We start from the raw sequence: 43,892 nt of genomic DNA, 5'->3' as shown, positions 1-43,892 counted from the left end.
TGAAAACCCCAAACGAGGTGCATGAAAAAGCCAGTAGGGAGTACCAACTGGCTTAATAAAAACCGTCAACCTATTTTAGGACTAGACATTAACAGCAATTGAGTGGTTTGCGTTATCGATTTGCGATGGTGATTACTTCTTTTCTAATGCTAAGTAATTCATCACATCAATTAGGTCACCAAGGGTGCGCATTTCATTCATGTTGATAGCGTATTTATCATTGACGATGAAAGTTGGAACGCTTTGTACTTGGAACATCACTTGCTGTTGACGCCATAGTGATAACTTTTTATTGGTGGCATCACTGTCTGCGATTTTGTCGTAAGTTGCACCATCAATACCATGAGCTGCAAAAACTTTTTTGATGTCATCACGGTTATTAATTTCTGGCTCATCATGTGTGTGGCCTGGTGCGCTATGATCGTGATGACCACCTTCACCTTGAATCGCTTGGAACATGGCAGTATTAAGCACAGCTGCATTACCCACTTCATGGATAACAGCTAATGAGCGCATGACTTCTGTACCAATGTCGCTATTCATAAAGTCAACGTGCTTAGTTTCGAAGCTGATGCCTTTATTCAAGTTGCTTTTAATTTCTGGCAGGTACTTACTTTCCATGTTGTAACAGTTATGGCAATAAAAAGAGAAGAACTCAGAAATTTTAGGCTCGCTTGAAGCTGGTGCATCAGAAATTTTAGTGTAATGCTGTCCTTCAACAAACTTAGATGGAATCTCAGCAACTTTTTCAGCCACTGCTTCAGTCGTGACTTCAACCGCTTTTTCATTCGTTACTTCAGCAGGTTTGCCACAGCCGGTTAAGGCGATTGTGAATGCCGCAAGTGCCATAGTAAATGCTATAGGTTTAATCTTAATCATTTCAGCCTCAATAAAAGTGTCACGTTACCCGCTGGTAGTCGTGAAAAATCTTAAAATAGTCTTAATTAAGCCAAAACTTAATTGCCTTAATCTTAACAAGAATTATGACCTAAACGATGATTTATTTCAGAGTTAAATATGTGATGTGGTACGGCTTTCTATAAAAATAAATAGGCGTCAAACGCGGTGTTATCCCGCTTTTGAGCGTAAAGTTTGCCATGCTTCACAAACTTGCCGAAACTGCTCAGCATCTCCATCTGGGCGATCAGGGTGGAGTTTTAAGGCTAACTTGCGCCACTGTTTACGAATATCTTTGTCGGTTGCGGCTTCGTTTAACTCAAAAATCCGTAAGGCATGAGAGTCGTGCATGAGCTGTTGGTTAGCCCCAATATACTCATGGTAACTTGACCAAAAAGACTCGAGCATTTCTTTTACGACATTGGCACAAGTGTCGTAATGTTGCCAATCAAGGTAATAGTTTTTTAACGCTTCATCATGTTGTTGCTGGTGGACAATGTCATGGGGCAATACACGACATATTTTTATATCCATTGCTTGAACCTGAAGCCACTGCTTAGGTAACAGCATGCTTTGTAATTCAAACAATGCATTCATCAATAAAAAGTTGCGTTTGAATAAATCCTTCTCAGGCAAAGGATCAAGATCATGCATCAAGCCTTTGGCTTGTAACGCACTGGCAAGATGGTGCACCTTCCAGCTTTGATGTTGGCCTTGAAGTAAAGTGAGTAGAGGCCAAATTAATGGGTTATCACTTTTAAGAGATAATGACTCATGTGATGAAAACGACTCTGGCTTAGCATTTTGTGCAGCAAGCATAGGGGCTATTTCACTATGAATGGGCAGTTAATTTACTATGCCACAGATGCACAGGGAGTCAATGGTGAAAAAACATTCAAAATGAGCTTATGCTTGAGCCATGAAAATAGCGCCAATCTGGGTGGGTTGGTTTAAATAATTGCTGAAATATGTCTAGTTTCAGTAACAAATATGACGTTTCGTCACATTGCTCAAAGACAAGCAGCTATCCTTGGTATAAAATTCGCCGCAATAAAAACGATAGGGGCCCAATCCAATGACAGATAAACATTACATCAGTGCGCAGCAGTTACTTGAAGACTCTTTTAAGCTTGCGGCGCAAGTATACGATAGTGGTTTTAGACCGCAATTTATTGTTGGTATTTGGCGTGGTGGTGCACCTATTGGTATTGCAGTACAAGAGTTTTATGATTTCAAAAATGTTGAAACTGACCACATCGCAGTACGAACGTCTTCTTATTATGGTATTGGAACTGATAAGCAAAGCAAAAAAATAAAAGTGCATGGCTTACATTACATTATTGAAAATGCCAATGCAGAAGACGGTTTATTGATTGTTGATGATGTTTTTGATTCAGGCCGTAGTGTGGATGCGTTAATTGATAAACTGCAAAAGTTTATGCGCAAGAATATCCCAACAGATATTCGAGTAGCATGCCCTTACTACAAACCCAAAAATACCGCTGTTGACTTAAAACCTGATTATTTCATCCATGAGTCTGAAGAATGGTTGGTTTTCCCTCATGAAGTGTCAGGGTTAAACCCACAAGAAATCGCTGAAGGGAAAAGTGATTTTAAGAATATTCAGCATTTGTTTAAGTAAAAGCAACGAAACTGGTTATTTTTTGCTAAACTAGCAAACTGAACAGTGCGTCAATGATAGTGACATACACGTGGTTTTAGTCCGTGTTTAGCTACTATCTTGATGCATTTTTTATTACCTAGAAAAAGATAAACATCGATTATGAGTTCTGTAGAGATATTTTCGCCGACACCACCTGTAACTAAGTCTACTGAAAAGAAACAGTTAGAGTTACTCGCACCTGCTAAAAACGCAGACTATGGTATTGAAGCCATTCGTCATGGTGCAGATGCAGTTTACATTGGTGGGCCAGCATTTGGCGCTCGTCATAATGCCGGTAACAGTGTTGAAGATATTGCTCGATTAGCTGATTTTGCTCATCGCTATCATGCGCAAGTATTTGTCGCATTAAATACGATTTTAATGGATGACGAAATTGAGCAAGCTCAAAGTTTAATTTGGGAATTATATGAAGCGGGTGTCGATGCACTGATTATCCAAGATATGGGATTATTGCAGTTAGATTTACCACCGATTGCAATGCATGCCAGTACCCAAATGGATAATCGCACCCCTGAAAAAGCAGTATTTTTAGAGCAGGTGGGATTCTCGCAAGTGGTATTAGCCCGCGAGTTAAACTTGCCGCAAATTAAGCAAATTGCTGACAACACCAAGCTTAAATTGGAATATTTTGTCCATGGCGCATTATGTGTAAGTTACAGCGGTTTATGTAACATCAGTCATGCGTTTTCAAATCGCAGTGCTAACCGCGGTGAGTGTTCGCAAATGTGCCGCCTTCCTTGTGACTTGTCGACCCGTGATGGTGAAGTATTAGCTGAAAATGAGCATTTATTATCACTTAAAGATAATAACCAGACAGAAAACCTCGAAGCATTAATTGATGCTGGGGTGACTTCATTTAAAATTGAAGGTCGTCTTAAAGATATTAGTTACCTTAAGAATGTTACGGCTCATTATCGTCAACAGTTAGATGCGATTATTGATCGCCGCAGCGATCTAGAGTCGATGTCCCATGGCCGTAGTGAATTTACGTTTACTCCTGATCCTGAAAAGAGCTTTAACCGTGGTAAAACGGATTACTTTATTAATCAGCGCACCGCGTTGATTGAACATTTTAGCTCGCCTAAATACATAGGTGAAAAGGTCGGCACAATTGTTGGTGTTGGCCGTGACTTTATTAAAGTTGATAGTGCTAAAGCGGGTAAAACCATCGAATTTAATAATGGTGACGGTTTATGTTTTTTCATCGATGGTTACCAAAAACAGCGTCTTTCTGATAACAAGACCAAAGGGCTGCGCGTTAATCGTGCTGACGGCAATACCCTGTTTTTAACTGATGTTAGTAAAGATTTGAAAATGGGTGTTGAGCTATTTAGAAACTTTGATCATCAATTTGATGCGTTGTTATCTAAAGATTCAGCCACCAGAAAAATACGAGTGAATATGGCACTCAATGATACCGATAGCGGCATTGCATTGACCATTAACGATAACCACGGTCACTATGTTACTACCGAGCTTGAGTGGGCAAAAGAGCCAGCAAAAGACTATGCAAAAGCCGATGCCAGCCTTCGAACTCAATTAGGAAAGCTAGGTAATAGTGATTATGTATTAGGGCAGTTACAAGTGAACTGTGCCAACAGATGGTTTTTACCAGCATCGGTAATTAATGGACTACGTCGTGACGCTATTGCTGCTTTAGATGAGAAGCGTATTAATGGGTATCAACGACCTCTTCGAGGCGAGCACGACAAAGAAGCGCGCTTCCCACAGAAGTATTTGAGCTTTCTATCAAATGTCGCTAACGATAAATCTCGAGAGTTTTATCAGCAGCACGGTGTGATTCAAATTGAAGACACCTATGAAAAGAACCAAGTGTTAACCGATGCGCCATTAATGGTCACTAAGCACTGTTTACGATATAGCTTTAATTTATGCCCTAAAGAAGTCGAGGGTATTAAGGCTGATCCTATGGTATTAGATATCGGAAAAGATAGATTAAAGCTGGTTTTCGACTGTCAGAAATGTGAAATGATGATTGTTGGTTCAAACCAGTTAGTGAAACAATAAACTACGTATTGGCAGCAATGCCAAGTTGAGCATATTCGCGTGTAACGCGACATATTTAAGCTGTAATCAGCTAGGAAAACCGAGTAATGAGCAAAAGTAAGAAGTACGATTTTCGTGTGTTAGCCGTTGGCGATACCTTTAAAGCAGAAATCACCCGTCGTATGAGTGCAACCAAGACTGTTGTATCTAAAAGTCATGATGGCTTTGCAACAGAAGATGAAGCGACAGCATGGGGCCAAAAAGAACTGACAGGCTTTATGGCCACACAGGCTGAGCGCAACAAACGCAAAACAGAAAAGAAAATTAAAGCAAAATCAATTGCAGACGCGATTGCTGCAGAAGCACTTATTGACGATGAAAATGAGTTGAATCTAACTGATTCAGAGGATTAGCTTGAAGATTAGTAGTTAAAATAATACAGTAATACAACATTTTGGTGACATAGTTTGCTGTATTTTATTAAAAATTAACTAAACTTCACCTTTCAGCACCAATACCAAGGATGATTTCGGTATGAAAGCTTGCGCTACCCTAATAATAATTGGGGGGCTGTTATCATTCAGCCCTTCATTTAATGTAATGGCCAAAGAGCCACAACCATTTCTTAATACTATTACTGCAAACCTTGATTCAGAGGGCGGTTCAACTAAGAAAGAACTGTCAATTTTTTCAAATAAAGTCTCTTTTGTGTTACCCACTGGCTGGAAAATGGCTTTCAATGCTGAGCGTGGCACCATGTATAAAGCGGAGTTTGTTCCTGCTGGAGAGTCTCTTAGTGATTGGTCTGACTTATTTTGTATTCAAGGTTTTGAAGGGTTAGCTAACAATATCGAAAGCGCCCAGTTTTTAGATAATTTTGCTGATACCTACCAACAAAGTTGCCAAGGAGAAGTGGTTTATAACCAGTTGGGGATGACTCAAATCGGCGGTAAAGAAGCATATCATGGCATTATTGGTTGCACGGCGATGAAAAACTTATATGGCGGCGCAACGTCACGTAAGCAGCAAGGTGAAATTGGTTATTACGCCGTGATTAAAGACACTGAAGATTTATATTTAATGCATAAGTCAATGCGAGGAAGTGTATTTAGTCAGTCTAACCCGCCACTCAATGCCTCAAACCACCGTGACTTTATTTCGAATATGCTTACGGTAAAGTTCTCCCGTTAACGCGCCTCACCACAAATGCTTGTCGCAAACCTGTAAGCCGTTTCTCTAATCATATTATTCAACTTATTTCGCTAGCAGTTGAATAATATGATAGATCATCATTCTTTATATCAAAAAGTAACATTAACACGTTATAATGTAATCTGTTGTTATATGTAACTGATGAACAGTCGTGTAAACAATTCAAATTTATCGTCAATTTTTTGTGGTGCCCAGCCTCTATTTCATTCAATGAATAGAATTGGGATAATCGGGAAACCAGTGAAAACCTGGTACTGCCCCCGCAACGGTAATGGTGAGAACTGAGTGCGTTAAATAGGCTTGTTGGAGAACTGACAAGTCTATAACGTTTAAAATTCAGCTTCGTGAGTCACAATGGTGGCTTTATCCTGAGTCCGGAGACCGGCCCAAAAAATGATTTTGAGATTTCGGTGGGCAGATCTCGAAATGTAGCCTTACTAGCCATGAGTGAATCATTGAGTGTTAATTGAACTTGATTTCATTCAAATTGCTAGCACCTATGCTGCGGCAAATATGCCCCATTTTTCCTTTTAGGAGTTAAAGGTAAATGGGTACTAATCCAACTAAAATCGCCACTGCACTGAGCCTGATATTAAGTGTTTCTGCTGCAAGTTTTGTTTCAACTGCTAATGCTGAAACGACTAATACACCATCAACTACTGAGCCTGCTGCTATCAATGCAGAAACAGAAACCATTGTGGTCATAGGTCGAAGTGAAGCTAACCCACTGAATATTGCTGCTAACGTGCACGTCATTGGCCCCGCTGACATTGAGATGAGCGGTGCTGTAAGCTTAACTGACTTACTACGCAGCCAAGCGGGTATTCAAGTGTCTGATAATAATTCAGGTACGACCTTTGCTATGCGTGGTTTTACCGCATCGCAAGCTGCCAGTAACACTCTTATTTTGATTGATGGTCGCCGTTTAAATAATATCGATATTTCAGCGCCTAGTTTGAATGCGGTAGCGTTAAACCAAGTTGAGCGTGTCGAAGTGCTATATGGTAGTGCTGGTGTCGTATACGGTGATCAAGCCGTGGGTGGTGTCATTAATATTATCACTAAAGCTCCTAACGGAACTGGTGGTGGTCTTGAGCTAAGCGCTGGTAGTTTTGATACCTATGAAGCTAAAGGTGATATTACTGGTCAAATCAATGATGCATGGCGTTATTACTTAGCGGGTAGCTACAACCAAAGCGATAACTATCGTGATAATAACGAGAGTGAAACGGGCTCTATTTTAGGACGTTTACAGTATCAGTCTGATAAACAGCAGTTTTTTGTAGAAGCCAGCTACTATGACGATAATCGTCAAGCACCAGGTGCTTTAACCTTAGCGCAATTTGAAGATGATCCTAGTCAAGCAGCACCATTCACAGATGATGACTACACCCATGAAATGACCACAGCACTGCGAAGTGGTTATGAGTATCAATTAACTAATGAGTGGGCTTTAGCCGCTGATATAAATTATTCAGATACCTTAACAACTAACTTTTTATGGGGGAGTGCTGGGCGAATCGAGCGTAACTTATTTAGCTTTTCACCTAAAGCGACGGGTAATTACCAGTTAGAGCAAGGTGATTTAGACATTGTCGCTGGTATTGATTTAAGCGTTGGTGAAGCTGATTTTGATCTGGCTTACACTCAAAGAAACAATGAACAAAAAATGGCAAGCGTTTACGTTCAAGCCTCGGTGCCATTAACAAGTACATTATCTTACGTCGTGGGTGGCCGCTATAGTGAAGTGACTGATGATTTAACCGATCAAACTTTATATCCAAACGGTGTCGAGCTTGATAATGACGCCCATGCATTTGAGTTAGGTTTAAATTATCGTCCAAGTATCGAACATCGCTTTTATATTCGTGCTAATGATAACTTCCGTTTTGCTAAAGTTGATGAGCAGGCTTACACACCAGTAACCACAATAGGGTTGGACCCACAAACTGGTCGTTCATATGAAGCAGGATGGGATTGGACAGAAAGCTTATACACCTTCAAATTAAACGCTTATGTACTCGATTTAGAAGATGAGATTGTTTATGACGCTGGGCGCACAGATGGCCCACAAGGTGGCGGTGCAAACGTTAATGCGGATGCATCTCGCCGTTTTGGGGTTAACACCAGCTTTGATGTTCAATTATCAGAAGATTGGTTATTAGGTGCATCATATGACTACATTGATGCTGAGTTCACTGAAGGTGAAAATGAAGGTAAGGCTTTGTCTTGGGTTGCTGAACATAATGCACGTGCATATGTCAGTTATGACATTGCAAGTGAGTGGCAAGTGTTTGCAGAAGGCATTTACACCGGTGAGCGTTATATCGAAGGTGATAATGCCAATGTTGACTCTAAATTAGACAGCTATGTGTTAGCTAACCTTGCACTGAACTACACTCGTGATAATTGGTCTGCAAGTTTGCGTGCGGATAATTTATTTGATGAAGAGTATGTCAGCGCTGGCTATTACTCTGCATGGGGTAATGGTTATTATTCAGGGAATGGCCGCTCTGTACGTTTGACTGCTGGATACCGTTTTTAGAAGTGATTGTTTTTTAAACGGTGGAAAAAATCCAAACAGGATAAAACACTAGAAAAATTAAAGCCGACAACTCGCTTGTCGGCTTTTTGTTTGATTAAGGATTAATTACTTGACCTTTATGCTGCTTATGTGGATAAATCTCGTTAGAGAAATATAAAAATGTGAAAGGGAAGCAGTACAATATGACCTATCTTGAGCAACAAGTGTTAACTCAAGTCAAAGCTATTATCGGTAACGAAGAACAAGTGATTGGTCGTCGCGGTATTTTGATCCCTTTGAAGAAAGCCCTCATTAATGAAGCTGATATCCGTGTGTTAATTGATATCGTTTCTAGCGATCCTGCGTTAGCTGCACACTTATTATGGCGCAGTAATACGGCTCAAGCTGGTGGTATTATTTCGACTAAAAATCGCAGCATTAAAGATGCACTTATCCGTTTAGGTCAAGTGAATATTTATCGTTATGCGTTTTCATTTTATTTAAAAGAACGTCTTGATGAGCTTAAAGAACCATACAGTAAATTGGTCAAAGGCTATTGGGCGTTAACTGAAAGTATCGCCGTCGATGCGGTGCAGCATCTACGTGATATTGAAGAAAGCGATCAACCGATTGATATTGATGCTGATGAAGTGCAAACTTTAGCCTTATTCAGCGTTTTTGGTCAGGTAATAACCTTGAGTGCATTTGCGTTTTTAAATGCCGCATCAGAAAAAGCTATCTCACTACAAGTGATTAAAACCCTCATTGATACTCAACAACAAAGCCTGTCTATAGAAGCATTTGAAGCATTAGGGCTTGATGATGATTTACGTAATGAGTTTATGATTGCTCATAATATTAAGCAGACAGATAATGCGAACTCTGCGGGCATGGTGTTAAGACATGTTTTAGCGAAACGTAATGTTTTGATAAATCCACTATCTGATATCGATTCGTGATGTAACTCATTCATCGACAGTTTTTTAAATATCAAATCTTAAATAACAAAAATGCCACTGTATCAGTGGCATTTTTTATGGTGTTTCTAACACTTTCTTGCTTTAGTGTTGTTGAGCTAACCTTTGCAACTTTAACCCTTCAGCAGCAACTAGGGTCAACCACTTTTGAATCAAGTTGGTGTTAGCGGCATTACGACGGTAAGCCGCAAATAATGGCCGTTTAAGGCCTTCTGCTCCTAGTCTCACAGAGGATAGGTTTAGCCCATGGCTTTCGTTAATTGACCAACTTGGTAATGCGGCAATACCGTCATTGCATGCAACTCGTTGTAACAGCATTGCGGTTAAATCACATTGTTTCTGCTCACCCGCTTCAACACCAGCAGGCTCTAAAAAGTTCTTATAAATATCTAAGCGTTGCAGCGGTACTGGGTATGAAATTAGGGTTTGTTTAGCCAGTTGTTCAGGTTTAATAAACGTTTCTTTTGCTAATGGATTATCGTTAGCAACAACCAACTTAACCTCAAAATCAAATAAGTGTTGGTACGCTAATGCATGTCCTGGCACAGGATCTGAGGTGAGCACAATATCGAGTTCGCCCAGCTCTAAAGCATTTAAAGAATCAAATAAGTGACGGCTCGACAAATCGATACGACCATCAGGTGCTAATTGCTTAAATGCTTCAGTGACAGGCATTAACCAACGAAAACAACTGTGGCATTCAATCCCCAATTTTAATGACTGAGATTCTGCATCCAAACCTTTTTTCAAATCAGATTCGGTGACCATCACTTTAGGTAAAATTTCTTCGGCAAGGTTCAGTAATCTTGCCCCCTCTTGAGTAAACGATAATGGCTTACTTTTACGGATAAAGATGGCTGAATTAATACGGGTTTCCAATTCTTTAATTTGGTGTGATAGCGCTGATTGGGTAACGAACCGTTTTTTGGCAGCACCAGCAAGGCTACCACTCTCTTTTAGTGCCATCAAAGTACGAAGATGTCTCAGCTCTATCATATTATCCTCACATGAATTTTGCTCAACTTACGGGTGAAATCAATTCGATTGCTTAATGACAGACTATCACAATAAACTTCTAGACGTCCAGACGCCTGTGTAATTAATTTACAGAAATGTGTGTTTTTTGTTAATCAAATGGCATTTTTGATATGAGAATTACAATATTAATGTTTATAAGTCCCTACAATGTTTAATAATTTGCCGTTTTGAGTAAGAGATGAGCACTGAATAACATTTGATATGAATTTCATCACCCAGATGGTTGAGCTTGTTGACGGTTGAATTGTATAGGGGGAGCCATTTGAACAGTTCTATGAAGCTAATGTCGTAGGTGACAAATGCTGATTAAGCTGAGTGAAGTAGCATTGATAATTCTGAAATTAAGCAGACTTTAATAGATTACCTATACTGAATAAATCTTCTTATTTAAGTAACGGAGTGATAATGAGCCATACATACAAACTGATTGAATTAACGGGATCTTCTCCCATTAGCTCAGATGATGCGATTAAAAATGCGATAGCTGCAGCGAATAAATCTATCAAGCATATGCGTTGGTTTCAGGTCGTAGAGACAAGAGGGCATTTAGAAGAAGGGTTAATTGCTCATTGGCAAGTGACAATTAAGGTGGGCTTTACCTTAGATCAAAGTTAATGGTTTTTATCTGTAATCAGCGCAAATGTGGATGGTAATCTTATACTCATTTGTCGCTGATTTTGTTTACTCATCTTTAATGAAGTTATGCATTTCAGTGATGATATTGCGCCATTATTAATGGTGACTATGCATCTCTTGGTAAGCCTTTTTCGATACTTCTCACCACTCGCTGTGTTTTACGATTAACCACGTTTTCATGGTTTTGTTGCTGCTCATAAAGTGCCCAGTCGATGTGTTCAATGACCATTTCATCAACTTCTTCAGACTGCTTTTTAGCATTAAGTGCGCGAATAATATTCTCATTAAAAGGTGCGTTGCCTAGGGCAATAGCGATATTACGTAACCAATTTTTGTGGCCTATACGACGTATTGGGCTACCTTCAGTAAGTGATAAAAACTGCTTTTCGCTCCAAGAAAATAGAGTTAATAAATCCGGTTGTATTAATTGCTGGCGAATATGAAAGTCGCTTTGTTCTGTCAGCGGTGCTCTTGTGTTAATAGGGCACACTAGTTGGCAGTCATCGCAGCCATAAATGCGATTGCCGATGGCCTTACGGAACTCAAGCGGAATAGCGCCCTGAAGTTCGATGGTTAAATAAGAGATACAGCGACTACCATCAACAACATTATTGTCCAAAATGGCATTGGTTGGACATGATTTAATACAGGCAACACAGGTATTGCAGCTTTGCTCTATTGGAATATCAATGGGTAATGGCACATTAGTGAGCACTTCACCTAAAAAGAACCAACTGCCCGCTTCAGGATGTAACAACAATGAATGCTTACCGGTCCAGCCTAAACCTGCTTTCTCTGCGAGTGGGCGCTCAAGGATAGGTGCTGAGTCGACAAAAGGTCGAAAGTCGACTCCTGTAACACCAAGTGTTTGGCAATGAGCGACAATTTTATCGCCAAGCTTTTTCAGCTGTTTTCGAATGAGTTTGTGATAGTCACGACCACCAGCGTAGCGAGAAATATAACCTAGATTTGGGTTAGCAAGATTGGTTGCAAATCCGGCCTGTGGAGGAAGGTAATCCATTCTAGCACTCAATACTCGAACGGTACCTGGGTGCAATTCATGGGGCCTTGCCCGCATCATTCCGTGGTTGGCCATATAGCTCATTTCACCATGGTAACCTTGGTCTAGCCAGTGTTGTAGTTTAGGTTCTTGTTCTGCTAAATCTGTGTCTGTTATGCCTAATTGAGCAAACCCTAACTCGATAGCCCATGCTTTAATTAACCGCGCAAGGCTGGTTGATTCTTGTGTGGTGAGGGCACGGCTTAACACTGGCGGTATGCTGGTGGCTTGGGGATCTGGAACAGGCTGAGTGTTCGTAGCCGAAGGTAAATTAGACATATGACATAAACACGCTTTGCAACTGTGATGATATCGATATTATACGTGTTTATGCATTAGTCATCATCATGAAAGTAAACGATTTGGTTTCGACCTTGGTGTTTTGCTCTGTAAAGCGCCAAATCAGCTTTTTTGATTAACTGAGATAAGGTGGTTTCTCCGTGGCTAGTGCTGACGCCACCACTGATTGTGACCTCAAGGTTGTCACTAAAATTGGAGAATTGGTATAAATTAACACTTGCTGAAATTTCCTGAGCTAAGCTAACAGCAGCTTGAGAACGGGCTTTGGGGAGCAAAATGATAAATTCTTCTCCTCCAACACGCCCTGCAATATCATCCTCTTTGATGTGTTTACGAATAATATTAGCAACAGCTTTTAATACTCTATCACCACATACATGACCGTGGTTATCATTAACCTTTTTAAAGTGGTCGATATCAATCGAAATAATAGAAAGAGGGGTTTTATCTTGAATATGCTTATCAAATGAACTGTTGGCTCTACGATAAAAGCTCAATCTATTGGGGAGTTGAGTCAATGAGTCTGTTAGCGCTAAATACTTTAATTGCTTAGACTTTTTATTGAGAAATACGCTGAATAACACTAATGTGAGTACTGAGGCTACTCCTAACATCAATGCCAAAACCTGCAAGCGTTCATTATCCTGTCTGATAACAAGTTGCTCATCTTTAAGTTGATGAAAGGCGACTAACTCAGCGTTTTCTGCTTCTAATTTTTGGCTATCAAATCGAACGCGCATCTCTGTACTAGCTTGGTTTTTAAGGGCTTTATCTAGCAAAACATGAATGTCGTATAAGGCTAACTGTGCTTCGTACGCTTGTTGCCACCATTCAAGTGATTCATAAATTTCAACTTGTAGTTTGAGCAACATCTCGTGGCCACGTTTATTGTTATTTTTATCAAATCCCGCAATGGCTTTTTCTAAATGGGGTAATGCTGCTTGTGTTTGACCGAGTCCATGTTTAGCTTGGGCTTGGTGTAGTTGCAAGAAACTATAATGGGTATCAACAGCTGGACTGACGATGTTTTCGTATTGATTTAAATAGTTGAGTGCTTGTTGATATTGACCTAGGTGTATAAGTGCCGATGACATATCAACAGCAACCCGGGCGACGAATGTGGGGTCGGTATGCACTTTTTGATAATAATTGTAAATCGATAAATAGTTGTCTGCTGCCTTCTGATATTGTTGCAAATCTTCATAGGCGTAAGCCATATCGTTTTTTACGATCATGACTAAGGCCGTTTGTCCTGTTGAACTAAATTGACGTTCAACTTCCTGGTAGTATTTAAGTGCTGTGTCAGTTTCACCTAATCTGCGATAGGTAATCGCTAAATCAAGTAACCCTAAATGTTCTAGTGTTGGTAAGTTAAGCCTTTGGTAGATTTCATAAGACTGCAGCAAATTTTCTAACGCTATAGCAAAGTCACCGGTATAAGAAGCAATTTGACCTAGCATGGAGTAAGCGTCAGCTATTAAGCGTAAGTGTTCGATTTGTTTAGCGTCAGCTAGCGCTTGTTTTATTAATTCATTTGCGTTGTTTATTTCACCACGGTAGCGCAGGAGCGTTGCTTCACATAGTGATAGTTCAATGCGAATGGCGTGTGGCATTTCTGGGTAATTTTCATAGGCATTGATAATGAAACTTGCTGCCTGCTCATTTTGTTCTGGCTCAAAAAAGTTAAAAGCTAAGCATTGTTTAGGTAACAGTTTATGGGTTCTAACCATGTCACCTTTAGTGATCATTTGCGTGAGTTGCTCTATGGTTTGTGGATAGCGTTCATCATTGATATCGCCATGATCAACGATGGTAAACAGCGCATCAAATTCAGGGTTACTGAATTCATTGGCTTCCAGTGTATTGGCCAAAGATGTGATTGATACCAATAAGCTTAATAAACCCAAGCAACCTTTTAGCAACGCGGGCAGCCTTAAATAATACTTCATTGCTGTTCCTCCCTTTCATGAGAGGAGCAATCTTGAAAATGAACCGTATTATCACGCCCGTTATTTTTCGCTTTATAAAGTGCAATATCGGCTTGCTTTAACTGAGCTGAAATTGTGGTTGATGACGTCACACTACTGATACCAATACTGGCGGTAAAAGGTTTATTCATTGCCAAGGAGGTCGTGTCTATTAATTTTACTTTTTGGTTAATGTTGGCTGCAAAACGAATGGCTTGCGTTTTATCGGTACTTGGCATGATGATTAAAAACTCTTCACCACCAATACGAGATAAGGTGTAATCTTTATTCAGTATGCTTAAACATTGCTTGGCAATGAGTTGAAGAGCACGATCTCCCGCATCATGACCGTATTGATCATTGACTGATTTAAAGTGGTCAACATCCAAAAGTAGAATCGAAAATTGGTTTTTTTGTGCTAATAACTTATTTAACACTTGATAAGCGAATAATCGATTGGGCAGCTCAGTGAGCGGATCTGTTAATGATAAATCTTTGTATTGAATTGATTTTCTTATTAGCTTTATTAAAAACGTCACAAGAATAATAAAAAATACTGCAGTTAACATTAACGCTATGTATTGTAATCGCTGCTTTGTTTTTAGGGCTTCAAGTTGTTGTTCTTTCAATGCTTGAAACTGCAATAATTGGTCTTGTTGATCTTCGAGTTGTTTAGAGTCGAATCGTATTCGCATTTCAGAGTTATAGGTTTCTTGTGTTGCTTTATCCAGTTCAAGATGGATAGTCAGAAATTGATGATGCCAATGATTAGCCGTTTTGTAATCCTGTTGTTGGGCAAAGTATTCACTAATGAGTTGGTAAATAAGGGAAAGCCCTTTTTTATTATTGTATTTTTTAAAGCTTCTTTCAGCTTCTATAAAATGACGTAATGCTTGCTCATTGTGTGATTGCAAGAAACGTAATTCAAATAGATAAGCATGCATATAGCCATAATGAGAGAACATTTCTTCATCAATAATGGTTTGTGCATCAGTCAGAATCCTATCAGCGTCTTCTAATCGTGATAGTTTGATTAACGGTGCAGCCATATCGACTTTAATACGCGTTTGATACAGCTGGTTGTTCGATTTATTGGCGACGTTTAATACATCTTGAAAATACGCCAAAGCGGTTTGATATTCACCATTATCAAGTTTTATGTAAGCCAATGAATGCTGAACAATCGCCAGTAAAATATGACTTTGATTTTCAATGAGACGCTGCTCGGCAATGCCATAATAATATAGTGCTTTATCATTATCGCCTAAGCGCCTGTAAGCACTCGCCAATTCGATAATATTCAAATTAGCCGAGTTTGTATGGCCGATTTTTTGGTGAAGCTCATAGGACTTGCTAATGCTTTCTATAGCATTAAAAAACTGGTTTTCAAATAACGCCTGTTGACCAATAGAGTTATGAGCACTCGCTAATACATTTTCATCATTAAGCTCTGTTGCTGAGGCTAGCATTGCTAGGTTGATTGCTTTAGCTTGCTCATGCTTACCGAGGTAACGTAGTGCTTTAGAGCGGCAAAGGTTCAATAATATCGGGGTGCTTTTCGCATAATAATGACCGTTTGATATTGAGTCTGTTGATTTGATTAAGGCGTGCAACTTATCAGTTTCATGTGCACGAACTTGTTTACATGTAAACGTCTCAAGAGCTTGAAGGCGAGGTAAGTCATTAGGAGCAATAAGGGCTTTAAGCTCCAGCAATTTTTCATCGGTGAATAACGTGCCTGTCAGTTCATCATTATTGAACTGATTAAAAATATCGTCTGCAGCTTGGTTTTGTATAGGGTTAGCGAAAACGTGTTGGGTAAAACAACCTAATAAAATCAAACATAGACAAAAAGTGAGTTTAATAATTGGACTCGTAATCTTGTTTATAAAAGGCCAATAATGTCGTTGACACAGCAATGTGTTATACCGTTTTAACGCAGTTTCTTCCTGCAGATTTTGCTTGATAAAGTGCATTATCGACACGCAAAAGCATGTTTTCAAAATTATCGCCATTTTGATAATGCGTGACGCCTGCACTGACCGTTTGTTTAAGCTCTGGCGCGATAGTATCCCAATCAGCGTCAGCAATTCTCACAATAAGCCTACTTGCGATATCATAAGCTTGTTGTTCATTTGCCCCAGGTAATAAAATCAGGAACTCTTCCCCTCCGACTCTACCAACAGTATCGGATTTACGCATCAACTCTTTTGCTATTTTAGCAAGTTTTATCAACACTTTGTCGCCAATGTCATGTCCTAGCGTATCGTTGACTTTCTTGAAATGATCCGCATCAAAAGAAATAACCGAAAATTGGCGATGCTCGGTTTTTGCTTGGTTAATATATGTTTTAGCTAACGCGTAGGTATGGCGTCGGTTAGCCAGTTTCGTGAGCTCATCAGTCAATGCAAGATCTTTGAATTTTTGTTTGCGCTTGACTTGTTTTACCGCATATATGGTCACGATGATTAAAATGATCGCGACCAATATAATGATAATGTTTTGCAATCGTTTGTTTTGCTCAAGCGCTGCTAATTCTTTTTCCTTTATGAGCTGTATTGAGAGTAAGTTTTGATTTTCAGCTTCAATTTTATCGGTGTTAAACCGTGCTCTCATTTCACTATTTCGACTCGTTAGACTGAGTTGATCAAGCTTATGATGAACGTTGAGATAATCTGTTAGTGCTTGATGAGCAGATTGGTAATCTTTAATGGATAAATAGATTTGATTTCGTAGAGTGTATAGCTGGCTTAACCCACGATCGTTATTGCTAACATTAAATCCTGATTCAGCTTCTTCTGCATATTCCAGCGCTTTTTCGGGATGTTGTTTAATCAGTGCAGCTTGAGCACTGAATAATTTCATGAAACTAAAAATGCCATCAAATTCAATTGTGATTGTATTTTCTGCTTGCTCTAAAATTTCAACAGCTTCATCTACTTGATTCAACTTGATTAATATTCCTGCCATATCTACTGCAGAGGCGGCAGCTGAAAGTGAATTCTTTTGTTGGTGCCAATATTGGTAACTTTTTTGATGTCGCTCTAAAGCTAATTGATTATCACCTAATGCCTCATAGGAGTAGGCTATTTGCGTATTGGTATCAAACGCTTCTACTAGCTGATTATTGTCTAAGTATGCTTTTTCAAGTTTGAGTTGATATGTCAGTGCCATTTGCGGGTCGCCAAAACGGCGATAGCTATTGGCTATTTCACTTAAATTAACCCGTGCCCAATAAGCTAGGTTGAGTTGTTCATACATGGATTGGGCAGGGATTAGGTCTTCAAGGGCACCAGTGTAGTCACCTTCATAAGATAACATGGTGCCTCTCATACTTCTGCCATCTGCTATTAAGCGCATATTTTCAATCAAATACGCTTCTTTAATTGCAGCGTCATAATCCAATTTCGCTTGTTCTGGTTTACCTGAATATTGGTAATGTGAACCGCGACATAATAATAAATCTGCATGCAGCTCTGAAGGATAGCTTTTTTGATGCGCCTCCATTAATACTTCGGCATGCTTGATGGCTTTTTGAAACTCCTCGGTCGTTTCAGAAGGATGGTACCAACATTGGAGTGGGATAAGCTTTTCACGTTGCTTTATATCGTCAGCTGGGATTAATTGATCAAGCTCTGCAAGATACTTATTTAATAACTCAAGATCGCCTTCTTCTCCCAAAAAAAATATCTCAAATAACTGATCTATTCGTTGTTGAGTGGGGGCGCTGCTGGCTGTTGCTACTTGGGTTAGCAAAGACAGGCTAATAGCGAAAGCGAGTGCATATTTAAGCAGAGTGTTGATTAGGTTTTTCTCATATTGTTTATAAATATTATTCCATTATGGCATATAATTATAATTGTTCAATCAAGTGGCTAAAAGTAAATGTAATGTATGTCGTTTGTGTTTAAAACTAATTAAATTAGTTGCTTAGTGTTACTTTAATAACATTTGTTTTGGTTGTAATAGTTAAATTATTATAAACTAAAACAAATGTACTAGTCAGGTGTCTATTCACTTTGTTAACCTTCTCAAACATCATTTAAATAATTGTGAAAAAATACCAAAATAAAATAATGGTAGTAGATTTTTTAGATGAATTTGGGGTGGCAAGATGAATTTTTACTCGGCAATACAATAAAAATCTTAACTTGAGAAATAATTAATGATTGAAAGAACTGCTGAATATCAAGCTACTGCAAAAGCGATTTCGTTTAATGTGGCAAATAAAGTTTTGCCTATGGATAAGTTGCCAGAAACTCTTTTAGAGGCTTATGAAGGCTTATTTAAAGAACTGATCCAAGATAATGCAGGCTTATTTGAAAAAAGTTGGCAGAGTTTGCCTGCAAGTGCGCAAAAATTGATGCCGCAAGCTGAGTTTCATGGGTTTTATATTGCCAATGCTTGGATGCAGTTGAGTCGTGTAGCTCAAGAAATTGCTGATGAAGCAGACTCAGACGAAGCGATCGATGAAAAAGAATATGATGGGGTGTTTGGCCGATTAGCCGAACAGTCACTCAAAGAAAGTATTAAGAAATTAAAGAAAGCAAGAACTGACCGTTCTTTATTAAATAGCTTTAAACAAGTGATGGCTATTTAAGACAAGTGATTACGCATTTTGGGAGTGTAAATGTCTTTATTATCAACTAAGCAGATCCAGTGGCCTTGTGAGTTAAGTGAAATCACTAAAGCTGAAATCATGGATCTGGCTATCGAAATTGATGGAATTGATCGTTATTCCACTTTGATCGACGGTGACCAACAACGCGGTATTTATTATTGTGTTCAAGGATTAGGAACATTTGCAACGACAAGTATTGATAACCGACCATTAGCGAGCTTTATTTTTGGTAAGCAAATGTGGGTGGGTGCTGTTGCTATTGAGATATACCCCAAAATCAATTTATACACCTGTGAGCTTGAGCCGCTAAAAAGTTTGTTTTTTCCAAAAAGTGAACTTAATGAGTTGGCTAAAAGAAACAATGAGGTTTACAAACTTTTGTACAGTATTATGCGTACAAATAGCCCCAAAATTGTTCAAGGTATGCATTTGTCTTTCTATGGAATTGAAGAGCGTATTGCGTTCTTTTTATTGGAATTAGTACGAAGTAAGAAGTCGACTAATCTTCCTAGAATCGAAATTAAAATTACCCAGCAACAACTTAGCGAAATCGCTAACGTTAGCCGACCAAGAGTCAATGAAGTATTGAATAAATTAGCTCAAGAAGGGTTAATTGAATTGGTTCGAGGTAAGCTGTATATCAATGACTATGCAGCCTTAGCTCAGTCTTTAGAAGACAGAGTGGTGATGTAAATTTACCATTGAAGATATAAAAAAGCCTAGCTAATTTAGCTAGGCTTTTTTGTGGCTGATTTGCAGCACTAGAAAGAAGTGCGTCGGTAGCGACGGTACTCAGGCTCCCAGAAATTACTATCAATTTTCTGCGTTAATAGCTCATCAGGGCAAGGTAATGCCAGTTCTTGTTCAATGGCTTTTTTAGCAACTGCAAAAGCAATGTATTTACTCACTTCTTGAATGTCTTCAAGGGCGGGGAGTAATGAACCTGTGCCGTTTTTACCTAGAGGAGAGCATTCAGAAAGCGCACGGCTTGATGCCATAAGCATTTCATCTGAAACCCGGGTTGCTCCGCTGGCTAATACACCCAAGCCAATGCCTGGGAAAATAAAGCTATTATTACATTGAGCAATCTCATAGGTTTCACCTTCGATGACAACAGGCTCAAACGGACTACCTGTGGCAACGAGTGCTTGACCGGATGTCCAATGCAAAACGTCTTTCGGTGTTGCTTCAACACGACTTGTTGGATTAGATAATGGGAACACAATTGGGCGTTCGCAATGGCTGTGCATTGCTCGAATGATTTCTTCAGTGAACAAACCTGGTGCGCCAGAAACCCCAATCAAGACAGTTGGTTTAGCGTTATTAACCACATCCAATAATGAAATATGATCGCTAAACCCATCCCATTGCTGAACATTCACCGTTTTTTGAGCCAGTTTTTTCTGGAAATCTAATAGAGTAGGCATGTTATCTAATAACAAGCCCCAACGGTCGACCATAAACACTTGTGAACGGGCTTGCTCGTCAGAAATACCTTCTGCCACCATTTGCGCCACGATGGCTTCGGCAATACCGCAACCTGCGCTGCCAGCCCCTAAAAAGGCAACACGCTGTTGACATAATTGGGTTCCAGCTGCCTTACATGCTGCGAGAAGTGAGCCTACGGTAACTGCAGCGGTGCCTTGAATGTCATCATTAAAAGTACAGAATCTGTCTTTATAACGCTCAAGTAACGGCATTGCATTTTTCTGCGCAAAATCCTCAAATTGGATCAGTGCATCAGGCCAGCGACGATTCACCGCCTGCATAAATTCTTCAATAAAGTCGGCGTATTCTTCGCCACCAATACGAGGATGACGCGACCCCATGTACATAGGATCATCTAATAAATTAGGATTATCTGTGCCCACATCTAATGTGATTGCGAGACAATAAGCCGGACTAATACCGCCACAGCTGGTATACAGCGACAACTTACCGATAGGGATCCCCATACCGCCAATGCCTTGGTCACCCAAGCCTAAAATTCGCTCACCATCTGTTACCACAATGACTTTTACTTTATGGCGAGTCGAATTATTGAGAATGTCATCAATACGATCTTTGTTATCGTATGAGATAAATAATCCACGGTTACGACGATAGTTTTTTGAAAAACGCTCACAGGCGAGCCCCACAGTTGGGGTGTAGATGATAGGCATCATCTCACTGATATGGTTACGAACTAATCGGTAGAACAAGGTTTCGTTAGTGTCTTGGATATTGCGCAAATAAATGTGCTTATCCAAATCATTACTAAAACTTTTATATTGCTCGTAAGCACGTGATGCTTGTTCTTCAATGGTTTCAATGACCCAAGGAATAAGCCCTTCGAGGTTAAAGTAAATGCGTTCTTCTTCACTAAAGGCTGTGCCTTTATTTAGTAAAGGAGACTCAAGAATGGCTGGACCTGCGAAAGGAAGATAGAGGGGGCGTTTATTATCGTCCATTGGAAACCTTATTGTCAGTGTCGAATGACTGTTATTTTTATCTATAAATAGCCAATTGTGACTGCCTAAAAATAGACGTTTTTAATTATCGATGAAGGTTAACACAACTAAGATTTTTTGTGGTCTGTTAAGTGAGCTATTTCACACTTTTTTTCAGCTAAATAGTGACGTCAGAGTCATCTTGGTGTTTGTTAAATGAAGCATAGGCATATTCAGCAGTATTAAGATTGCAAAATGTCGTAACATTTTTGGTTCTGACATTATGGTCGTTAAGTGCCATGCTGTGTATAGACATGATGGTAACTCTATGGGGTGAGAATGGCGCTTCCTCTTATTTGGCTCGGTACTGCCGCAATTGGTGCAATCATGCTGGCTGATGATCGCCAGCAGCGAAAAACAATTCAGCATGAACGTCGTATGGGGCGCGCGCCCAAAGTGCCTAATGGTAAGTCTGTGAGCCCGTTAACTCCTAGTATTTGGTATAAAGGTGACGCCAAAGTTGATGCCGCCCCTGGGGCTATTGTATGTTGTTTCGTCTTTGGTGTGATTGAGCATACAGGTATTTGGGTGGGGGATGACCATTTAGTTGAATTGCACGGAAGCGGTTTGATTCGAGTGATATCGGCTAAGCGATTTTTACAAGGACGAACCGGTAGTTGTATTTTTCAAGCGTGTAACCATTTACATCAGCCCCTTGTCGCGCCAAAAGCATTGGCTCGAGCAGAGCAAGCCATCTATCAATATCGGGACTATGATTTATTTACAAATAACTGTCATCGATTTGTTTGGTCATGTATTAGCGGTGAAGAAACAGAAGTGAGAAGTTTTGAGCAACTTAATACGCTATTAGCTCAAGCATTTAAACAAGTTGTTTATTGGGATGAAGTGGCATTAAACAAGAGGTAAAAAAGCCACAAAAAAGCACAGTCAATGCTGTGCTTTCAAGGTAAATGTTTATCTAATTTGATTACACGCCACGGTGTTTAATTGATAAGCCATGTAAGAAATTACGCAGGATCTGATCGCCGCATGTCTTATAGTTCTTGTGGTCAGGGTTACGGAATAACGCCCCTAATTCTGACTTGCCAATGACAAAGTCCGCTAAACCACAAATTTCAATAATATCATCTTCACGAAGCTCTAGTGCAATACGTAATTTTTTGAAAATTAAATTATTAGTAAGGTTTTTAACTGGTGCTGGGACTTCACTACCAGGGCGTAAACCACGCTTTTCGATAATTAGTCCGTCTAAGAACTGACACATAACCTTGTCATTACAGGCTTTGTAGCCTTCTTCCGCTTCTTTTTTTAATAAGCTAATTATTTCATCTGTGCTGACTTCAACATTGGCTTGAGCGAAAATCTTAATCATTTTGGCATTTGAATAATCAAATACAAAACGTAGACGGCGAATAATATCGTTGTTAATCATATAAGTCTCTGGGCGCGGCTGCGCAGTTTTTTAACGGCAAAGTTAGTTATTTCGCCGTTAAATAAAAATCGGACGCGGATTATACCTGAAAAAGGCCAAATAGTTCAGATTATCTGCAATGAGATTGACGTCTTTCATTATAGACAAAAATTTATTGTGGTCACGACGACTGGATGGCGAGTTTCCAATATATAAATAGGCACGAAAACCCAACGAGATAGACTAAGCCTAACCCAGCGAGTATTTTCATTTTTGTACCGTACCTGTGTTGCTCGGGAAGCGTCTCACTGGTCATCAACCTTAAATTTAACCAAGCAAAAATGACTGTGGTTAGAAATGCCAATGTCATGACAAATTCAAGTAAAGGCAATAATGCCCCTTTGAAGAACCAAATCAAGGCTAGCCCCAATGAGGACACCAATAACATGACTCTGGTTAATCTTTTAGTACAATCTTGCTTGTTATTTAACAGCTGCCAACCAATATCTAAGGTGCGACTATAGCCATCAATAACGGTCACTGTTGTACTGAAAATACATAAAAAAGCGACTAAACCAATTAAATATCGTGTTTCTTCGCCCATGACATCGCTATATAAATCCACTAATTGACTGGCAAATTTAGCACCTGAACTTGAAAATACTTCGCCGCTTCCATGCATGACTAACGCACCTAATGCGAGGAAAATAATCGCTAAAATTGCAGTGACAACAAAGCCTAAGTTGAAGTCAAATATAGCCTGTTTACTAGAAATAGTTTGGGTCTTTTTCTTTTCAAGTAACCAAAGGGAGTTCCACGCACTGACTTCAATTGGCGCAGGCATCCAACCCATCATTGCCACTAAAAAACCAACATAAGCCCATTGCCATGGGCTCACCGTTTGCATTGTGACTATCGGGCCTTGATAGTGTTGCCACGCCAGTGCAACTGCCACTAAGGTCGTTAAAGTTAGTGCTAGCATAATGACTTTGGTCAATTTATCGAGGAGTTGATAATGGCCAAGGATTAATAATGCAAGGGAACTGATAAGAACTAAAAATGCCAGGATATCGATGGGTAAAGGAATAAATTGAGTCAACATGGCTGCGGTTAACATACACACCCCTGCAGTACTGGCAATAGCTGCAATGGTATTGAGGCAAGTGAACATCAATAAATAACCACGACCTTGTTTTAAATAGCCGTGTAGTAGGCTTTCGTTTGTCGCTGCGGTATAGCGGGCGCCAGCAGCAAAAAACGGGTATTTAAGCAGATTAACCAGTAAAACCACCCATGCCAATTGCCAGCCAAACTCTGCGCCAGCCCGAGTAGAAGAAACCAAGTGTGACGCGCCGATTGCTGCTGCCGCCATTAATATTCCAGGGCCTAAACTGGCCAATAATGTCGATGTAGAAAATTGGCTATCGGTTATGGTTTTATTTTTCGGCATGATTTTTCTTTTTAATTAATAGAAATAAAACGTTAATAAATATTAGCTTACGACTATGTCATATTTTCCTTAATTGGAAAAGTAACATTGCGTTTACAAATGGTTTTGAAACTCTTGCGCAACAAATGGAGAGGCGCGATTGGGTTTAGAATCTAGTGAAGTAATGCAGCATAAAGTATTGTCTACTGGAGAGTTTAACTATAATTGCAAACAAACATGGGAGTGGTTTAGCTCAGTTTAGTTAAGGTCGAACAAGTCATTACAAACGTTGTTTAGTGCAGTTGATTTCATGGGATACGATCAGGCGACTCATTCGGCTATTGGGGCTTTATGGTACGGTAAAGTGACGTATCAGTTTTAACACATTTCAGTTTTAACGCATTTCAGTTTTAACTTAATGATCATATGCTAGCTTAAAATTAGAAAATAGTAAGACGAGCCACAGGCTCGTCTTTTACTTTAAGTGGACTATCTGGCACTGTTATTTTGTTTACTATTAATGAAAGCTGATTTTCAATCATTTGTTAAGCAGACCGACAACTCATCATAGGAAGATAAAACATGAACGTAGAAGTAAGCACTGGCATCATCTTATATGGCACGCCCCGAAGTAGAGCGCTGAGAGTATCATGGTTACTGGAAGAGTTAGGTGTTGAATGGGAGTTTAGATTCCTTAACTTTGCCAAAGGTGATAATCGGAGTGAAGCATTTTTAAGCCTTAATCCAAGTGGCAAAATGCCCGTTATTTCGGATGGTGATTTTGTTATGACTGAGTCCGCTGCGATTTTGCAATATCTTGCTGAAAAATATGGCAAGGGTAAATTTTTACCTGAACCCGGCAGTAAACAAGCTGGACTGCACCATCGGTGGGTGAGCTTTGTGATTTGTGAGTTAGAACAGCCGTTATGGAGTATGGGTAAACACCGTTTTGCATTGCCAGAAGAGCAGCGATTAGATGCGATGCTCCCCGTGGCAAAATTTGAATTTGATAAAGCCGCCAACATTGCCGAATTATGGGTGCCAGAGACTGGTTATGTTTGTGGGGATGAATTAACTATTGCGGATATTTTACTGACGCAAACTTTATTGTGGGCAACCGTATTTGAGCAAACGATTCCGCCAAAACTTGCAGCTTATCGCGATAGAGTGAAGCAGCGCTCTGCAATGACATCTGCATTAGAAAAGTCAGAAAAGATTGCTAAAGCTGCGCAAGAAGAGTAGCGATTAACATGAATAAATGACAACAAAAAAGGAAGCAATTGCTTCCTTTTTACATGCCACAGATGGACTAAAGTTGCGTTGCAGCCCATTTAGCTCGACTTTCACGAGACTCGCTCATGCCGCTGTCAGCGCGGTAGCTTTTGTAAGCTTCAACCTCAAGCGGTACGAGGCTCACTTCTACTTCAAGTACAATTTGGCACTCTTTTTTGATGCGCCAAGCGGCAGTATTATAAAGCTCTGTGAAAGGCAGTGAGCTTAAAAACTCAGGATTATACTGAGTATAAATTGCTTGTGTTGGGTAGACCACAAACGCTAAACGGCGTTTAGGCTCAGTTTTAAATAAAGCTTCAATACCGTCAGTGGTATTAAGGACCTGCATTTCAATCGTATCTTCGATTTCAAGCAACTTCTTTTGCGCAACTTCAGGCGCATCGGCTTCACCCGCTTCCCATGCAGTGACAGCATCTGCTGTAGTTTTAGTTAGCTCAGCAATTTGTTCTACGTTCAAGCCCAATGATAAGCGTAAACACTTCATTTCAATTGCGTTTAGGGCGTTTGATTTAGCCATGGTATTTCCTATTTAATCTGTTTTGCAGTCTTAATTTGCAAGGGAAAAGTATTCACCAACAAGTCTCTATTTGCGTTTAAGCCAGATGTCTTGAATCCAATCCCATAACGATTCCCACATGATGTCTGCCATACGTCCGTTTTTGAAAAAACGAATATTGGCTTCTTGGTCGATACAGTAAAAGTTATCCCCTTGCTGGCAGATAGCAATGTATTCTCTTGGCATACCTACAGACCATGCGTAGCTCGTGACTTCTGGTAAGTAAGTGTGCGAGTAAGGGTCTGATGCTGTCACCATTTCAATGGCGCCATAAATCACATCACTGCCAAAAAGCAGGTATTCTTTTAAATCATTTGGTAGTGAAATTAATATCTGTTCTTCCACTTCAACCAGTTGCTCGAAAGTCGGTAATTCAAGTGGCACAGGAACCGTTTCACTTAACTCTTGAAGCATTTCGATGACGTCATTCATCAGTCTTTCCCGTTATCGGCAATAATGGCGGGAGTATAGCTTGATTAACGCTGTTAACCAATTATCTCACTGGCAAAAACGCAAAAAAATGCACCTTAAAGTAAGGTGCGAAAGGAAGGGGGCAAACGTTGAAACTGGAAAATAGTGGGCTTAAGCCGCTTGGGGTTGGTCTCCTATATGAGTTGGGTCAAATTGAGCAAGACTTTGGCGTTTATAGCTAAGCCATGCTTTGTGGTAAAGCTTGTGAGATGACTGACGTAAACGCACAATTTGCATCATTTCGAAGTCATTCAATGGACGGTGCTCGGCTTGAGCAATATCCTCAATATGTTGAATTTGCTGATATACCTGATGTTCTGGACCACTTTTGATGTCTGCAATTTTAGCTAAGTGTAATTGCACTTCTACGATCATTTCAGACTCTGGCAGTTTAACCAGCAGGTTTACGTCGCGGTAACCAGATGCTTTTGGCTCAGCAAAGCGGTTTTTAACCTGAACAACTTCAGTGCTTTGGTTAAGGGCGTGATAACTGCGCATCAGGGTGCTGACATCATCTGCAACCAGTGTGGCTCTGGCAATATCGGTAATATAACTCGCATCACCCTCAAATTTACGTTGAATCTTTTGCTGCGCACGTTGATAGGTTTTTATCTCAGGGATTATCACTTGTGTATGGCAAGTTTGGCTGATGTCGTTTAATAAACGGCTAAGTTCATTTTGTGCTAGCGGAGCGCGTTCATACAGTTGGTCTAGGTTATCGGTATATTGTATGGGGGCTGCACCTGCTGTGCTGGCTAAATTAAATAGACTGTCTAAATCATTTACTAGAGCATGACTAACATCATAAATTGGTTTTTCTGCGCTAGTATCAACCGTTACAGCAATAGCATTACGGGTTGTTAGTAATAATAAAAAGATAAAAAAAGTTCGAAAAATTCTATTCATTTGCAATACCACAGACTCGATAACATTGAGTGCATTCAGTAAACGGAGTTAATCATCTAACCCTTTTGAGATATGGGATTACTTTAGCTGGTTGAAGCTGAATCAATGCTGAATATTTTACCGAGTTTCGGAGGGTTTACGCTTCTTTACAAAGTCAATGTAAATAGTGTGAAGGAGGATTTTCGTAGGGGTCTAATTTCTATTTTCTAGAAAAAGAAAAGGACATCTATAAGATGTCCTTTAGATATTCTGCTATTCCTTTATGAATAACAATTGCTCTATAGCATTACCAAATTTTGACGCGTTTAGCAGGTTCGATATACATTTTATCGCCTTCTTTTACGTCATAAGTGCTGTAAAACTCAGGCATGTTTGACAGTGCACCTAATGCACGGAAATGACCAGGTGAATGGGGATCTGTCGCAACACGGTTACGTAATGCTTCTTCTTTCATTTTTACTCGCCAAATTTGAGTAAAGCCCATGAAGAAACGCTCATCACCTGTTAGACCGTCAATGACCGGTGCTTCTTTGCCATCTAGCGACATTTTGTAAGCTTTATAGGCAATAGTGACACCGGATAAATCCCCAATGTTTTCGCCTAAGGTGAGTTCACCGTTCACGTGTAAGTCATCAAATACTTGATAACCGTTGTATTGTGATACTAACGCTTTCCCTTTCGCAGTGAAGGCTTCTAAATCAGATTCTGTCCACCAATCACGCATGTTGCCTTCGCCATCAAACTTAGCACCTTGATCGTCAAAGCCATGACCCATTTCGTGACCAATTACCGCACCAATACCACCGTAGTTAACAGCATCATCAGCTTGCATATTGAAAAATGGCGGTTGTAAGATTGCCGCTGGGAATACAATTTCATTCATGGTTGGGTTGTAGTAAGCATTAACGGTTTGCGGCGTCATGTGCCACTCACCTTTATCAATTGGGCCGCCCAATTTTGCGATATCTTTATTGTGGCTTTCAACGCTTGCACGTTGTGCATTGCCAACTAAATCATCACCTTTGATGGTTAACTTACTGTAGTCTTTCCACTTATCAGGGTAGCCAATTTTAGGATTAAACTTGGCCAGTTTGTCTTTTGCTGCAACTTTTGTATCTGCACTCATCCAATCCAGTGAATCAATACTTGTGCCGTATGCGCCGCGAAGGTTTTCAACTAACTCACTCATGCGCTCTTTAGCTGCAGAGGTGAAGTGACGCTTAACATACACTTTACCAACGACTTCGCCTAAAGTGCCGCTCACGGTATTTACACCGCGCTTCCAACGAGGCTCTTGTTGCTCTTGACCATTTAAGGTTTTAGAGAAAAAGGCAAAGTTTTCGGCGTCAATTTCTTCAGATAAGTTACTTGCTGCATGGGTTAACACATTCCATGTCATGTAGGTTTTAAGTGTTGCTAAATCAGTTTCACCAATCACGTCACTTAGGCCGCTAACATAGCTTGGTTGGTTGATAATGATATCTTTTTGCTCAGCAACGCCCATAGTGGCTAAGTATTGCTTCCAGTCAATGTTTGGTGCTATTTCAGCTAATTCAGATACCATCATTTTGTTGTATGTTTTGGTACTGTCACGTGTTTCAACCACATCCCAATGCTTTTCTGCAATGGCTGTTTCAAGGGCTAAAATTGATTCAGCTGCCGCTTTACCATTTTCAAGACCTGCTAAATTGAACATTTTCTCAATATGGGCGACGAATTCATTACGGATATTAACGAAGCGCTCTTCGGTATTAAAGTAGTAGTCTTTTTCAGGCAGGCTTAAACCATATTGCCAAATATGTGTGGCGTAACGAGTTGAATCTTTTGCATCAACATTGATGTAAAACGCAAGCGGAGTGCCGTAACCATTGACTTGACTGTATGCAAAGTAGTTGGTTAAGTCAGCTTTAGAATCAATTGCTGCGATTTTATCGAACTCAGGTTGAATTGGTGTAACACCTAATTTATTGAGGGTTTCAACGTCCATAAAGGCACGGTAAAGATCAGCCACTTTTTGCTCATCTGTTCCCGCTTTAAGGGTTGGCATTGCTGCTACTTCTTCAATAATGGCTTTAACGTCTTCACGGGCATTCTCACGTAAATCGTAAAACGCACCAATATTAGTACGATCACTTGGGATCTCAGCCGTTTTTAACCAGGTTCCGTTTACGTATTCATAAAAGTCATCTTGAGGACGAACTGACTTGTCGATATTTTGAAAATCAATCCCTGAAGTTAACGCCGCTTGAACAGCTTCTGCTGTCGCCGTTTTAGATGTATTTTCAACTTCATTTGTACATGCGCTGAGTCCAGCGATCAAAGAGGCGCAAAGCCCTCCAATAACAAGCTTTTTCATGTTGTTTCCTTTGCATTGTAATAATAAGCCCTTCATGGACTTTGAATGCTGACTTTTCATTTACCCTTTCTGTTTATTGGAGTTAAAACAAGAAAGTGCAAATAGAAAATCAGTCTTTATAGTTGTGAAGTCCATGTTAAGTGCTCAAAAGGGCAATTAACAAGTGGATTAGCCACTTTTGTTGATAAAATGTGAGCTTTTAGCAGGGAGATATGTAACTAAAAATTACCGCTCAACACAGGTTGTGGAAGATTTGATGTTCATTTATTCATTGAGCCCTCATAATAGTGACCCATTAGACTTGGTAATTGGTTGTAGTAATGCGTTTAGATAAATTTATCTGTGAAAGTACTGAGCTGACTCGCTCATTAGCAAAAAGAGTATTGAAGTCAGGTGAAGTGACCTGTGACGGCGTTGTGATTAAAGATGCCAGCTTTAAAGTGGGCACCGATACTGAGGTTTGCATTGAAGGACGCAAAATCGAGGTTATTGGCGAACGCTACATTATGATGAATAAGCCTGTCGATACCATTTGCTCAACTATTGATGAAGAGTACCAGTCTGTTTTGAGTTTAATGGATATCGAAAAAGTTGAGACGTTACACATTGCTGGGCGTTTGGATGTGGACACAACCGGCCTTGTATTAATTACCAGTGATGGCTTGTGGTCTCACAAGATTACCTCACCTAAAAAAGACTGTGGCAAACGCTACTATGTTGAAGTCGCTGAATCACTGGATGAAGCGTTAATTGAGACTTTTGCTGAAGGTGTCCAATTACGAAATGAAGATGGCCTAACTAAACCAGCGATACTTGACATTATTGATGCTACTCATGCCAGACTAACTATAAGTGAAGGTAAGTATCACCAAGTTAAACGTATGTTTGCAGCTGTGGGCAATAAGGTGATTAATCTGCATCGTGAAGCCATAGGTAAAATTGAAATGGAAGATGACCTGTTAGAAGGTGAGTGGCGTTACCTTACTGATGAAGAAGTGAAATCAGTTTAATCCACGTTGATTTGTTTGAACAGGTTCCGCTAATTTAATCGCGAACATAAAAAAGGGCCTTCTTTAAAGAAGGCCCAAACACTAGTTTTGGAACGCTATTTTAGTGTAGTTTACGGCGACGACTTGCGCCTAGTAAACCAAGTAAAATCAGACTAAAGATCCCCATGCTACCGCCTGAGTCAGATTTAGCTGGCGCTTCATCTGGCGCCACTTCTTCTGCTGGTGGAGTTGAATCAACACCATCAGAGTTTACAGTGAGCATAAAGCTAGTGCTGGCATGATCATGTTCGTTTGCTGCATCCATAACTGTTACAGTGATTTCAGTTTCACCATGCCAGTCAGTGTCTGGAGTGATAGTAAAGCTCATTCCATCTACTTCAATAGAAACATTCTCACCTGATGCCATCATTGCAACTGCCCGGCCTTCACTATGCATATATTCAACGGTTAACCCTTCCATAACGTTATTCTCATCCATTTCGTGGTTAGCGATATCAAAAACTGTGATATTGCTACCAACAGGTACAGGAATAATTCGTGTCACAGTATTGGCATTAGTCAGCTCAGAAGTTAAGGTGACTTCGTTATTACTTCCAACTGCAGCTGTATTGACCATTGCTGAGAAACGTGTAACAAGACGAGTACTTTCAGGACCTTGATAGTTAGCACATACCACCATGTCACTAGCTAACTTTTCAGGCTCATTAATAGCGTATTCATCAAAGTTGTAACCATTAACAGGGTAGTAGAAACCACGCACACCTTCGTAGCCTTTCATGCCTACAGTATGTTTACCTTTATCTTCATTCATTTCTTTGTACGCGAACATAATTTCATAAGTGTTCGGGGTAAAATCAATGTCTGCAGAGGCCAACATTGTAAACTCATAGTGGGTGTCATAATCTATTTCATTACCCCATGGTCCTGGAATAGAGCCATACATGCGTTTCCATTGGATAGCTAGGTACTGATTTTGATTAAGTGCTGCAGCATAAACGCCATATTCATATGGAGTAAAAGTTGCTAAGTCCATTCCTGATTCATTGATGGTAACTCCGTTTTTGAACCAGAAAGGAGCAATCAATAAGTCACGAGCACCGTCCCATACAAGAGACTCTCCAGGTAATGAGAATAGGGCATGGGCATCAAATCTCATTAAACCGTCACCTTGAATGGTGATGATGTTGTCGGTATCTTCCGCAGCTACACCATAAAGTGGGATGTGCGGGAAGTATTTGTCGTATCCAACAAAGTCTGGAATTTCAAAGCGCTGATCCCACTGATTACTAAAACCTGGTAGTTGGTCAACCCCAATAGCTTCCAAGTCTAGGAAGTGAGTTGCATCAGAAAAAGGTAGGCGACACATGTCATCTTCAAGACTCGTAGTGAATTCATAGCGACGTTCTGAATCTCGTGATGAAGCCTGCATTCCGCTAATGCTAACTTGGTTTGCATCAACATTACTTTCAAGGGTTTCAAAGAATTCATTACCACGCACCGAGTCAGCAATTAAGGTCATACCTTCTGGTAGCGTCACATTGAGGTTCACTTCACGTTCTAGGCCGTTAAGGTTAGCTTCGTGAACTATTTCAAAGTCGACAATATCACCAACTTGAGCGCCAGTATGACTGCTATTTAATACCACTTCATCTTCTGAACGGGTGAGACGCAATGGCAGCATACCAATATCATCCATGTTTGTAGAGTCCGTCCCTAATGCGATAACGCCATGATAAATATCGCCTTCAACAGCATCTGACATACTCCAATTTAATGATAAATTAACTGGGTCAAAACCATTGCTTTCAATACCATCAATAGTCACTTCAGAGCTTACTTCATCACTGACCATGACTAGGTTCGTCACAATGCGATTCGCTTTATTATATGGATCATACCAACCTTGGCCCCATTTCATGTTAGTCACGGTATACCAATATTGACCTGGTTCTGGGTTATTGATGGCGCAGTAATCTTGTAAGCGCCAATCTGAAATACAGATTGCCTCGTTGCTCCAGTGGATTTTTCCATCATTATTGACATCACGACCAAGATCTAGTCGAGACGCGTATCTGATTTCATTATCCTCATCGGTGATTTCTACCACGAGTCGCTTTGTCCCTTCAGGTACTGTAAACATACGGTAGCCTATTTGAGATTCTGCTGTAGGTAATGAATCTTCAATGTCCCATGGCCATAGTTCATTCATTTTTAAGTGGTATTCTTTTGACTCACCCATGCTCATACCATAGACGGTGGCGGCTACCGATGATGAAGCTGGTAACACCATATCCGGTGTCAACATTGTGCCTTGTTCACGAGCAAATTTTGCATGGATATTTACAGGTATATCAGCTTTCTTATAGGTAGTGATTACAGGAATACGTTGAACAGGCTTACTGCTATCACTTGGTGATAAAGTTAGTTTACCGTAAAAATTATAACCATCGCTGTTACCTGCGCCTAGTGGAGAGTCTGATTGAAAATCAAGATCAGGTAATTTAGCTGTCACCATAATACGCTGGGTTTCTCCTGCTTGCAGGGAGAAACTTGCTGGAGTGACAGTTAAATCTAGCATTGAAGCACCAATGTAACCCATTTCTTCTGCAGTCACATTCCAACTACCATCTTCGGCTGCTGTAACTGTTCGGAACCAGCTGCAGCTTCCTTTACAGTCTCGGTTTACAATATATGGTGTGTTGAGCTTTGACACATCACCACCGGCCATTGGGTTTGCGTTGGTGTAATTATCAATGGTTTCATCAAGCAGTAAGGTCGCGTTAACTGCTGCTGCGACATTAATGACTCCAGCGCCTCCTTGATCGTAACTAAAGTTAGCTTCTGATGCTGTGGTGGTGAGTGCTGATTGGATTTCCGCAGGAGTCCAATCTGGGTGAGCATTTTTAATTAATGCCATTGCACCAGCAACATGTGGTGATGCCATTGAAGTACCACTAATTGCTGCCCAGTTCATGCCGTAACCATCAAGCGTAAATATACGATCGTTGGCATAAGCGGCAAATACATCTACACCTGGAGCTGCAACGGTTGGAGTCATCACATTTGGGTTAGTTGTGCTTGGGCCTCTTGATGAGAAGTCAGCTAGTAAGTCGCTTTCTCCCATTTCTGTATACAAAGAAGCATCACTTAAACTGGCACGATGACCAGTACCTGAAGCTAACCAGGTAACGAGTTTAGTACCGTCAGATGCACCGACGTGTGCAGTTGGTAATGAGTAGAAATCTTCTACTTTAATGGCTTCGTATACAGGGTACTCCCAATCTTGTTGGATATTATAAAGAATCAATCCACCTGCACCGCCAGCCAAAATGTTATCTGCTTTTGCTGATCTAGGTTGGTCGCTACGTTGACATACAACAATTGGCATCTCTGTTAATGCACTGCCATCAGGGTAAGCAGTAAAGGTATTTACATCAAAAGGTGTATCACAGCTGGCATTATCGGCGTTGTAATCAGCCGCTAATACGACAGGTCCTGTATATGCACCAGTGATTGATGCAGCATTCATAGGTCCATAAGGGCTAGGGCTCTCTTCACCGCCTTCAAAATTATCAATGGTTTTAGGATTGGAGGTAATAACACGACCGTGTGTTGATGCGGCAACTGTGGTAACCCAAGGTGATACATGGTCCATCCAGTAATCTCCAGCATTGCCTGCTGAAGTCGCTACTGAAATACCCGCTTCACGGGCTGCTAAGAAAGCTAATTCGGTAGGTGCTTCCCATGGAAATTGCTCTGCACCACCGATAGAGTAGTTGATAACATCGACACCATCGGCAATCGCATCATCAATGGCTTTCAAAGTCGTCTCTTGAGGGCAACCAGCGTAAGGAGCATTGCCACCACCAGCCCAACATACTTGATATGAAATGATATTAGCGTGAGGTGCAACACCTGAAACCCGAGGAAAAACAAGATCAGTGTCTCGACCAGTTATTTCATCGCCATATCCAGCTTCTGAAACTTGGTAAGCGACATCAAATAATACGTTACCAGCAACCGTTGATGCGGTGTGTGATCCATGACCATTGTAGTCTTCACCGTTAGCTGGGCGCGCTCTATCCCAGCTCCCCCACCAACCTTCACCTTTAAATGCTGGGTCGCCATAAGTATCTGTAATCTCAGTGTAAGAGCGAATACCAATTAATTTGTCATTACACATGTTGGCAAATTCTTCGAGCTCACAATCACCAATATAGTTACCTGAACCCATTGGGTTTAAAATGGCGACACCATCGTCACCCATTGCGGTAAAAGACGGATGGTTAGAGTTTATACCAGTATCTAGAATACCGACTTTAATACCAGCACCTGTAAACTCAGTGCCCTCGGTGACATTACCATTCCAGATTTGGTCAGCACCGATATGTTGCGGACCGACATCAGTATGCAACTCTAAAATAACTGAACGGGTTATGGCTTTAACGCCGTTTAAGTTAGCAACTCTAGCTGCTTGAGCTTGAGTTAATTGCATGCTTATACCGTTGAATGCGTATTTGTATGACTGGCGAATATCGGCTGCAACGCCAATTTTACTGCTGATTTCAGATTGGATACTCGCTTGTTGGTTTTGCAGATAGTTTACATAACTGCGGCTTGCTGTTGATTGTGTATTCACTTTAGCTTTAGTTTGCTTACCAAACTGTTGTGCGGTGATGGCTGGTGCAGTAGCGGAGTAGCCAGCAATGCCTCCATTGTAGGTTGCAACAGGTTGGTCGGCTAATTGGATAATATATGTATGTTCACCTGGCGCTAAGTCCGTTTCTACATGAAAAGGCGTTTTTATATTGGCACTAATGGCTCTATGTTGGTTTGGCCCAGTTGTTAACCCTTCGCGGTTTAACAATTTACTCTGTATTTCTTGCATTTGTTGATATTCCTCATTTGAAATATCAACAGGCTTTACATCTATACCTTGAAGCAATAACGGTCCGTCTTGTTGAGGGGGGGTAGCAACGGCGCCAGCCCCAGCTGCATATATTGCAGCTATCGTCATTAGACTTATTTTTTTTAGTTTCATGGAACCTTCCCTATTATTGTTGTTTGAACAGGTCAAGCACAATCCTGCAGCTCCTTTTTAACGTTCAGCACAATTCACATCCAATGTCTTTGGGCTATGCATAAATGCTCAAAAGGAATGCATAAATGGAATAAGAGATACAAAATAACATCTGTTAATTGATTGTTAATGTTGTTATTTGGGGTTTAACATTATGTTTTTTAATGAGTTAGGAAGTTCCAATTTAAAAGGGTGCTCAGTTGTTACAAAGTTGTTGCGTTTATTGTTTTTGGCCTCAAAGTGTTCTTTGGGATACAAATGGTCACAGATTGAAGGGTGGTTTGTGATTGATTAGTTATTTGCTTTTGCTAAGGTCGTGTTACCCAAATAACAATAAAATTAATGTGTTTTGAACTTTGGAAATTAGAGCCGAATTTAATGATTTTTAGATGTTCAATATCGGGGAGGATAAGTAAATGGAGCTGAGGCATATTAAGCATTTTGTGTTGCTTGCTGAAGTAAAAAACTTTAATAAAGCGGCTGAAATACTCAATATCACTCAACCTTCTTTATCAAAAAGCATTAAGCGTTTAGAGCTTCTGATTGGTGGACAGTTACTTAACCGAGACTCCAAACCTGTATTTGTAACTGCATTAGGGCAAGTTTTACTCAAACATGGCCAGAAAATCTTAAAAGAATTCGAAGAAATGGAACAAGAGGTAACCTTGTTTCAAGGGGTTGATGATAAAGAATTACGAGTAGGTGCCAGTCCAATCCCCTCAAACAGCCTTGTTGGACCGATTGTCGGTGAATTTTTACGTCATTATGCTGATATGAGTGTCGAGTTAAAAGTCGCCCCTTGGGAAGATTTATATCAACAGTTGATATACGGTGACATTGATTTTTTTGTTGCTGAAACCAAAGTCACAGAGCTTGAGAAAAGTGAATTATTAACGATAACCAAATTACCGCCATTTAAAGTGATTTTTTGCTGTCGCCCCAATCACCCATTAACGCAACTACAACGGTTATTTTTACCTTCATTTAGAGATTATCCATTAGCTATCCCGCGTCATATGCCGCAATCTATTGCCGATGCGTTTGAGGACTTGTTTAAGCAACAACGAGAAGACTTTTCGGGTATGGTGCGTTTCGATCAATTTCATCCCATTAAAGAGTCCATCATTAATGGTGATTTAGTTGCGTTAACTCCTGAAATTTCGGTAAGAAGCCAGCTTGAAAAAGGCGTTCTGGTTGAATTGTCACCCTATGTCATGCCACTGATTTATGCACGATTTAGCGTGGTGTCGTTAAAAGAAAAATCTCACTCTAATGCCGCTGAGGGTTTTATTGATTTTCTGGTTAAGCGTGCAGAGGATGTTAAATTGGAGTCACCAATGCAAAATGAAAAGCAAGAAACTGTGTTGGCTTGATTTCATGCATTGTGTGACTGAGTTGCTTACAGCAGATTATATAATGTGTTTGCATAACGAAAAAGGCCTTCAATTGAAGGCCTTCTGATTTTATCGATATCGCATTGACATATTATGTGAAGGTATTGAGCTTAATGACGTTTTTGACGACGTATGGTCGTAAACCCCAACATCAATAACAACCCCCATAAACCTAAGCTACCGCCTGAATCAGATTTGGGTGATTCTGGCTCAATTGGTTTTTCTGCTGCTGGTGGCGTTGGCTCAATACCGTCAGAGTTTACCGTCAGCATGAAGGTTGTTGAGCTCATGTCGTTCGGAAAAACGTTGTCAGATACTGTAACTGTGACCATTGTTTCACCCCAAAAGTCAGCTGCAGGCGTAATGTCAAAGCTTGAACCTGAAGTATGACCGTTCACAACCGCGGTAATATTGTCACCCGTAACTGTAATGGTGTTGGCTGAAACGCCTCCATCATTGTCAGCATAGGTAACGGTAATACCTTCGAATGTGGTGTTTTCATCCATCATTTTATCGCTAATATCAGACATAATGATATTTGAGGCGACATTAATCATTTGCTCCGCATTGGCATTAGCAATACCTTCGATATCACCAGTAACGGTGACGCTTTGATTAACGCCAAGGGCGTCTGTTGTGACTTCAGCTTGCATATTCACAACCACAATACTGTCACTTGGACCAGTAATGTCATAACACACCACTAGGTTGCTAGACACTTTGTCTTCAAGATCATTGAAGGCATAGCTCACACCTGTGTGGCCTTTTAATGGGCCATACGTGCCACGTGGGCCGTTATATCCACGAACACCAATTGAACCTTCACTCGATTCACCTGCAAAATCAATGTTGTCATAAGCCATGATAATTTCATATTCACCTGGCGCATGACCAGTATTGTTTTTCAAAAATACTTGGTAATCATAGTTATCATTTCTTGGTGTTATTACTGTATTCCAGTTTTCATCCCAACTCTTGTCATGAGTTGCCGCTTTATTCCATTCAATGATGGTGAAATCATCGGCAAAGGCTAATGTCACGCCTTTTTCTTGGTTGATATCCCAGCTTTGCTCATACATAGCCAATGTCCACTTCTGTGGAGCAAACATGGCCATAGGGTCTGTAGCATCTAAGCCGCCCCATAAAGGCGCAATGATGAAATCAGGTGGAGTTGAATATTCATTAGTTGGTAGTTCTAAGTACATATTCATAGGGACAAAATCCCAAGGGTTATAGTTACCCGTATCTAATTGCAACCAACCTTTAGAACTTAGAATCATAGAGTCAGTACTAAAATAATCCTGATTATCAAATGGGGTTAATGTACCAGCGTTTAGAGGCATTTCAACATCATGAACCCAGTTTCCACCCCATTCAGTCGCTTCAAAGAAGCTACCCCACGACACGTTAATGCCAAACTTTGCCAAGTCTAGATACCCACCATCTACGGGTGTTCCATCTGGATAGTCAATATCCAATGGTGTACGACACATGGCATCTTCAAGGTTTGTGGTAATGGTGTAATTGGTTTCACGTGCTGAGGTATCAAGCTGACTACGTAATAAGCTAAAACCGTTTTCAGTTTCACTCAGCCCTTCAATTGCAGCGATGCTTCCTGGTACTAATTTAAGACCTGCCGATAATGTTGCATCGAGCTCTAAAGAACGGTCATTACCAGATAAGTTAGGCTGAACCACAACACTCACATCAATAATATCGCCTACTCGAGCAGCATCTTGAGAGCTATTAATTGAAACACTATTCACATCGCGCTTAATGTTTAACGGAACGATTGCTAAAGAACCTGGCGCATTATCACCTGCTGAAATAGCAGCAGCTGAGTAGTAATGCTTTCCTTGTTCCATCTCCATATTCCAGTCGATAGTTAATGAAGAATTTAGCTCGCTAGTATCTTCAAAATTAAGGTTAATAGCTGATGAAGCTTCTTTAGGAATCACCACATGGGCCATTTCAATCGTATCGACATTATCGTATGGGAATAATGGGTAGGCACTCATTACTAAGATTGTGTATTCACCCGCTTCAGGCTCTTCTAAAGCACAGAATTGACCTTTGGTTGTTTGTCCAAGCATTGAACCACAAATGGCTTCAGATTGGTGTAAACGCCCATCATTGTTGAAATCTCTAAAGATATAAACATCTGATTGAAGGTACTGGTTAAATGGATGGTCAGTATCAGAGGCAACGCGACCTAATAATTCAGCACGTAAAACCGCGCTGTTTTCAGGTACGTCGACAACGAAGGTTTTGATGTTAGGTAGTGTGGTATCCCAATAAAATTCTTCATCAATGGTTATCGCACTAAACTGACGGCGAGGTAGATCAAAGGTTTCGGTTGTTGCTTCAACGGGAGTATATGCAACACCAGTTAAACTCGAACCAGGTGCGCCAAACGGGACATCAGCTATCACGTGCTGAGATTGGTCATCGTTTGCGGTAATATTGATGGTGTTCGGCAGTGTTTTTCCGTTGTACGTTGCCAAAAATGGCCAATGTGCAGCAGGAATGGTTTGATCTTGAGATGTGAATTGAATTTCACCCGCAGCCGTTTGAACTGTGCCATCGTACCAAGCCATGTCTGACTCTTTAAATAGGCTAGTGATGGTTAAGTCTATCGTTTCGCCAGCTTTAAGGGTAAAGGTTGATGGAGTCACGTTAACTTTTGCGGTTGGATCTAAGGTAAAATCCCAAAACAGAGGCGAGCGATCAGAATATAGGGCTTCAACGCTCCATGTTCCATCGCGGGTTGCTTTAACTGTACGGATCCAGCTACAGCTTAAACCACAATCTTTATTAATGAGTTGCGGTAAATTAAGCTCACGCACCTGACCACCATTTTGTGGATTAGCTCTGCGAAAGTTATCTGCAGTCTCATCCATGACAAGACCACTGTTAATCGCGTGTTCAACATTGACTAGGCCATGTCCTGCTCTATATGGGCCTGCGACTTCAACTTTTCTATCTAAAGGATGAACGGTTTTAATCGCTTGGCTATTGGCGGTCATTTGTAATGCAGATTGTACTTCTGATGCTGTCCAGCTCGGATTTGCTTGACGCACTAAGGCCATAACACCTGCAACATGTGGACTTGCCATTGAAGTACCGCTAATAGCGTTATAATTACGGGTATCTGCTTGCGGGTTTAATGGATTTTCATCATTCCAAGGGGCAAAAATATCGACCCCTGGCGCCGCAATTCCAGGTGAGAATAGCTCTTCAATAGTGCTTGATGGGCCACGAGATGAGAAGCTCGCTAGTTGATCTGCATTTTCTGGAGTGATAACGCGCGTAGCTGTCGATGCGGTAATGGTGCCTTGTAAATCACTGCCTGATTGAAGCCAAGGTTGAAGGCCTTTCGTTTGCCAATTGCCATACCATTGATTTGCCGTGATATGTACACCTGGTATTGCATAAGTGTCATTAGCGACGTCATCGGCTTCATCCCAAGTGTTATAAAGTACAAACCCGCCCGCGCCACCTGCTGCTGCATTTGAAGCTTTTTCAACGCGTGCAATATCACCACGTTCACAAATAACAATGTCTGACGCTTGGAAAGTATCGGCAGGGAAAGGTGAATTACAACGTGCATCACCAAAATCAGCGGCGATAACAAAGTTACCGGTAAACGACTCTGAAATACCAGCGGCATTCAGCCTATCGGGAACTAACGTTTCGTCGCCACCGACAAAATTATCTAGTGCTTTATCTTCAATCGCAATTGAGCGTGCATGAGTCGTTGCTGCAACGTTCAACACCCAAGGTGATGTGTGGTCTACGGTATAAAGTGAGTCTTCACCATTTGCCGCGCCAGAATTACCTGCAGATAGTGCAACAGCGACACCCGCTTCTCGGGCCGAAAGAAACGCCATTTCAAACGCATCATCCCACGGGAAACTTTCACTGCCACCAATTGACATGTTGATGACATCAACACCGTCTTTAATCGCTTGCTCGATAGCAAATAACATGGCATCGCCAGAACAGCCGCCACTTACCATACACACTTGGTATGAGATGATATTTGCATGTGGTGCAACGCCTGAAATTGATGGCATTTGCACGCCAATAGGGTCACCAGGCCCGCCGCCAAGTTGTGAACCAACGACATCTACATCATATAAAACATTACCCGCAACTGTGCTTGCTACATGGCTACCATGGCCTTGAAAATCTTCACCAAAATCTGGTGCTAATGGGTTTCCCCATTCATCTTTAAATTCAGCAGTTATGTCTTTGTGAGTATATACACCGATTAACTTATCATTACATCGTGCTGCAAACTCTTTAAGGCTACAATCCCCTAGGTAATTTCCTTTGCCTAATGGATTCGTGTGTTCAAAACCATCACCGCCTACGGCTGCAAAAGAAGGGTGATCAGTATTGATGCCAGTGTCAATAATACCCACTATCATGCCTTCGCCTTTGTAGGCTGCGCCATCTACTGTGGAAGTGCCATCCCAAACGCCAGTTGCGCCAATGTGCTCTGGGCCAACATCGGTATGTAATTGATAAACTTTTGAGCGTTGAATGTAGGCAATTTCTGACATAGTAGACAGCTGCATTGCTTCTTCTTGGGTCATTTCAACGGTAAAAGCGTTTGCAGCTAAGGTAAATTGTTGTTTTACCTCTAAGCCCGCTTTTTGAATAAGACTTTGCTGTTTTGATAGTAAGTGATTGGTATAAGCATCAATGGCATTAATACTTGCGCCAGTGGCGACTCCCGCTGTGAATAGTTTGGTATTTTTATTATTGAGTGTAGCCTGAGTTGCTTGTAAACCTGGAATATCACCTTTGTAAGTTGCTACAGAATTGCCATGCATTCTTACTATGTAGGTCTGTTTGCCAACAATGTCTTGTTCAATTTGAAACTTGTCTTTTGCTTGCTTAGCTTGGAAATGAATGTTGCGCATGTCACCACGTCGAAGCGGCGCAGTTGTATCGGTACCCATTCTTGCCTGAGTTTCCTTCTGGGCGAGGTACATTTCCATTAAGTTAACGCCTTGCAATTGCACATTATCATTTGCAGATGAAGGGCTACTTGCAGCAACACTACCAACACCGCCCGCATATATTGCAGCCAATGTCATGAGTGATAATTTTTTTAATTTCATGATGCTTCCCTATTAATTATTATTTTAATAACTGCAAATGAATATATTTGACAGTTAAATAGAGTTTGCAAAATTGTTAATTAATAATCCAATGCGAAATTAAGCATTTAATGATGCACAAAAACTATTAATTAATATTCTGTCTATGATTTTATTAATACATTTTTTGAATCGGTTTGATGTTTATAAGTAATCGATTAACTGTAGATTAATTGATACATATTGATACGTGTCGCAATTTGTTTATGTCCATTAAAAACAGTGGGTTATGATGGTTTTACTTTTGGGGTTATTTATATTGATTTGTTATTGTGTTTATAGTTAATATTAAATTAATAAATTACTTTCTAATATTTTTAATTTGTTTTTATAAATTGTTTTTTAATAGTAGGTTGACGTGAATGCTATTGATTAATTGTTTTTGTATTCTTATTTAAATTGGGTTTGTTATGGAATTGCGTCATTTAAAACATTTTCTTGTTGTTGCTGATTTAAAACATTTTCATCGAGCTGCACTGGAATTAAACTTAGCCCAACCTTCGTTATCTCGAAGTATCCAAAAAATGGAAGACTTACTCGGGGCTAAATTATTAGAGCGAACTTCTCGCTCTGTGACATTGACGCCATTTGGTGAGATTGTTGTGGAACATGGCAGCCGAATAATACGCGATGTCGATTTTTTAAAGCGTGAGATACAAGCGATTCAAGGGCTTGAAACCGGTGAATTAATTATTGGTGCTAGTGCTATTCCATTAAACAGTATCGTCGGGCCAAGTATAGGGCAGTTTATTCATACATTTCCCAATGTGAATGTAGAATTAAAAGTGGGTAATTGGTTATCGCTATATCAGCAGCTATGCAAAGCTGAAGTCTCGCTATTTATTGCTGAAACTAAAGCGACAGAATTAGAACAAAGAGATGATATTGAGGTGGTGCCGCTGCCGAGTTTTCAAGCTATTTTTTGCTGTCGTAAAGCGCATCCATTAACACGAATAAATCCACTGACTTTAGCTGATATTAAGCAGTATCCCATTGCTATTCCATCTGCCTTACCTAAGACCCTATATGATCAATTTGGCGACCTGTTCAATAAGTATCGTAAAGGATTTTCTGGTTTAGTGAAATTTGAGCAGTTTCAAGCAATTAAAGAGTCATTGAGCGAATGTGACTTAGTTTCTTTAGCACCAGATGTTTCGGTCAAAAAAGAGCTCATTAATGGCTTGTTTGTCGCATTGCCGATAACCGATATGCCAGATATAAGAGCATCGTTCAGCATAGTGTATTTAAAAAGCCGCAAACTGACACCGGCAGCTAAAGCTTTTATCGATTTTATTCATCCAGCAAAGTGCTAATTTTACAGGTTTCTCTTTGATGAATGTTGTTTAATTATTGCCTCAATCGTGTCGAATAGCCACTGAAATAACGGTTTGTTTCTATGGCGATAGTGATGACAAAAATTGCTATTCAGCTCGACAGGTTTC

Annotated in this window: 31 protein-coding genes and 1 riboswitch; of the genes, 14 read left to right on the top strand and 17 right to left on the bottom strand. The window is 40.4% G+C overall.

The annotated features are described in order from the left end of the window. Positions 1–132 precede the first annotated feature (132 nt). Both AN944_RS19265 and AN944_RS19260 read right to left on the bottom strand, forming a co-directional pair. Positions 133–879: a thiol:disulfide interchange protein DsbA/DsbL gene (locus tag AN944_RS19265; protein WP_372037643.1), complete on the bottom strand. Its 747-nt coding sequence runs from the start codon at positions 877–879 to the stop codon at positions 133–135. Positions 880–1,068: 189 nt separating this feature from the next. After that, positions 1,069–1,716 carry a DNA-J related domain-containing protein gene (locus tag AN944_RS19260; RefSeq protein ID WP_055026274.1) on the bottom strand — a complete coding sequence of 216 codons (648 nt, stop codon included), beginning with the start codon at positions 1,714–1,716 and terminating at the stop codon, positions 1,069–1,071. Between the two features lie 256 nt (positions 1,717–1,972). On the opposite strand from AN944_RS19260, the gene AN944_RS19255 reads away from it, so the two are divergent. From AN944_RS19255 to AN944_RS19230, 6 genes are all read left to right on the top strand, one after another. Then, positions 1,973–2,539, top strand: a complete 567-nt coding sequence (locus AN944_RS19255) for a phosphoribosyltransferase (RefSeq protein WP_055026273.1) — start codon at positions 1,973–1,975, stop codon at positions 2,537–2,539. Between the two features lie 141 nt (positions 2,540–2,680). Then, positions 2,681–4,609: a U32 family peptidase gene (locus AN944_RS19250; protein ID WP_055026272.1), complete on the top strand. Its 1,929-nt coding sequence runs from the start codon at positions 2,681–2,683 to the stop codon at positions 4,607–4,609. Between the two features lie 86 nt (positions 4,610–4,695). Further along, positions 4,696–5,001, top strand: a complete 306-nt coding sequence (locus AN944_RS19245; protein ID WP_055026271.1) for a DUF3622 domain-containing protein — start codon at positions 4,696–4,698, stop codon at positions 4,999–5,001. Between the two features lie 121 nt (positions 5,002–5,122). Further along, complete coding sequence (locus AN944_RS19240; RefSeq protein WP_055026270.1) at positions 5,123–5,779, top strand: hypothetical protein; 657 nt, start codon at positions 5,123–5,125, stop codon at positions 5,777–5,779. 189 nt (positions 5,780–5,968) lie between these two features. Further along, positions 5,969–6,205, top strand: a riboswitch (cobalamin riboswitch). A gap of 142 nt (positions 6,206–6,347) precedes the next feature. Then, a complete protein-coding gene (locus tag AN944_RS19235; RefSeq protein WP_055026269.1) occupies positions 6,348–8,345 on the top strand; it encodes a TonB-dependent receptor in 1,998 nt (665 codons plus the stop codon). Positions 8,346–8,527: 182 nt separating this feature from the next. Further along, positions 8,528–9,283, top strand: coding sequence for an HDOD domain-containing protein (locus AN944_RS19230; protein ID WP_055026268.1), 756 nt, complete (start codon positions 8,528–8,530; stop codon positions 9,281–9,283). A 102-nt stretch (positions 9,284–9,385) separates the two neighbouring features. Here AN944_RS19230 and AN944_RS19225 read toward each other — a convergent pair whose 3' ends face one another. After that, positions 9,386–10,297 (bottom strand): LysR family transcriptional regulator, encoded by a 912-nt coding sequence (locus AN944_RS19225; RefSeq protein ID WP_055026267.1) that lies wholly within the window; start codon positions 10,295–10,297, stop codon positions 9,386–9,388. Between the two features lie 447 nt (positions 10,298–10,744). Between AN944_RS19225 and AN944_RS19220 the strand changes: the two genes are divergently transcribed. After that, positions 10,745–10,954, top strand: coding sequence for a dodecin (locus tag AN944_RS19220; protein WP_055026266.1), 210 nt, complete (start codon positions 10,745–10,747; stop codon positions 10,952–10,954). 127 nt (positions 10,955–11,081) lie between these two features. Here the strand turns inward: AN944_RS19220 and queG are convergent, their stop codons facing one another. From queG to AN944_RS19200, 4 genes are all read right to left on the bottom strand, one after another. After that, a complete protein-coding gene (gene queG / locus AN944_RS19215) occupies positions 11,082–12,314 on the bottom strand; it encodes a tRNA epoxyqueuosine(34) reductase QueG (protein ID WP_082420069.1) in 1,233 nt (410 codons plus the stop codon). A 56-nt stretch (positions 12,315–12,370) separates the two neighbouring features. Next, positions 12,371–14,284, bottom strand: a complete 1,914-nt coding sequence (locus AN944_RS19210) for a tetratricopeptide repeat-containing diguanylate cyclase (protein ID WP_055026265.1) — start codon at positions 14,282–14,284, stop codon at positions 12,371–12,373. Next, a complete protein-coding gene (locus AN944_RS19205; protein WP_055026264.1) occupies positions 14,281–16,143 on the bottom strand; it encodes a tetratricopeptide repeat-containing diguanylate cyclase in 1,863 nt (620 codons plus the stop codon). Before AN944_RS19205 ends, AN944_RS19210 begins: the two co-directional genes overlap by 4 nt. 82 nt (positions 16,144–16,225) lie before the next feature. Beyond that, a complete protein-coding gene (locus AN944_RS19200) occupies positions 16,226–18,058 on the bottom strand; it encodes a tetratricopeptide repeat-containing diguanylate cyclase (protein WP_082420067.1) in 1,833 nt (610 codons plus the stop codon). Between the two features lie 409 nt (positions 18,059–18,467). On the opposite strand from AN944_RS19200, the gene AN944_RS19195 reads away from it, so the two are divergent. Together AN944_RS19195 and AN944_RS19190 are read left to right on the top strand one after the other, a co-directional pair. Beyond that, positions 18,468–18,902 (top strand): DUF3069 domain-containing protein, encoded by a 435-nt coding sequence (locus tag AN944_RS19195; protein ID WP_055026262.1) that lies wholly within the window; start codon positions 18,468–18,470, stop codon positions 18,900–18,902. Positions 18,903–18,932: 30 nt separating this feature from the next. Continuing rightward, positions 18,933–19,616 (top strand): Crp/Fnr family transcriptional regulator, encoded by a 684-nt coding sequence (locus tag AN944_RS19190; RefSeq protein ID WP_055026261.1) that lies wholly within the window; start codon positions 18,933–18,935, stop codon positions 19,614–19,616. 68 nt (positions 19,617–19,684) lie between these two features. On the opposite strand, the gene AN944_RS19185 is transcribed toward AN944_RS19190, so the two are convergent. Then, positions 19,685–21,373, bottom strand: a complete 1,689-nt coding sequence (locus AN944_RS19185; RefSeq protein ID WP_055026260.1) for an NAD-dependent malic enzyme — start codon at positions 21,371–21,373, stop codon at positions 19,685–19,687. A 157-nt stretch (positions 21,374–21,530) separates the two neighbouring features. Next, complete coding sequence (locus AN944_RS21655) at positions 21,531–21,668, bottom strand: hypothetical protein (protein WP_156669117.1); 138 nt, start codon at positions 21,666–21,668, stop codon at positions 21,531–21,533. A gap of 23 nt (positions 21,669–21,691) precedes the next feature. Here AN944_RS21655 and AN944_RS19180 point away from each other — a divergent pair, with 23 nt between their 5' ends. Continuing rightward, positions 21,692–22,279, top strand: a complete 588-nt coding sequence (locus AN944_RS19180; RefSeq protein WP_055026259.1) for a hypothetical protein — start codon at positions 21,692–21,694, stop codon at positions 22,277–22,279. A 61-nt stretch (positions 22,280–22,340) separates the two neighbouring features. Here AN944_RS19180 and AN944_RS19175 read toward each other — a convergent pair whose 3' ends face one another. Both AN944_RS19175 and AN944_RS19170 read right to left on the bottom strand, forming a co-directional pair. Then, positions 22,341–22,805 carry a DUF1456 family protein gene (locus AN944_RS19175; RefSeq protein ID WP_055026258.1) on the bottom strand — a complete coding sequence of 155 codons (465 nt, stop codon included), beginning with the start codon at positions 22,803–22,805 and terminating at the stop codon, positions 22,341–22,343. Between the two features lie 160 nt (positions 22,806–22,965). Further along, complete coding sequence (locus tag AN944_RS19170) at positions 22,966–24,234, bottom strand: NRAMP family divalent metal transporter (protein WP_055026257.1); 1,269 nt, start codon at positions 24,232–24,234, stop codon at positions 22,966–22,968. Between the two features lie 561 nt (positions 24,235–24,795). Here AN944_RS19170 and AN944_RS19165 point away from each other — a divergent pair. After that, complete coding sequence (locus AN944_RS19165) at positions 24,796–25,455, top strand: glutathione S-transferase family protein (RefSeq protein WP_055026256.1); 660 nt, start codon at positions 24,796–24,798, stop codon at positions 25,453–25,455. Positions 25,456–25,522: 67 nt separating this feature from the next. On the opposite strand, the gene AN944_RS19160 is transcribed toward AN944_RS19165, so the two are convergent. The 4 genes from AN944_RS19160 to AN944_RS19145 all read right to left on the bottom strand — a co-directional run bounded on the left by AN944_RS19160 (position 25,523) and on the right by AN944_RS19145 (position 29,795). Further along, a complete protein-coding gene (locus AN944_RS19160; protein ID WP_055026255.1) occupies positions 25,523–26,023 on the bottom strand; it encodes a DUF4447 family protein in 501 nt (166 codons plus the stop codon). Between the two features lie 66 nt (positions 26,024–26,089). Next, on the bottom strand, positions 26,090–26,494 hold the full coding sequence (locus AN944_RS19155) for an SMI1/KNR4 family protein (RefSeq protein WP_055026254.1): 405 nt from the start codon (positions 26,492–26,494) through the stop codon (positions 26,090–26,092). 150 nt (positions 26,495–26,644) lie between these two features. Beyond that, positions 26,645–27,439, bottom strand: coding sequence for a RelA/SpoT domain-containing protein (locus AN944_RS19150; protein ID WP_055026253.1), 795 nt, complete (start codon positions 27,437–27,439; stop codon positions 26,645–26,647). 286 nt (positions 27,440–27,725) lie between these two features. Beyond that, a complete protein-coding gene (locus AN944_RS19145) occupies positions 27,726–29,795 on the bottom strand; it encodes a M13 family metallopeptidase (protein ID WP_055026252.1) in 2,070 nt (689 codons plus the stop codon). A gap of 320 nt (positions 29,796–30,115) precedes the next feature. On the opposite strand from AN944_RS19145, the gene rsuA reads away from it, so the two are divergent. Next, complete coding sequence (gene rsuA / locus AN944_RS19140; RefSeq protein WP_055026251.1) at positions 30,116–30,805, top strand: 16S rRNA pseudouridine(516) synthase RsuA; 690 nt, start codon at positions 30,116–30,118, stop codon at positions 30,803–30,805. A gap of 100 nt (positions 30,806–30,905) precedes the next feature. On the opposite strand, the gene AN944_RS21990 is transcribed toward rsuA, so the two are convergent. Next, on the bottom strand, positions 30,906–35,846 hold the full coding sequence (locus tag AN944_RS21990) for a S8 family serine peptidase (protein WP_055026250.1): 4,941 nt from the start codon (positions 35,844–35,846) through the stop codon (positions 30,906–30,908). 455 nt (positions 35,847–36,301) lie between these two features. Between AN944_RS21990 and AN944_RS19130 the strand changes: the two genes are divergently transcribed. Next, on the top strand, positions 36,302–37,258 hold the full coding sequence (locus tag AN944_RS19130) for a LysR family transcriptional regulator (protein WP_055026249.1): 957 nt from the start codon (positions 36,302–36,304) through the stop codon (positions 37,256–37,258). Positions 37,259–37,389: 131 nt separating this feature from the next. Here the strand turns inward: AN944_RS19130 and AN944_RS19125 are convergent, their stop codons facing one another. Beyond that, a complete protein-coding gene (locus AN944_RS19125; RefSeq protein WP_082420066.1) occupies positions 37,390–42,411 on the bottom strand; it encodes a S8 family serine peptidase in 5,022 nt (1,673 codons plus the stop codon). 449 nt (positions 42,412–42,860) lie between these two features. Between AN944_RS19125 and AN944_RS19120 the strand changes: the two genes are divergently transcribed. Then, complete coding sequence (locus tag AN944_RS19120; RefSeq protein ID WP_055026248.1) at positions 42,861–43,763, top strand: LysR family transcriptional regulator; 903 nt, start codon at positions 42,861–42,863, stop codon at positions 43,761–43,763. The last annotated feature ends 129 nt before the right edge of the window (positions 43,764–43,892 follow it).

The organism is Shewanella sp. P1-14-1 (assembly GCF_001401775.1).
In the GTDB taxonomy this organism is placed as follows: Bacteria; Pseudomonadota; Gammaproteobacteria; order Enterobacterales; family Shewanellaceae; genus Shewanella; species Shewanella japonica.
Note: the sequence above shows the minus strand (reverse complement) of the source record. Positions and strands in the feature narration are given on the sequence as shown.

Bases quoted from the DNA above. Each gene is read 5' to 3' on its own strand.
- AN944_RS19120 (WP_055026248.1), top strand. From the start codon at position 42,861: ATGGAATTGCGTCATTTAAAACATTTTCTTGTTGTTGCTGATTTAAAA.
- AN944_RS19240 (WP_055026270.1), top strand. From the start codon at position 5,123: ATGAAAGCTTGCGCTACCCTAATAATAATTGGGGGGCTGTTATCATTC.
- AN944_RS19230 (WP_055026268.1), top strand. From the start codon at position 8,528: ATGACCTATCTTGAGCAACAAGTGTTAACTCAAGTCAAAGCTATTATC.
- AN944_RS21990 (WP_055026250.1), bottom strand. From the start codon at position 35,846: ATGAAACTAAAAAAAATAAGTCTAATGACGATAGCTGCAATATATGCA.
- AN944_RS19165 (WP_055026256.1), top strand. From the start codon at position 24,796: ATGAACGTAGAAGTAAGCACTGGCATCATCTTATATGGCACGCCCCGA.
- AN944_RS19175 (WP_055026258.1), bottom strand. From the start codon at position 22,805: ATGATTAACAACGATATTATTCGCCGTCTACGTTTTGTATTTGATTAT.
- AN944_RS19225 (WP_055026267.1), bottom strand. From the start codon at position 10,297: ATGATAGAGCTGAGACATCTTCGTACTTTGATGGCACTAAAAGAGAGT.
- AN944_RS19185 (WP_055026260.1), bottom strand. From the start codon at position 21,373: ATGGACGATAATAAACGCCCCCTCTATCTTCCTTTCGCAGGTCCAGCC.
- AN944_RS19130 (WP_055026249.1), top strand. From the start codon at position 36,302: ATGGAGCTGAGGCATATTAAGCATTTTGTGTTGCTTGCTGAAGTAAAA.
- AN944_RS19245 (WP_055026271.1), top strand. From the start codon at position 4,696: ATGAGCAAAAGTAAGAAGTACGATTTTCGTGTGTTAGCCGTTGGCGAT.
- AN944_RS19265 (WP_372037643.1), bottom strand. From the start codon at position 879: ATGATTAAGATTAAACCTATAGCATTTACTATGGCACTTGCGGCATTC.
- AN944_RS19180 (WP_055026259.1), top strand. From the start codon at position 21,692: ATGGCGCTTCCTCTTATTTGGCTCGGTACTGCCGCAATTGGTGCAATC.
- AN944_RS19190 (WP_055026261.1), top strand. From the start codon at position 18,933: ATGTCTTTATTATCAACTAAGCAGATCCAGTGGCCTTGTGAGTTAAGT.
- AN944_RS19160 (WP_055026255.1), bottom strand. From the start codon at position 26,023: ATGGCTAAATCAAACGCCCTAAACGCAATTGAAATGAAGTGTTTACGC.
- queG (WP_082420069.1), bottom strand. From the start codon at position 12,314: ATGTCTAATTTACCTTCGGCTACGAACACTCAGCCTGTTCCAGATCCC.
- AN944_RS19260 (WP_055026274.1), bottom strand. From the start codon at position 1,716: ATGCTTGCTGCACAAAATGCTAAGCCAGAGTCGTTTTCATCACATGAG.
- AN944_RS19145 (WP_055026252.1), bottom strand. From the start codon at position 29,795: ATGAAAAAGCTTGTTATTGGAGGGCTTTGCGCCTCTTTGATCGCTGGA.
- AN944_RS19170 (WP_055026257.1), bottom strand. From the start codon at position 24,234: ATGCCGAAAAATAAAACCATAACCGATAGCCAATTTTCTACATCGACA.
- AN944_RS19125 (WP_082420066.1), bottom strand. From the start codon at position 42,411: ATGAAATTAAAAAAATTATCACTCATGACATTGGCTGCAATATATGCG.
- AN944_RS19255 (WP_055026273.1), top strand. From the start codon at position 1,973: ATGACAGATAAACATTACATCAGTGCGCAGCAGTTACTTGAAGACTCT.
- AN944_RS19195 (WP_055026262.1), top strand. From the start codon at position 18,468: ATGATTGAAAGAACTGCTGAATATCAAGCTACTGCAAAAGCGATTTCG.
- AN944_RS19220 (WP_055026266.1), top strand. From the start codon at position 10,745: ATGAGCCATACATACAAACTGATTGAATTAACGGGATCTTCTCCCATT.
- AN944_RS19210 (WP_055026265.1), bottom strand. From the start codon at position 14,284: ATGAAGTATTATTTAAGGCTGCCCGCGTTGCTAAAAGGTTGCTTGGGT.
- AN944_RS19150 (WP_055026253.1), bottom strand. From the start codon at position 27,439: ATGAATAGAATTTTTCGAACTTTTTTTATCTTTTTATTATTACTAACA.
- AN944_RS19155 (WP_055026254.1), bottom strand. From the start codon at position 26,494: ATGAATGACGTCATCGAAATGCTTCAAGAGTTAAGTGAAACGGTTCCT.
- AN944_RS21655 (WP_156669117.1), bottom strand. From the start codon at position 21,668: ATGTCTATACACAGCATGGCACTTAACGACCATAATGTCAGAACCAAA.
- AN944_RS19250 (WP_055026272.1), top strand. From the start codon at position 2,681: ATGAGTTCTGTAGAGATATTTTCGCCGACACCACCTGTAACTAAGTCT.
- AN944_RS19235 (WP_055026269.1), top strand. From the start codon at position 6,348: ATGGGTACTAATCCAACTAAAATCGCCACTGCACTGAGCCTGATATTA.
- rsuA (WP_055026251.1), top strand. From the start codon at position 30,116: ATGCGTTTAGATAAATTTATCTGTGAAAGTACTGAGCTGACTCGCTCA.